We start from the raw sequence: 57,671 nt of genomic DNA, 5'->3' as shown, positions 1-57,671 counted from the left end.
CCAGATAGTTACCGGCCGAAAAATGTACGAGCTAATGTCGCCCTATTGGGATGAAGTGGCCCGCACACAATCAGGCACAAAGGGCACCAATGAATTTGCCAATACCATCACAGAAATCCCCAATATTGTTGTATCCCGCACTATGGAAGAGGTGGAGGGCGGTCCGCGCATTATTCGTGATAATTTGGAGGCAGAGATACGGCGACTGAAAGCATTGCCAGGGAAGAAGATATCAATAGGCGGTATGAGCCTGCGGTCGCAATTAACAGAAATGGGGTTAATTGATGAGTTTTATATAGTTGTGCAGCCGGTAATAGCGGGATCGGGTCCGCGGTTGTTCGATGATATCAACCTGAATGAAGTTATGCAGATGGAACTGGTGGATACAATAGTAATGAAAAGCGGAAATGTGGCGCTGCATTATCTGAAACGTTAATTTTTTAATGTATAGACGCATCACATGCGTCTCCCGCTTGCAAGTCAAACGCGATAATCACGGTTGCTTGGCCTGTGGGAGACGCATGTGATGCGTCTCTACAAAAAACAACCTTACTTCGCCTTCCCCAGCTTCAGTTTAATACCGCCATTCACTACAAAACCATCAAGCGGCGCGTAAATATCTTTAAATGTAGGATCGGTTAGGCTTCCCGTATAAACCGGGCCGAATTTGGTTTGGCGGGTATCGGTAAGGTTTTCAAAATTGATAAAGATGGAAAACCGCTCCCAGATTTTCTCGGCCATAAAACCGGCCGTCCAGTAAGCCCGTCCGCGTGTACCATCATTCAATTGTTGCGGGCCAAAATAATAAGCTTCGGCACCAAGCTTAAGCTTATCCTCAATCTCATAAACTAAAATATTATTTAAGCGATTGCGGGACACCAGCGGGTAATTACCAAACGTGTTATTAGTATGCTGGCTTACATCGGCCAGGGTATATCCTAAAAAAAGCTTAAAATCACTGTATGTTAGTTTAACGTTGGTTTCCATACCCTTGGTGTTTAAATCGCCGGGCGGTTGCGTGTATTGCCAGCTGCCGTTTGCCAGCGGACTAAGCAATATCGGGCTATTGATCCGGGTATAAAAAAACAACTGGTTAATACTCAAGCTTACCTGGTTATCAAAAAGACCTGTACGGTAAGTGATATCATAATTGGCCCCGTATGATCGTTCGGCTTTGGTATTGTTAACATCTATCGGCAATACATTCCTGAAAGATAAGCGCTCGGCATCTTCGGTAAAAACGCTTGGCGCTTTGTAGCCCAGGCCGCCGCCTAACCTGCTCGAAAAATGCGAATTGATCTTAAACAATCCCGAAATTCTCGGCAATACAAAAGTGCCATATCGGTTATGATGATCTAAACGCAGGCCCGATTCAAGGATAAATCTATCAGTCACGTTCCAGGTATTTTGAACAAAGCCGCCTACGGTATGGTAATCATAACTACGGAGCGGAAAACTGCTATTGGCATCCTCGTTAAAATGATCTGTCAGGTAATTCAACCCGGCTACCCAATCCGTTTTTTCGCCGTTGTAAGCGTAGTTGGCTTCGCTGTAGGTAGAGGTTTGCATACCCGAAAAGCGATAGCCCGGTAAGGTGATGGTGCGATCAAAATAACTCAGGCTGTTTTTTACGCTGATCTTTTCTTTGCCGGATAAGGTATGATCCGACTGAAGCTGCGAACTGTAACGGCCGGTTTTATTTTGTTCGAAGTAAGAATGCTGAGCATCTCCCCTGCCTTTTAAATATTCCATATCGCCGCCTATCCGGTTTTCGATAGTGCTGTTAATACCGGCTATAAGTGTAGTGGCATCATTGATATAGAAAAACAACCGGGGATTGAGGGTATAACGATTATACCGGGGGATAGCCGAAAGCCCTGTACCCGATGGATCATAAGCCGAACCATGATTGTAAGCGGCATAAACGGTAGTACCCACAGTTTTAAACTTTTGCGAATAAAAACCACTGGCATCTAACCCTAAAGCCGAAGTCCCGTTCAACAAAAAATCGAGCCGGGGTGCATCGGTTGGAGTTTTTGATACCAGGTTTACCAAACCGGCTATGGCCCCGCCGCCATACAAGGTTGACGATGAACCTTTGATCACCTCAACCTGTTTCAGATCTAAGGGGGCGATCTGTAGCAAGCCCAAACCACCCGAAAAACCGGAGTATAATGGGAAACCATCCCTGATGATCTGTGTGTATTTACCATCCAAACCCTGGATACGGATGCTCGAATTACCACTGGTAGCTGATGTTTGCTGGGTTTGAATGCCCGTACTTTCGGCCAGCAGCATGCGGATATCGCCCGGCTTCATGTTGCCTTTTTCGTCCAGTTCTTCGCCCGAGATTACTTCAACACGGGTAGGAATATTGGCAATGGTACGGCTGCTACGTACAGCGCCCACCACCACTTCGGTAAGTTCGGCGCCCTCGCCTTTTCCTTCGGGAGATAACAGTATTTCCATTGGCGCGGTTTGCGTAAGCGGAAATACCAATGTATCAAGTCTCGTTTCGAAACCGATGTAGCTGAACCTGATAACCTGTTTGCCATCGGGGATATTTTTCAGGGTCAACAACCCGGCAGTATCTGTTAAAGCTCCGATAGTGGTATTTAGAATGCCCGCGGTAGCACCAGGCAATGGCTGGTTAGTTTTGGCATCCTTAACAATAACCTTAAATGTATTTTGCGAATAAGCCGTAGCAGTATATAACAGTGCTATGATAAGCACATAGATTTTTTTCATTAAAAAGTGTTTTAGTTAATACAAGATGATAGCCCTAAGGCTATAAAAAAGGAGTATTAACCTATTTTGGGAGGTTGCCAAACAGATAGCGCTACCGAAGGAATAAGCGGTTGGTTATGGCGCGGATAAACAACAGCAGTGGTTTCGGCTACAACGCCAGTGTTAAAACTAAGCGGTGCTGATACAATAAACCCCACGCAAGAACCGCATGTAAAAAACGGCGAGCAGCCCGGGCATTCCTTTTGATTAGTCGCTTTACCGGCCTGTTCTTTTTTTGGCGAAAGCTCTGCACGGCAGTCATAATCTGAGCAGCAAGGCTTAGCTGTAAGCACAAGTACAAAAACAGATAATAAAAAGCATAGTAGTTTCACGGGGTAAAAATAGTTAATCTGAGATAACTACATAAAAAATATTTTTCGGCTAAGGGTAATCGTTATTTAAATTGTATTGTATATAAAACAGGGATTTGTAATAATTTTTGTTTGCGTTTTTAATCTCGATCGATGTAACATTTATCATCTAAAAAATGAACCGAATTTACCTATTTCGTTTGCCTGCCTGTATTTTATTTTTATTGGTTTCCTTAACCACTTTTGCACAAGATCCACTACCTATTAGAAACGATACGGCGGTTTACTCCTCATCGCCCATTATGGCCGAGCAACGTACACTTTGGATCCACTTACCGGCAGATTATTATACCACCAGCAATACCTATCCTGTACTTTATCTACTGGATGGCGATGCCCATTTCAGCTATACCTCGCAGATGGTAGATTTTCTGGCTGGGCATGACCGTAATCGGATACCGGAAATGATAGTTGTAGGCATTGTGAATGTTGACCGGCAGCGCGATTTTTCGCCGGTCTATGCTAAAAAGTCCAATGGAAGGCTCGACAGCTTGCAGATACTTCCGGATACGGGCCTCGGCCGCTTTGCCCGTTACATAAAAAATGAGGTGGTTCCTTATATCGATAGCCATTACCGGGTGCAGCCCTACCGGATTTTGGAGGCCCATTCACTCGCTGGGTTACCGGCTATGTACACTAAAGAAACCTATCCGCAATTATTTACCGCGATGGTTTTGACAAGTCCGGTTCTTTCCGGCCCCCTGGTGCGTCATCTGGATACGTTTTTAAAGGCTGCTCACCCGCATAACGGTAAATTGTTTATTGGTATCGGTAATGAAAATACCTCGGCAGTTGATGCTTTGATCAGGAGGATACATAATCAGGCCCCCAACTGGTTTGACTGGAGCAATGCGAATTATCCCGACGAAAATCATTTTACCGTACCCTACAAAACCCTGTTCGATGGCATCAAATTCATTTATCGCAGTTGGTTTCTGGATTATTATGGGAACGAAAGTATCACTATGCAGGATATAAACAGTCTATTCAAAAAATTATCGGTTGAGTTCGGTTACAGCATCACGCCTAATGAAGAATACTTGAACGATTGCGGATATTACCAGCTTCGGCTAAAGCATATCGATAACGCGATCGGTATTTTTGATGAGAATGCTAAGCGGCACCCCAATTCGTTTAACGCTTACGATAGCTTGGGCGAAGCTTATATGAATGCGGGAAAAAAAGCATTAGCTATTAAAAATTATGAAAAGTCGATCGAGTTGAACCCGCATAATGAAGGCGGTAAGGAAATGCTTCAAAAATTAAAGACCGGCAAGTAACTGATTCTGTCAACACCAGCATGCCACGTATATCGCACCGAAAAGGTTGCCTTTGATACTGCACATTTTTCTGAGCAATAATTGCGTAGCAATATGTAAAGCGTGAACCATTAATGAAATAATTGTATTTATTAGGTTTGTAACCATCTGATTGTTAAACAATCAACTAATCACAACCTAATACACTATGCACTCACTCATTTTAAGGAGTTTGGTGATGCCCTTAGCCGCTGCTATTGATTCATACGCAATGCCTTTTACCAAACGCATAAAATACAGGCACAATCAATTTTGGGAACCTGCAGATGCCGAAAATATTCGTAATATACCAATTAGCCGATATGACCACATTGATCAGATAACTCATATCCCTAATTGGCAGCGAATGCTAAGTAATAAAGCTAACTCATTATATTTTGCCGGGAAAATGGGCTGTAAAGTGCCTGAGGTTTACTGGAAAGGAAGAAATATTGACGACATTGATTTTAGCCTATTGCCAAAACAATTTGTGATCAAGCCCACCATCGGTCATTCGTGCAATAATGTTTATCTAATGGATGATGGTTATAACCACATGGATAAACAAATTTATAAGATAGAAGATCTCCGCGGTGTAATGACCAGTGTACTTCAGCAAAGCCATCAAAATGAATTTATAATTGAAGAATTTTTACGATCAGAAGACGGTATCTATCGGATCCCGCTCGATTATAAAGTACATACTTTTAACGGAGAAATTGCCTGTATCGAGGTAATTGATCGTAAAGCCCCTTCAGTAGGGCATGTTAATGTATTTGATGATAAATGGAATGCGGTGGAAAACATTGGCAAAAAGTTTATCCAGGGCGATAATTTAACCCCTCCACATTGCCTGGATGAAATAATCAGTCAATGCAGAGCATTGAGTAAAGTTTACAAAATATACGTTCGTATTGATTTTTTCGCAACCGATAAAGGGGCTGTATTTGGCGAGTTTACACCAACTCCCGGAATTGGAGTTGGTTTTACACGTAAAGCTAACTATATGCTAAACCGCTACTGGGATACTTATTGCAAAGGCATGATCTGAAAAACAGTCCGATTCGAAATTTATTTGTTTAGCAAAGCGAAAATCATCCGTATTTAAAATATTTTTCATTTCTCACTAAGGGTATCCCCCATCATGGCTGACTATATGTGCAAAAGGTTGAAAGATCAGCACAATGGAAAACAACACCTACAATGTAAAAGAGCTTGCACATAAGCTAAAACAAGGTACCATTACCCCGGCCGAAAAAATTTGGCTGGATGCCTGGTATGTTAATTTTAACGATGAGGAAGTTCTGTTATCAAGCTCAAAACACCAAAACCCCGAACAGCTGCGGGAAGGTATTTTGGCTAAGATAACCGCGCAAATGGAAACGCCTGCCCAGGCCACGCGCAAAGTGGTTACGTTATGGAGCAACATTGCCGCCGCTGCAGCCGCGGTAGTGTTAATTACATTTGCGTCGCTTTATAAAAATGAGGTATTGAACGTGGTTGCCCCTGCCAAACAGATTGAATTGACGGTAGCCCCCGGAAAGCATAAACAGATCAGCCTGCCCGATGGTACCCGCATCTGGCTTAGCCCCGGTACGCACATTAGCTACCCGGACAAATTTTACGCTAAAGAACGCTTGGTAAAACTGGAAGGCGAGGCATTTTTTGATGTGGTGCACGACGAGGACCATCCTTTCGTGATCCAATCGGGCCAGCTTAAAACGGTGGTTTTGGGTACCAGCTTTAACGTTAAGGCTTACCCGGACCAGATCATATCTGAAGTTACCGTGGTAACCGGCAAAGTAGGTGTACAGGAGCATGATTTACCTAAAAGCCAGCAGGTTATTATGGAGCGCAACCAGCGGGCTGTGTATAACAGAAATAATCGTTTACTGTTGAAGGAAGATTATCCCAACGCATCGAAATTCCTTTCGCAACGTACCGGTTTGTTTAATTATGATGGAGCTGCTTTGCAAACTGTTGCTGATGACTTATCCATGCAGTATGATATCCATATAACCCTTGCGCCGGGCATAGCCAAGGCTGGTTTCTACGGCCATATCAACACCAACGAAACTATTGAAAAAACGCTGGATAAGCTTTGCGCTGTGATGGACCTCAGGTGGAATAAAACGGGGAACAACTATAACCTGCTGCCCTTACCATCAGTCAATTAACCTTTTCAATTAAAGAATCCCAAAAAAACACAACAATTACAGCATTTATGAAAACTAATAAAGCGGCATGGCCTTCCATGCTGATAAGCAGGATAACGCGGCTTTCTGTCCGAACGGTACTCTGCATACTATTACTCAGCATAGCCCAGCCAATTTGGGCCGATGCGCAGGATCCTTTGGATAAAACTGTTACCATCAGCCTAAAAAATGAACCCGTAAAACAGGCTTTGGATAAAATAACTACTGCCTGCGGCGTACGCTTCACCTATAACGAAACAGTTGCCAAAAGCACTGCTATAATCAGCATTGAAGCTAATAACCAGCGCCTTGGTGATGTGTTGCGCGAAGCCTTTACATCGCAACCTTTCAGCTTTACGGTGCTTGACCAGGAGGTACTGATAAAATTTGATCCGGCTAAAGCAAAAAAGTCGGCAGCCGCGCCGGTCGACGGCAAATACACCATCAGCGGCACCATTAAATCAAAACAAACCGGCGAAACTATTATAGGCGCGAGCATCCGGGTTATCAACGCTAATTTAGGTACATCGAGCAACGAATACGGTTTTTACTCGCTTACGCTACCTGCAGGAGATTACCAGCTTTCAGTAGGTGCTATGGGGCAAAAATCGGTAGTGGTACCGGTGTCGCTCAATAGCAACCAACGCTTAAATATCGAACTGGAAGATAACGCCCAACAATTACAGGAGGTTACCGTTAAGGCCAAACCGGCTGGCGCACGTGATCTGGGCAGCCCACAAATGGGCGTTGAGCATCTCAGCATCCAGGAAACTAAAAATATCCCCGTGCTGCTTGGCGAACGCGATGTGATCAAAACTATCCAGTTGCTACCCGGCATTAAATCGGCAGGCGAAGGTAGCGGAGGCTTTTACGTTCGCGGCGGCGCTGCCGATCAAAATATGATCTTGCTCGATGAAGCACCTGTTTACAATGCCTCGCATTTGCTGGGCTTCTTCTCTACCTTTAACTCGGATGCCATCAAAAATATCAGCATTTATAAAGGCGATATGCCCGCGCAATATGGAGGCAGGTTGTCATCGGTATTGGATATCAAAATGAATGATGGCAACAACCAGAAATTCGGCGTTAGCGGTGGTATTGGATTGATCGCCGCAAGGATCAATGCCGAAGGGCCTATTCAAAAAGGAAAATCATCCTTCCTGATCTCGGCAAGGCGTACTTATGCCGATTCCTTTTTGGCCTTATCTAAAGATAGCGTTGCTAAAAACAGTAAGCTGTATTTTTATGATGTAAATGCCAAAGCTAATTATGTTTTGGGCGATAAGGACAGGTTGTTCCTTTCGGGATACTTTGGTAAAGATGTGCTGAGCGCCGCTGATATAGCGGGCATAAACTGGGGCAATACCACCGCAACCCTGCGCTGGAACCATATTTTTAACAGCCAGCTGTTTTCCAACACATCCCTTATTTACAGCAATTATGATTATAAGCTGAACATTAAACAGGATGTGAACGAGTACAACATCTACTCGCAGATCCGCGACCTGAATTTTAAGGAGGATATGCAATGGTATGCAGGGCAAAATAACACCGTAAGCTTTGGTGTGAACGCCATTTACCACACTATTAAACCGGGCGAGATCTCGGCCACAGGTAACTCGGGCGTAGTATCGCAGGATCTGGAGAACCGTTACGCACTCGAAAATTCGGCTTATGTAAGTAACACGTGGAGAGCCTCGGATAAGTTTACCTTAACCTATGCTGTACGCTTATCTGCTTTCACTATTTTGGGATCGGGCAATTATTACGCTATCGATGCTGACGGAAACATTACAGGTTCAACCCATTATAATTCGGGCCAGGCTGTTAAAACTTATGTTAACCCCGAACCGCGTGTGGCCGCTGCTTTTCAGTTAAATGATATCAGCTCGTTAAAAGCATCGTATGCCCGCAACGCGCAAAACCTGCACCTGATATCCAACTCAAACGCGGGATCGCCAACGGATAAATGGGTAGCCAGCACCAACCTCATCAAACCCGAACTGGCCGACCAGTTTTCGGTAGGTTACTACCGCGATCTCAACGATCGCAATTACGAGTTCACGGTTGAAACCTATTACAAAAAACTGCAAAACCAGATAGATTACCGCAACGGGGCTAACGTATTCACCAATCAGCCTATCGAAACGCAATTGCTTTACGGTAAAGGTCGTGCTTATGGTGCCGAGTTTTTGTTTAAAAAGAAAACCGGGCGTTTAACCGGCTGGGTAAGCTATACGCTTTCGAAATCGGAAAGGATGATTGATGGGATTAACAACAACCAATGGTACAATTCACGCCAGGACCGTACGCACGATATTGCCATTGTAGCCATGTACAAAGCCAGCGAAAAATGGACATTCTCGGCCAATTTCATATACTACACCGGCGACGCTGTTACCTACCCTACCGGCAAATACCAGGTTGATGGCGCTACCTATTATTACTATACTAACCGCAATGCGGATAGAGTTCCTGCTTATCACCGCCTGGATCTCGGTGCCACCAAGCAGCTTAAAAAAACGGCCAAAATGCAATCGGACCTAACATTTAGCCTATACAATGCTTATGGTAACCCTAACGCCTACCGCATATTTTTCCGCGATAATAAAACTGATCCGAGCCGTAACGAGGCCGTGCGTACCACACTGTTCACCTTTGTACCCTCAGTTACCTACAACTTTAAATTTTAAGCCGATGAAAAACACTATAAAATATATCATACCCATGCTAATTGCAGTCAGCTTAAGTGCCTGCGAAAAAGCCATCGACCTGAAACTAAAAGACAGCGAACCGCAATTTGTAGTTGAAGGTGTGCTTACCAACGAGGCTGGCGGCTGCAAGGTGCTGCTCAGCAAAACCAAAAATTTTACAGATAATAACGATTTTAACGGCATAAGCGGCGCGACCGTAACCATTGCCGATGAAAGTAACACCTATACCCTCGCCCCTACATCTACCGGCACCTACCAAAACAGCACCCTAACCGGCACGCCCGGCCATACTTACAAACTAAATGTAAGTGTTGATGGCAAAACATTCACATCAACCTGCACCATGCTCCCGGCGGTTAAGCTGGATAGCATTTACCTGGTAAAGGATGAACTGATCAACAATAAAGATGGCACCCCGCGCAAGTACGTAACCGTGCAATACCATGACCCTGCCGATGTTAAAAACTACTATCGCTTTGTGCAATACATAAATGGCCGCAAGGAAGAAACCGTAATGCTTGAAGACGACGAATTTACTAATGGGCAGGACGTTAACAACAACCTGCGTTACAGCAATGACAATGATAACCCTGCCCGCGATATCCGCCCCGGCAATGAAGTCACCATCGAGATGTTCAGCATTGACCAGGCCGTTTACAAATATTTTTACAGCCTGAGCAACAGCGCCAACGGCGACGGGAATAATGCCGCTCCGGCCAACCCGATGACAAATATTAAAGGCGGGGCGTTAGGCTATTTTAGTGCACATACGGTGGAGAGGAAGAAGCTCACAGCGCCGTAGCCCCCCGGCCCCCTAAAGGGAGAGGATAGACACATGGGCTCCGGGTACGCAGTCACTACCCCGAACTTAAAACCACGAAAGCATTTTGCTTCCGTGGTTTTCCTATTAGTAAAAACATAAATGGTCAAAGTATCCAACAATAAGTTTATTATCGATTAATACAAACCAACCCATAATAGCCAGCCCACCAAGTCCACAAAAATTTTTTAATTAAAAAATTTTCTGTAAATATGCCAGTCCAATCAATAAACCGTTTTACCGCTCGTTTATGTCCCATGATAAGGAATATCAGTTATGGCCCGATGCCCGGTTATTGGAGCATTTGAGGCTTGACGACCGTAAGGCGTTTGATATCCTGTACCATAAATATTCGTCGAAACTGTTTTACGCTGCCTATAATTTATTCAGGGATAAAGATGTGTGCGAAGATCTTGTGCAGGAGCTTTTTATTGATCTCTGGACTAAACGGAACCAGTTAAACATTACTTCGCTTGAAGGATATCTCAAAGTTGCCATCCGGCATAAAGTACTTTATTATATCCGTTCACAGAAAGCCTCGGTTGATATTTCGGTAATCGAAACCCTGGTTGAAAAATACTCAGCCGATAGCAAGGTGTTTCAAAATGATATCGCCCATCTGTTGGAAGATGGCGTGGCCCAACTCCCCGAAAAATGCAGGGAGATCTTTACCTTAAGCCGTAAGGAATATCTAACTAACAAAGAAATAGCCTCGCGCTTAAACATCTCCATCAAAACCGTCGAAAACCAGATCACCATCGCTTTACGGTATCTGCGCACCGGTTTAACCGATTACCTGCCTTCGGTTGTAGCAGTGCTTTTGCTGCACATTTTCAATAAATAAAAAATATTTTCAATTGCTTTGGGGGGTACCCCGGTTTATAGCATCCTGCAATTATAAACCAATGGCAAAATTCCCTTTCCGAAAAAAACAGTTGCCTGCAAACGATGTGGATTTGCAGCGGGAGCTTGTGAATAAATATTTCGACGAGCTTGATTTAAACAGCGTTGAAAACACCGCGGGCGACGGTGTGGAATTTGATGCCTACAAGGTTTATCATGGTATCCATACAACATTAGATAGTTTAGAAGCGAAATCAAAAGGTTCCGCAAAAAAATGGATGGTTGCCGCATCGCTCATTGCCGGATTGAGCATCTCGGTTACAGCCGCATATTATTATCGCTATGCGCTGCTTGACCGTGTTTCGCCTATTGTAAACAAACAACTTGTTGCCGCCAACGGGCAGATGGTGAACATCACCCTTACCGATGGTACTAAAGTTTGGCTTAACGGCGGTAGTAAACTAACCTATCCCGAATCATTCCGTGGGGAAAAACGCGAAGTTACGTTGGAGGGCGAGGCTTTTATAGATGTAGCCCATGATGCCACAAAGGCATTCATTGTACATACCGGCAACGTACACACCCAGGTATTGGGTACAAGTTTTAATGTTAAAGCTTACCCCGAAGATAGTTTCATTAAGGTAGATGTAAAAAGCGGCAAAGTTGGGGTGATCACCCCGGCGGGAACTGCAAAAAGCACCACCACATTTTTAACGCCTGCCGAAGAGGTTGTTTTTAACAAGAAAGGCAATTCGGTAATTAAGAAAACAGATGTTGATATCATCAGCCTGAGCAGCTGGAAAGATGGCGGCTTAACCTTTAAAAACACTCCTTTACTTGAAGTGCTGAATGCCGTTAACCACCGGTTTAATGTAAACATCAGTGCCGAAATAAACCTTACCCGCTGTTCTATCACTGCCAATTTCACCAATGTATCGCTGGATAATATTGTGAAGATCCTATCAAAAATAGTGAAGGGAAAAGCAGTGCAAAAGGGAAGCAATTACTTGTTGAAGGGCAAGGGCTGCTAATGTAAAAACCAATTAATGAATTATATACACCAATTACCATTAACCTAAATAAGTGCGGATGATGACATAATTACAATAAAAAACCCTGTACAAAAGGGATTTTGACAGGGTTAAAAACTAAAATGCCGGGTTATTAATAAGTGTAACGTTTAGAGGTCCAATTCAGAACGAAGCACTTGATTTCAAACACTTTAATTTCCTCAAATCTATGAATATATCTCTATTTTCAAATGGAGTAATTCGTCATGTAATATTATTAATGAAAATTACCTCGCTTGCCTGCTTTGTGGTTTGCCTGATGTGCTTTACGGCCGTGGCAAACAACACGTTCGGCCAGAAATTTCTGGAGGTATCGGTTACGCTTAAGCTAAAAAACGCCAAACTTGCCGACGCCCTTGATAAGATCTCGAACGATAAGCACATCAAATTTGCTTACTCTGATAACGTACTTAAGCCAGCTTATGTAGTTAGCCTCCGGGTTAAAGACAAAAGCATCCGCGAAGTACTGGACCAGGTGCTAACGCCTTTCAACCTCAGCTACAAAATTATTGATGACGTAATTGTTATTGATGAAAAGGCCGAGATTGAAGCCAGCACCGGCGGCATACAGCAAGGCCCCAGGCAACCCATCAAAATTAAAGGTAAAGTTACCGACGAGAACGGCCTTGTCATTCCGGGCGCCAGCGTACGGATCAAAGGGTCGCAAGCAGGTACAGTAACCGATATTAACGGTAACTACACTATCGATGCGCCCGATACCGAAGGCACACTGGTTTTTAGTTTTATAGGTTACACACCTAAAGAGCAACCTATTGGCGGCCAAACCACGCTAAACGTACAATTAGTGCCGGAGCGAACCTCGCTTAACGAGGTTGTGGTAGTTGGTTACGGTACGCAAAGGCGTGCTAATGTAATTGGTGCTGTCGATCAGATCTCGGCAAAGACTATCGAATCAAAACCATCTGTAAACCTTACACAGGCTTTACAGGGCACATCGCCAAACTTAATTATCCAGCAAACAAGTTCGGAGCCGGGTGCTTACGCTAATATCAACATTAGGGGTGTAAGTACGCTTAATGATAACAGCCCGCTTGTGGTAATTGACGGAATTACCGGTGGCGATATCAACCTGCTTAACCCGCAGGATATTGAAAGCGTTTCGGTATTGAAGGATGCCGGTTCGGCTGCTATTTATGGCTCGCGGTCGGCCAATGGTGTTATTTTGGTTACTACTAAAAAAGGTAAAAATAATTCGCGCACCACGGTTGCCTACAATGGCCAGGCGGGGATCCAAAAACCACATGTTGGTTATAAACCTGTGCATAGTTATGAAAATGCAATTTTACGTAATGAGGCTGTGGTTAATGCCGGTTTGCAGCCTATTTACAGTCCGCAGGATATCCGCAATTTTCAGCAACAGGGCGATCAGCAATGGTTTCTGGATGCCATTTTGCAAAACGCATGGCAGCAAAGTCACAACCTGAGTTTAACCGGCGGTGGTGCCAATACATCGTTCCTTGTATCCGCCGGAGTTACCGATCAGCGTAATAACCTGGTTGGGCCAGATTATGGTTTGCGCCGCTATAATTACCGCATGAACATTATCAGCAACTACGGTAAACTGAAGCTGACAAGTATCCTGGCTTATTCGCGTTCTGAAATTCGTGAACATTCATACAGCACAGGAACACTCATTGTTGATGCAGGCCGTACCCCTACTTATTATAAAATTAAAGACGATCAGGGCAGGTACCTTACCAATGATGTATTGACCGAGTTTAACCCTTTGGGTATATTAGAGCAGGGCGGTTACCGCACCCATGATGATGATAACCTGTTAGGTAATTTAAATGCCGAGTTATCGGTTACTAAAGACTTTAAACTGAAGGCGGTTTTTGGTGGCAGGTTATTATCCAATCATCAGTTTACCCGTGTAAAACAGGTTAGCTTTTATCCTTCAGGCACTTACGGTGCTGACAGGAATACCAATGATGATAACAACAAAGACCTTTTTACCAACACCCAGCTTTTGGCCGAGTATGCCAAAACTTTTAATAAAGTACACAATGTGGATGTGTTGGTAGGTGTAGCTAATGAATCAACTACATCTAAGGGCAATAGCATTCATCTTAAATATACCGACCCTGAGTTGGGAACGCCCACCACCGGTACTATTATTGACCCAAGCTCTACGGCTTCTAATAACGCTACTACAGAAACAAGTCTTAATTCGGTGTTTGGTCGAGCTAATTATTCATACCTGAATAAATATTATGCTGAGTTTGATTTCAGGATTGATGCTTCTTCAAAATTTGCTCCGGGTAACCGTGGCGCGTTCTTCCCGTCGGTATCTGCCGGTTATCGCTTAACCGACGAGAAGTTTATGGAAAGCTATCGCAATAAAATAGGCGATCTGAAACTGCGCGGCTCTTACGGTATTTTGGGTAACCAAAGTGTAAGCGATTACCAATACCTGCGCACCTACGGGCCATTCCAAAACGCTTATGGTTTCAACAACTCGGCTGTGGGCGGGACTTCTATCAATTTTGCTAACCCAAATCTGCGTTGGGAGCGCGCTGCTACGCTTAACGTTGGGGCCGATCTTAGTTTCCTGAATAACAGCTTAACCTTCGCGCTTGATTATTTTAATAAAACCACCCGCGATATCCTGTTGCCGCCTATTGTACCAGGCACATTTGGCGCAGGGCTGCCAAGTTACAATGCGGGTAAAGTGCAAAACCACGGCTGGGAGCTAACAGTAAATTACAACCTCAGTACACGCAATTTCAGGCACTCATTCAGCTTTAACGTTGCCGATAGCAAAAACAAGGTGTTATACCTTGAAGGCGGCGATCAGTTAAGAACATACGACGAAATGCAGGTGATCAATCGCGTTGGTTTACCCATCGGATCGTACGTTGGCTTAAAACGCGACGGTTATTTCCAAAACCTTCATGATATCCAAACCGGGCCTAAACCTACAGGCTTAACGGTATCACCGGGCGATAACCGCTATGTTGATGTAAATGGCGATGGTGTTATTGATGATAACGACAAGTTTGTTTTAGGTAACCCGTTCCCTCGTTTCACTTTCGGTTTTACTTACAACGTTACGTTTAAAGGATTTGATTTTAACCTGTTTTTACAAGGCGTAGGCAAACGCAGCATGTTTGTTCGTGGCGAGCAGGTTGAACCTTTTCATGTGAATTATTCGCAGGTTATTTATCAGCACCAGCTGGATTACTGGACACCTCAAAACCCTGATGCCCGCTACCCAAGGCTTGCAGCCAGCGGAAGCCAATCAAACGAAAACAACTTCAGGAGAGGATCGGATATGTATTTATTTGATGGTCAGTACCTGAGGGTAAAAAACGTACAGCTGGGCTATACCCTGCCTAACACATTGGCAAAAAAATTAGGGCTACAAAAGTTGAGGGCTTATGTATCAGGCCAAAATATACTCACTTTTTCGGGCATGAAGTTTATCGATCCGGAATCGACCGAATTTAATAGTAACCTCGGTGCCGGCGGGGCTAACAGCGCGCGTATGTACCCTACGCCAATTTATTACGGGTTTGGTTTAGATGTAACCTTATAATACTATCCATCATGAAAAGAAATTCACTATATAAATCAGCTTTTCTGGTATTGCTTGCAAGTGTTTCGGCCTGTAAAAAGCTCGATCTGGCACCTACCAACAAGTTTACCGATGGTAACTTCTGGACAACTACCGAAAAAGCCAATGCCGTACTCAACACCGCATACTCGCAGATGTTCAGTAACGATTACTTTTTTTACAACGAAGGCGCATCTGATAATGCCTACAACGGCCGTGGTGACAACCAGGGTGCGGCATCATTGGCAGCAGGTACTTACGACGCCTCTTTAGGCCGTATTAAACAAGAATGGGGTTATCATTACGGCGGCATAAAAACCAGCAATATATTCTTAGAGAATGTGGACAGGGTAACCGATATGGATGCCACCCTAAAAGCAAGGATGAAGGCCGAAGCGAGGTTTTTACGTGCCTTCCACTATTTTATGCTCGAAACCTGGTGGGGTGATGTTCCGTTGTTTGATAAAGATATCACCATCGAAGAATCAAAAACGCTTGCCCGTACACCTAAAGCACAGGTAGTTGATTTTGTTTTAAAAGAGCTTGACGCCGCCGCTGCCGATTTGCCGGTAAACACCGCTTATAAAGATGCCGACCGGGGTCGCATAACCAAAGGTGCAGCCATTGCATTAAAAGCACGTGTATTATTATACGAAGGCCGCTGGCAGGATGTAACCACAATCTGCGAAAAGCTAATAAACGATAACAGCAACGGCACATACGCCCTGTTTCCATCGTATGAAGGTTTGTTTTTACCACAAAACGAGTACAACAGCGAGGTTATCCTCGACCTGGAATTTGTACCCGATTTGAAAACTTACAGCAACTTTTTTGATATGGCCCCACTGGCCGTTGGTGCCCGCCTGAACGCCCTTGCCCCTACACAGGAACTGGTTGACAGCTACCTGATGGATAACGGTAAAAAAATAGGCGATGCAGGATCTGGTTATGACGAAAACAATCCATACGTTCACCGCGATCCGCGCTTAACCAACACAGTGGTTTATAATGGCTACCAATGGAAAAAACCGGACAACAGTACAACGGTTATCTACACCAAACCAGGTTCGGATCCGGGAGCTACAAAACCGGATGAATACGCTCCGGGCAAAGTAAGCTCGCCTACAGGCTATTATACCCGCAAATATTACGACCCTGCATCTGCCGTAAATTTCCAATCGGGTTTAAACCTCATATTGATCCGCTACGCCGATGTGCTATTGATGTACGCCGAAGCTAAAAATGAGCTTGGCCAACTGGATGCCGGTGTTTGGGATAAAACCATTAAAGCACTGCGCAGCCGTGCCGGATTTACCGATGCACCTGCATTGAATTTCCCTGCCGGAAGCCAGGCCGATCTACGCGAAATTGTTCGTAACGAACGCCGTGTTGAATTGGCTATGGAAGGCCTCCGCGTATTCGATATCCGCCGCTGGCGTACTGCCGAAACGGTGTTGAATGGTTGGGCGCATGGTGCCAAATTTGGCCCTGCTTCGGTTGATAATGGTTACATCCGGGCTAACCAGCGCACTTTTGATAAAAGTAAGGCTTACCTGTGGCCAATCCCGCGTGATGAGCGTGCCGTTGACCCTAATTTAACCCAAAACCCAGGCTGGTAAATCAATAATTATTTATAAAACAAGACATTATAATCAATTACGATCATGAAAAATATTACATACTGCCTTATGGCAGGCATCATAGCTATACTATCCATAACCGGTTGCAAAAAAGACAAAACCTTAAATCACACTAATGTTTCTGCTGTAACCAATCTCTTCGGCCCGGCAAACAACAAATTTATTCAGTTGGAGCCGGTAACGGGTTCGGCCACTTTCGAGTGGGCCGAAGCCCATGCCGAAGATAATGGTCTGGTATTGTACGAAGTTGCTTTTGATAAAGAGAACGGCGATTTTTCTAAACCTATCTACACCATCCCATCAGATGCGAATGGTTTATACAACAAACTAACCATGTCGTACAAAGACCTGAACAAGGTAGCCGACCTGGCAGGCATCCAGCCACAAGCCACCGGCAAACTGAAATGGACTGTAATGTCATCTAAAGGTATCAACGTGGTTAAAGCAACAGTATCTAACATTATAGAAGTTCAGCGTGCAGCCGGTTTTACCGATATTCCTGTTGATCTGTACCTTACCGGTTCAGCGACTGAAGGTGGTGAAGACCTGAGCAAAGCCGTGCACTTTAAACAAACGGCTGCGGGTGTTTTCGAGGCCTGGACATCATTAAAAGCGGGTACTTATCACTTTGCCGAGCGCAACACCGGTACGCCTGCAACTTATTCTGTTGATGGTGTTAAACTATTGAAAGACGGTAACACCACCGTAACCGGCGCTACCAAAGTTGAACGTATTGTGGTTGATTTCACTTCGGCATCAGCAGCAATTACCGAAGTAACTGAAGTAGGTTTATGGTTTGCTGCCGATAACAAAGTTTGGTTCCCGCTGCCATACAAAGCAGGTGGTAAATGGGAAATTGATAATGCCTCGATCGTTTTTCACCAGGAATCATGGGGACGTGACGAGCGTTATAAATTCCGCTTTACATTTAAAGATGCGGCAGGTGCTACTTCAACCCAGTATTACGGTAGCAAAAACTCAGATAACAGTCGCCCGGATGCGAATACGGCTAAGTCGTTTTATTACATGGTGCCGGTTAACAACGCACAATACGATTTCTGCTTTAAGTTCACCGGCGCTGCCGATAACCACAACGCCGATATCATAGTTGATTTTAGCGCTGATGCAGCCGCTTACACCCACTCTGTTACTGTTAAATAATATTAATGGTATGCCCATTGCCGGGTTTTAAGCCAGGCGATGGGTTTACAAAAAGCTTATTTTATGAAAAATAAAGTGATCAACAATATAGCTATGCTTGCTTTAACAGGCGGCATGGCAATGGGCTTTTCCTCGTGCCTCAAGGATAAACCTTTTCCATTATATGGCAACAGGGCATCGGTAAAAGTAGATTATAAATACGCCCAAACAGCCGATACCTTGCAGGATAAAACCTATACAACCTTTCTGTCTGCCAATGGCAACTATTTTGTAGCTAATAACGCGGGCAGTACGGTATTCAACTATTGGCCTAACGCCCATACGCTGGATATTTTTACTGATGGCTACCTGCGCACCAAAAATGATATCTACAAGCAGCGGATGAGTTCACTACTGGCCGGTATCAAAACCAGCAACGGCGGGCTATCCAATAATTTTTATGACGATATGGAATGGCTGTCGCTCTCTACCTTAAGGGCATACAGCGCTACCAACGATGCCACATACCTTACAGCAGCCCATACCCTGTGGACCGACATTCAAACCGGAGAGAACAGCAACCAGGGCGGCGGCATAGCCTGGCGTAAAAACCAGTTGGATTACAAAAACACCCCGGCTAACGCGCCTGCCATCATCTTTGCGGCAAGGCTTTACATGCTGGAGAAAAACGAAGCCGACCTTGCCACAGCCAAACGCCTGTACACCTGGCTAAAGAAAACCCTGCTCGATCCTTCGGGCATTATCTGGGACGGCATCAACGCTAATGGCGACGGGCAGATCAGCAAATGGAAATTCACCTATAACCAAGGCGTATTCATAGGTGCGGCCTTAGAGCTTTACCATGCCACTAAAGATGCCGCCTACCTTACCGATGCGGTAAATACAGCCAATGCCACTATGCTTGATACGGATATCTCGCCCGGCGGAATCCTAAAATCGGAAGGGCAGGGCGATGGCGGTTTGTTTAAAGGGATTTTAGTTAGATATATGACGCTACTGGCCCTTGATGCCGATGTTAATGAAGCGGATAGAACAAAGCTGATCACCTTCCTGAAGTTCAACGCCGAAACATTATATACCCAGGCTATTGAACGGCCATCATTCATGATCAGTCCGGATTGGAAGAAGGCGCCATCGGGTACAACTGATCTCACTACGCAGTTAAGCGGTGTAATGATGGTTGAAGCTGCCGCGAGTTTGAAGGCGGCCGGGAAGTTGTAAAAAAGGCATCCATCCTGAGCTTGTTGAAGCATGGCGGGCGAGGCCTCTGCGCACGACCCTTCGACAGGCTCAGGGTGACAGGCCCTCGCACAACGAAAATTGGGTGTCATGCTGAGCTTGTCGAAGTATGGTGGGCAGGGCCTCTGCGCGCGACCCTTCGACAGGCTCAGGGTGACAGGCCCTCGCACAACGAAAATTGGGTGTCATGCTGAGCTTGTCGAAGTATGGTGGGCAGGGCCTCTGCGCGCGACCCTTCGACAAGTTCAGAATGACAAACTATCACATAACGAAAACCGGGTGTCATACTGAGCTTGTCGAAGTATGGTGGGCTGGGCTTCTGCGCGCGATCCTTCGACAGGTTCAGAATGACAAACTATCACATAACGAAAATCGGGTGTCATGCTGAGCTTATCGAAGTATGGTGGGCTGGGCTTCTGCGCGCGATCCTTCGACAGGTTCAGAATGACAAACTATCACATAACGAAAACCGGGTGTCATACTGAGCTTGTCGAAGTATGGTGGGCAGGGCCTCTGCGCGCGACCCTTCGACAGGCTCAGGGTGGCGGGCCCTCACATAACGAAAACCGGGTGTCATGCTGAGCTTGTCGAAGCATGGCGGGCAGGGCCTCTGCGCACGACCCTTCGGCAAGCTCAGGGTGACAGGCCCTCGCACAACGAAAATCGGGTGTCATGCTGAGCTTGTCGAAGTATGGTGGGCAGGGCCTCTGCGCGCGACCCTTCGACAAGCTCAGGGTGACAGGCCCTCACGCTAAGGCTATTAAGGTTCTTTTAAGCCTTTAGCTTTAGCTAATTCTGGTAACAGATCCCATTCGCCTCTTATAATGGCCTCTTTTTTCGCTCTCCTCCAACCCTTAACTTGTTTTTCGAATGCTATTGCCTGATTAACATCATTGAAAATTTCATTGAATACTAACGTTAGTGGCCGACGTTTAAAGTGTAACAGTTAGGATTCTCACCAGATTGATGTTCAATGATTCTTCGTTCAATATTATTGGTAATGCCGGTATAATATGAACCGTCAGCATACTTTAATATATAAACATGATATTGGTTCAGCCCAATATTTATCATTACCCAAACAAATTATTAGTAAACTCCAGCTTTATCCTCGTTTGGAAATTATCAATCGTTTTAAAGATCTCCTTTAACGCCACCTTTTCAATTTTGGTAAGTTTATCAGGGTCAATGTAATTATCGGGTTCGGTGCGATCCTGGATAATTTGGGAAGCTTGATTACGTAACCTTAGGCTCATCAGGAAATAATATGATTGCGTAAGCTCATGCGCTTCCTGTTCGTTAAATACACCTTTTTCTTTCAGGGCTTTAAGGCGCTCGCCGGTATTTACTTCAAAAATACGGTGGCGAAGGGCATACACCCGCACCAGATCTACAATCGGAGTCATCGATTTTTTAATGTCGAAAACTTCCTGGCTGTCTTTGGTAAACGTTTTTATTTTTTTGAAAAAGGTTAGTGGCGGCTCGTATTGCAGGGCGTTTTTTGCCAGGTGGAAAAAGATCTTGCCTAAGGGCTTTTGTAATTCCTCATCCAAAAACCCCTTCAGCTCATCCATAATGCTGGCCTCACCGTATAGGTACCTGCAATCAAAAAAGGTGGAGAACTGGATCACCGTTTCAGGCACGGCTTCGGTCATCCAGCTTTCGTAGTTCCGCTTCCAGTGCGAAAGGGAATGTGTCCATTTAGGATTTTGAGCCATATAGCCTCCTGTGCAAAAGCTGAAGCCTATATGATCGAGCTTTTCAGATACCTGTTGGGCAAAAGCCAGAAAATATTCGCGCACCTGTTCGCGGTGTTCGTTAGCTTTATCTTCGTATATAATGGCGTTATCCTGGTCGGTTTTAAAGGTTTGCTCCTTGCGGCCTTCGCTGCCAAGCACCATGAAAACAAATTTGGCAGGTGGCTGGCCCATGGTTTCGATAACGCTTTCTATCACCTTAATAGCGATGGTATCGGCAATAGTAGTGATCACCTGGTTAACGATCTCGGCATTTACGCCCCTACCCAACAACTGCGTAACCATTTGCGGTACCGACTCCCATTTGCGCTTCAACTCCTGTACGGAAATAGCCTGCTTAACCGACTGGATAAATACCAGCGGCGATTGGGCCTGCTCGGCCAGTAATTTATTTCTGCTGATACTGCCTACAAACTCATCACCATTTTTAATAAGCAGGTAACGTGTTTTGGTGCGGAACATCATCAGGATAGCCTCATAAACATAGGCGCTGGTACTAATGCAAACAATGGGATTATCCATCACATTGGCAATAGCTTGTCCAGTATCTAATTGTTTAGCTGTCACATTATCGCGCAGAGTAATATCGGTTACATAACCAACAATTTTGCTTTGCTCATCCCTTATAAAAATGCAGCTTACTTTATGCCGGGCCATTAACCGGGCCGTTTCAAAAACAGGTGTGTCGCTACTGCAGGAAACAATATCCCGATATTCGATATTCTCAATTTTGCGGGAGTAAAGTTGCTCCGAAGCGATATAACTTTCCTCGAACGTGGCAGGCTTTTTATAAAAATGAGCAAACTCATCATTAAGCATCCGCTTACCAAAATCCGAAGTAAAATATTGAAAAAACTCCTCGTAAGCTTTACAAAGCGACCGAAAATCTTTGCGGTGAAAAAAGAAAACTGTTGTCCCCTTTTTAGCGATCACCGTGCGGATGGATTGCTTACGGTTAAGCAATACCGAGATCCCACCATAACAGTAGCCCGGGTAATGATTTTCAAGCAGACGTTTATTCTGCTTGCTATCGTAAAAAAAAGATTCGTATTCACCCTCAGCAATGATGTCCACGCCGCGCATTTTAGTTACTTCCTGCTGATAAATCAGCGTGTCTTTACTATAGCGGATCTCCTGTAACTGATCAGCAACTTCCTCTAATACCTCCTGCGGAAGCAAGTTAAAAGGGGCAACTTTACTTAAAAAATCAAGACGTTGAACCATGTACCCAAAAAGCTATGATGATGATCAATATTAAAATAACGGCAGCCGGTAAAAGATATTTTTTTTCCGACCGGATCTTTTGCAGGTAAACTTCCTGGTGCTCTACAGCATCTTCGGTAATATCACCGCGTTTTTGCATTTCAAAAAAACATTCGGCAGTGGCTTCGGCATCTTCCATGGCGTTGTGCTGCCTATCTAATGTTTTGTTAAATAATACCTCGTACAATTGGTTTAGCCGCAGGTATTTTACCTGTGGATTTTGCACCCATTTGGTAGTGGCCAGCATAGTACAATATGTTTTGAGGTTATCCAGCGGATTGGGTATGCCGGTGCGATAAAATTCCACCCCGGCAACGTTCAAATCAAGCTCAATAAAGTGCCCTATTACCAAAGGCTCAAAATGGATCAGATCATTGGCAAGCTTGGCCATTACATCTTTGCGCCATTCACCGTTCTCGGTCAAAAATTGAGGCGTGAGGCCATGTACCTTAAATGCTTTTTCGCTGATGGTAAAATCATTATCTTTTATATAATGATCTTCCCGCTTCACTTCATGGCCATCATTAGTGTACACTATCCACGATACCTGCAGCGCGTAGGGCCAGTTATCGTTATTACAATAAGGCTGGTCCCATTTAATGGGCAGGCCCGAGGTTTCGGTATCGATGAATAAAAGGTAATCTTGCACATGCTAAATTTATGAATTTATTTGAATGATGCAGAAAACCGGATATAGATACAAAGAAATAACGCGGTTATAAATGACACAGCCCGTGCCGAACATATTTCAACACAGGCTGTACACTATATTATCTTGCTATATATCTATCCCACCACATTAGGCACATTAAACCTATCGCGGTTAAGGCCGCTACGGTTTATGATAGCTGTTAGATCATGCACCGCCTGCTGCTTAAAAAACGGATATTGATCAAGCACGCCATTATGCTTCAACAGCATCATGAGCACATTCATTTTAAGGATCTTGTTACCAGAATCCTCTGCAATGGCGTTAACGCATTTCAGTTCGTCAATGATCAGATCTTCGCGCGGGGTGTTCATGAGCAGTTTTATTTTTAAATTATAAAAGCGTGCTTTGATAATGGGGCCAAGCTGTTTGCCACCTACTCCAAAAGTATCTGCTATGGGGCCAAACAGTTTTAAAGCCCTGTCGGTTTCTCCTATCCCAAACCAGGCCTCGGCTTGTAGCAGGTTAATAAAAAAGGCAAACTGCGTTTTGGCTTCTTCAATTTGGGCTGTTTGATAATGGTTCCTTACCATGTTTACAAAACGCACAACCTTATATGGGTCGCCGCAGATGAGCATGGTGTAGGCTGCCTGTATAAAAAGCATGTCGTTAACCTCGCAGGGGCGCACCTGTTCATCAGTAAAAACAGGCGAGAAGGATAGCTGATCAATGCCTTCAAAAATTTCGTGCGGGATAACACCTTTTTGCAAAAAGAGGTAAAACGCGCTAAGACATTTCAAGGGGCTTATCGGCAGTCTCTCAAACTCATAGTCGCTAAACTTTTCAAGTTCATCCAACCTTACTTTCAGTTCTTTTAAATCGAGTTGTATTACGGCTATAATACCCAGGGCCGCATGCATAATTATTTTTTGCTGGTCCGAAAGTTCAAACCGCAACATAGTTAACAGGGTGCGTTTGTGTGCCGGATCGATCAGATCGAGCGTAAAAAAATAATCGAACATTTTTTCGCTGAATACCTGTTTAAAGTACTGTAGCAACTGCTCGTTTTCTTTTATTGATGAACATTCTTTCTCCAGCAAACTTCCAATAAACAGCATCATCTCGGCACGCTCAGCGCCGCTTAAATTTATATCGGTAAGATAAGCTAAGCTATTTTGCTGCCCGGTTTTTATAGCAAAAACCAAACACCATTTAAGCACCGGAAGCTTGTATTTATCAACAACAAAATTATCGTTAAAATAATTTACAAAGCCTTCATTCAATTTATTATCAAACCTGCCGAGTATTGTTTTGGCAACGCTATGCTCCAGGAAATTATTGCTAAAAACGATGCGGGTTTGCAGATCATACTCACTGCCCGAGCTAACCTCTTTTAAAAAGCCAATGCCCAGCAAATCACGATAGGCCTCGTTGTATTGCTTAAGCAACGCCGAAACGTTGTTTGCCGGCACCCCGTAGTTCCCGCTCTTAAAATCCAATTGTTCAACAATGCTTTTTATCACAAACACCTTTTCGGTAGCGTTTTTACCCAGGTAAACATTGTTTAAAATAAAGGCGGCAGATAGTTCATAGATACAAACATTATCCAGGCTACCGGGCGTAAAATTGCCACGGTGCTGTTTGTAGTAATATTGAAAAAACAAAGGATGGCTTAGCTTCTCGGCCGCTTCGGGGCAAATATTGCTTTGAAAAGCCGGGTTAATGCGCAGCCATAGCTGGCTGATCTCTTTATAACTTAACAGCGGCACATTGCTGCGTTCGTTGTTCTCGGCGTTAAAACCGGTAAACCACTCGTTACCTTCGGCCTGCAACTGGTGCCGGTAGCTTACCCAGGTTGATGACCTTAAAGTAACGATCACCTTTAACCAGTTATTATTTTGATGTAAGGCCAATCCCTTCACCAAATAGTTTAATATCAGTTCAAATTGCTCAACTCCTAATACGTGCTCATCAAAAGCATCAATTACAAAATAAAACTTGTTCCCCTTGTTTTGCTTACGGCTTATCAGATCATCCAATTGTTGTTTGGTGCTGCAACCTACCAATGCCAAAGCCCATTCAACCAGGTCACGGCCACTTTGCCATGCGTTTATAAGCGCGCTGCCGTTAATAAACAAAACGGCATCATCACGTATGCCGGCCAGGTTCATTTCCATCCGTTCTTCAACCCATTGGCACAGGGCAATGGTTTTACCATGACCCGCAGGAGCACACAGTACCGCGTTTGTATGCGATGAATGTATAAACTCATTTAAATGCGCCCCAACCAACTCGCGCTTAACAGCAAAATGGTATGGGATACCCGCCCTGTTCCTGATAGCCTGCAGGGTAGAATTGGTTACGTTAGCTACCTTTTTTTGAAAAGTACTCCAATCCAGGTCGCTAACCACTGTTTCTACATTGTTGGAGATCCTTATTTCGCAAAATGCCTTCCAACTATTGTAGTTACAATATTGTGATAACACATCAAGCGTAAACGACGAAGGGTTAAACCGGCTTAGCGCGAAACCATAGATCCTTTTTAAGGTAGTTTCACTGATACAATATCTCGTTTTATCAGTCACCATAGCCGCAATTATCCGGCAATCGGCCGGACTAATACTTTTAAATCCCGACGCTTTTAGTAATTCCCTTTTTAATAACTCGTAATGAGGATGAGAAATAACTGTCATATTTACACACATTTAATAACGCAAATTCAAGTACTAAACGATAAGTTTTTTGCATTAGGGGGATACATCACTAAACGATAACTCAAATACGATTTTGTTTTTAACTATTATTCAACAACCCGTTCACAATTCTCATCTTGCAGGATTGATCATTGATAAGGCTCAGTACAATATTACGGAATCCTGCAAGATTAAGTTTGCTTCAAAAGCATCAAAAAATTCCCACAAGTTGTACAAGTACAAAATGAACAAAAATGAACAGGAGTGTAAAAATGAACATAGTGCCAAATAGCAATAACTATAAGTTAATCGTTATTTGCACTTCAGAAGATCGCAGAGATAAGGAAACAGTATTATTGAGCAGTATCTGTATAAATATTTGTTAAGTGAGATGTTAACGTACGATCAACTTTAACAAAGTTATCCTTCAACAGTTGTGTTAGTTTCTCATTTTTTAGTTTAATAGCAAGTAGCTTCAAAATGTGCACAGAAGTAATTTCCAGGCATTCAATAAAACCAAGATAAGAAATGATCATGATAGCACTCAAATCAGGATCAGCCATATTCCACTGAAAAGAAGTGAACGATCGTTCTAAAAATTCGATCAATCCGTCTACTTTCTCAAACGAATAACGGGCATTAAATAAACCATATATCTGATCCATTTTAGCTACCTGCAATTCGGCCAGCTCAATGGCACAGCTAATATCCGTTTTTATGCTTTTAAAACGGGCAGCATCAACAATATCAGGCAAACGCTCAACAATGTGAGCTTTGGCGCAATAAAGGCGGTTAAGGTGCTCCATAAAAAATGATTGCAACTTTTCTGCTCCGGGACTTAGGGGTGCAAATACTTTACCAGGTTCATTTTCCATTAACAGGGGTATTGGTTAGCATCGTGATAAAATCAACAAATAGTTAATAAATTTAATAAAGTACGAACTAAAGCAGTAACAGGTTTTCTTGATCTTTTTACTTAATGGCCAACCTTATCCAATACACGCAGCCGTAAAGCATCCAGGCAATTTTTAAAAATAATTAAATATTTGTAAATCTGTCACTTAATAAAAACAAAATCTTATAATAAATTTAAACTTCTAACTGTAAATTAATTTTCCTGATCACATCATCAAGCTCATCGGCGCTTAGTTTAAGCATGTTTATTGATTGCTTAAATTCATCTTTACAGCAATTGTGGTAATCAAGCGTATAAATGATACCCAATATATTGGCCAGCGGTTTACGAATAAGGTGCGAATTAATAAAAGCCAGATCCTCCAGCTTTTTATTGTGCGCGTTAATCATCTCGACCCCAAAGCGCTTATCAGTAATATCGTTCACTATCATCATGCGACACTGGTTGCTGCAAAAACAAACGCTATACAACGAAACATTAACGTAAACCAGCGCGCCATCTTTCTTTATATGTACAAGTTCGGTGGTAGTACTTTGATTATCTAAAGACCTGTTTAATAAGGCCCGGTAACTATCATCTTCTCCGGGTAAGCCCACAAGCGCTATTGTACTGTTCAAAAATTCCTCGCGCGAATATCCATATTGCTTAACGGCCGCGTTGTTAACGGCTATAAACTTAAGGGTGCCTGTTTCAATGATCCATGCGGGCAAAGGGTTTTGATAAAATAAAACCCCAAACGTGCTGTCATTTTCATTTATGGTAACAAGTGTTTCCATACTAAACTCTAATCAACAACTATTTACAATGTGCCTATAATCAAAAATATATTTATTAGCATTATAAATTGGGCGTTCCCGTTAGCCAACGGGCGGGCTTTTCGTTCAAAGTCCTCGCCTTCCCCGTTGCTTACTCCCTGCGCGCGCTGTGGGCTTTCCACTGCAATCCCTAACGCGGAGCCCCTCCCCCCAACAATCAAATCGCAAATAATTTCATTACATCATCCGGCTATTTCTGCCAAACCATTCTTAAAAATCATTCGCTATAGATAGTAAAAACGGGGCTTTTTTAATAAAAACACAACATTCAGGTTTCAATATTGAAATATATGCAATAACCATGAACGCTAACGCATAATTGGCCAGTTCATTTTATTCAATTACATGAGCACAAAAATAAACCACGAAAACCCGTTACCACCGGCCATTTCAAGCCGGTAATAACGGGTAAACAAATGATAATGAAACCGAAGCGCGGTTATTTACGCAACGTAAAAATGATCAGTGCCGAGTTTAATAAAATGAGCGCGGGCTGGATGAGGGTTGTAAAATTTTGGAGTTTTTCGTTCCGGAGAGATTTCCTATTCTGTTCGATATAAACAACATCCTGGTTTTGCAGCATAATGGCCGGGTTTGATAAGGCGTTAACATCGCTAAGATCGATCTCCAGAATCTGCGGATTGGTTACCCCTCCGCGTACAATTTTAACATGCTTTTCATTTCCCTTATCGGTTATGCCACCGGCTTCGCCAAGCATATCTATCAGGCTGGTATTATCCCTAACAAGAGGATAATTGCCGGGCTTGCGCACTTCACCCAAAAGCGTCACCTTGAGGTTAATGATCTTAACCTCGATAATGGGGTTTTTGATTAGATTTTTGCTGTAAAGGTCCTGAATTTTGTTAGCGGCCTCCAGGCGCGAAAGGCCCAGTACCGCTACCCTGCCTATTACCGGCAAAGCAACGCTGCCATCTTCGGCAACTTCATAGCTTTGGCCAAGACCTGCAGCCCCGCCGCCAGATGCCGACGGGGTGCCGGTTCCCGCGGAGGCGGGTACGTCGTCAACAATGTATTTAATGTTTTGCAGGTTACGCACCTGCAAAACATCCTGGGCTTTTATTTTGTAAACATCTGTGCTGCCGGTGTAACCGGTTATGGGCACGCTCGCATTTTTACGGTCTAAAAATGCCTGGCTTTGTTTGTACGAGCATGAGCTGAACATGGCAGTCATGATACATGCAACAAAAACCAACAATAATAACTGGGGGAAATTATTTCTGGTCATCTGGATTATGGTGTTTATGAAATTTGTGCGTTCTCTAAGTATAATGCAACCTGTGGTGCTGCGTTTGGTAATGCTGGAATTGTTTTTGCGTTTTTAATTTTAATGGCTTCAAAATGGGCCGCGTAGGCATCCACTATATTCTGGCAGGTGTACACCGTTTTTATTTTATGGGTGTTGTTGGCCAAAAAGTGCTGGTATGTTTCGGCTGTTTTATTGGCGGCGCGCAGATGTTCGGCTACGTCCATTGCGGTGCTGAAGTAAAAAGCATCGTCGTTTAGAACCGCGCGGTTAAATTTGTTATCGTGCGAGCAGATGAGGCTATTTGATGCCATTGCTTCCAACAGCGAGGGATTTGTGCCGCCAACGGTATGCCCATGAAAGTAAAGATTTGAATAATAGCGCAGGTTATTAAGCTTACCTATATTATAGATGCCATTAACAAACCTTATTTTAGGAGAATGGGCAAACTTTAATTTCAGGTATTCGCCGAAGTTATTGTTGGTATTGCCTACCACCAAAAATGGCCTGTTCCTATCGGCACGAACCACACCATCTAAAATAGTTTCCACACTGTTTTCGGGTTCCATGCGGGCAATCAGCATATCGTACTCGTATGCCTTCAAGCTATATTCATCAAGCACATCCTGTTCAGGATTATCAAACATCTCTGCACCATACGGTATAAAAGTGGCTTCTTTTTGATACTTATTACCCAAGTAACGCTGAATTTCTGGCGAATCGGCTATCAGGTGATCACTGTATTTTACGGCCAGCTTTTCGGCAAACTGCAAAAAGCGCTGCACCGGTTTTGAATACTTGGCCCGTTTCCATTCCAAACCATCCATATTGGTGGTGACTACAGTATTGCCCGGAAAAAGGAATGACCATACCGAGCTACTGGTATAACCCAATTGCAGTATAATATCAAAATTGCCCTTACGCGCATCTTTTATGCAGTTCAAATCATAAAAAAACTGCCCGATAGTACCCAATTTACATTCGGGATCGTAGCAATGCCGAATCTCGACCCCGTTCCATTCCTTTTGCTGATATGGGTGATTATGGGAATTGTAAACCACAACCTCATAACCTTTTTTCACTAAGCCGGCCGATAGGTATTCGGCACATTGTTCAAATCCACCGTAGTGGTTGGGGATACCTCTTGTTCCGATGATGGCGATGCGCATAAGTCAATTGTATTTGATATTATATAAATATTAATTCAGTTTTATTAACTTTAATACCCATCATTAAATGGATAATCAAAAACTAATTAATGACTAATATTACACATAAAAAGCCTTTTTTGATGCCTTATTGAGGCACATGAACGGAATGAACGGAGTGAATAGTTATGAACAAAACAAACAACGATATAGCAACAAGCACCCAATAATAGTATTATATCAATTATTATTCAAAAGCAATTTTGTGTAAATTAGCAGTCCCTGAAAGTGAATTTTCCTACTGTATTTTTTATTGAAAAGCTACACCGGGAGGCAACTGATATGCGGGGATATTTTTGTATATTTATAATAAACACAAACGCCATTTAACCCTGAACATAAATGAGCAAAACACTAAAACTACTTTCGCGCGTAAACCTTAAATCCATCATTTTTAATTTCAAATACTTCCCGTTTAAAACAGCTATCAAATTGCCGGTACTGATATCCAACAATATTTACCTGCACAAAATGGGCGGAAAGGTTACCATAAACGGACCGGTCAAAACTGCCCTCATTCAAATTGGCTACGGTAAAGTCGGTATCTCTGATTTTAAGCGCGCCCGCGGCGTATGGCAGGTTTTTGGCGAAGTGGTTTTTAATGGCCGCGCCTTTATAATGCACGGTTGTAAAATAAACGTGGGCGAAAAAGGCACACTAACTTTCGGCGAAAATTTTAACATGAGCACCGAAGTTGCCATAGTTGCCGAAAAACAAATAACCATTGGCAACAACAGCGGCATCAGTTGGGAAAGCCTGGTGATGGATACCGACTTCCATCATATTTTTGATGAGAACGGACAGGTTTTTAATCACCCAAAAGAGGTAATAATTGGCGATAATGTTTGGGTTGGTTGCCGGTGTACAATTTTGAAAGGTGCTAACCTGCCCGATGGAAGCATTATAGCGGCCGGATCATTAGTGACCAAAAAGTTGATTGGCAATAACAGTATTTTTGGAGGCAACCCGATGCGGGTTTTGAAAGAGAATATTACCTGGCAGTATTAGGAGTTATACTTTTTGAAGCGGTAAGACTTACGAAGTTTTAAAAACTTCGTAAGTCTGGATTCTATAATTCATTTCTTTGAGCCGTCATTGCGAGGAACGAAGCAATCCCCGATTGGCAAGGCCACCCTGCATAGTTCGCGATTGCTTCGTTCCTCGCAATGACGAATTGTGTTTAAAGCTTATATTATCGGCAAAATCGCGTCGCCTAAATCATAATTCAAATTTTCATTTCGCCGGGCAATGGCTTTGGCAGGCACGCCGCCCACCACGGTGTACGGCGCAACATCCCGCGTAACAACCGCACCGGCCGCAACTACCGCACCCTCGCCTACAGTTACCCCAGGCAAAATAATTGCCCGCGAGCAGATCCAGGCGTAATCACCAATAACTACCGGCGCACCCGATTGGGCAAAACCGCTATCATTATAATCGTGGTGCAAAGTCCAGATCATTACTTCGTTACTCAGGTTCACGCTATTACCAATGGTTAGTCCGCTCCGGGCGTCAAGCAAAGCACCGTGACCGATGATAGAACCACTACCGATCTTCAATTTCCACGGACTTCTTACTTCAAAACCACGATAAACACCGGTGCGTTTACCAATTTTGGCTTTCAACATCCGCAGAAAAAAGATCCTTAAGGTATGAAATGGGAAATAACCAATAGCGCCACAGGCCATATACAAGCATGCACCTTTTAGTTTATTGAATGCCGAGGTCATTGAGCCAGGCTGTTTAACTTCAACTTTCTGATCAATAATATGCTCATGTACTATGTTCATCATTGTTAATATTTTATGCAACCTTACCTACACTTACTACTTTGCGGCTTTTTAAAATTTTACCGGGTACACCAGCCACTACAGAGTCGCTTGCTACCGAGCGGGTTACTACACTACCGGCGGCTATTACACAACCACTGCCAATAGTTACCCCGGCCAGGATGATGGCTCCCGCCCCTATCCAGCAATCGTTTTCAATAACAACACCATCGCGGGATACTCCCTGATCTTTAATATTTACATTGATATCTGAAAAATTGTGATTTTCAGAAAATACCTGCACCCCGGGACCGATGATCACATTATCGCCAATTTCGATACCGCCTTGTCCGCCGAGATATGCCCCTGCATTGATACCAGTGTTATTACCAATACTGATACCTTTACCTTTTTGCGAAATAATACCTGTACCAACAAGCGTACAGTTACGGGCAATGGATACATTATCTTTTATCGAAATACCATCGTACGATAGCGCGTTGATAAACACATTATCCTCAATAATGAGGTTTTTACCTGCCGATACCAGGTAAGCATGTTTAATTTTTACATTGCTACCGATAAAAAGCAGACCTTCAACGTGTTTCAAAAACAGGCGCATCCAGCCACCGCGCAAGATCTGGCTTGTTCGGCTTAATAATATCACCCTCATATCCCTGAAGGTGTACTTGCTTTCCCACTTATAATCGGGGTTGCGTTTCAGCTTTCGGATAATTTTTTCTACCAGCATAAGCTTCAGTTATTAGGGTTAATATTTCGTTAGAGGCTTTTTTCCACGAGAACTTGCGGGCCTGGGCAATACCCTGTTTCGCTTTTTGGTGGTACAAAGCCTCGTCGGTTAATAACAATTCTATTTGGGCAGCCATTTTTTCGGCATTGTCCGGATCGGTATAAAGTACGGCCTGTCCGCAAACCTCGGGCATGGCGGTGCGGTTTGAAACCACAACGGGCACCCCGCACTGCATAGCTTCCAAGGGTGGCAAACCGAAACCTTCGGCATATGAAGGGAAGCAAAAAACAGTTGCGCGAGCGTACAGCAGGTACAGGTCATCTTCGGGCACATGGCCGGTAAAAATGATATCGTTTTGGAGTTGATTTTTAGCTATGCACTCCTCCAGTTCGGGATAGGCACCAGCGCGCTTGCCGGCTATTACCAGTTTAATATTATGCTGTTTTAGCAGTGCAAGCGAGCGCACCAGGTTGATCAGGTTTTTGCGGATGTTCACCCGGCCAACATACAACAGGTATCTCTCGGGCAAGTTATATTTATCTTCCAAGGCTTCAATGGCATCAGACTGATAGGCCGAAAGCGGTTTAAACTTTTCGTTGATGCCATGATAAACCACATCGATATTATTTGATGGCAACACGTTATGATCTTCCATGCGTTGCCTTTCGCTGTTGGATATGGTAATAATTTTATCAGCTTTGGCTGCAAAACGGATCATCTGCTTAAAGTAGGCTACCTCGCCGGGGGTATAATATTCCGGGTGATCAAGAAACAATACATCATGGATGTAGGCTATTTTCAGCGCGATCGCGGGCCATGCGCTGCCAAAGTTTTGAAACAGCAGCACATCAATCCCATAAAAAAAGGTCACTATCGGTATCAGGAACAGGTTTGATAGCAGGTTAGGGATACCCGGTAAAAAAATCAGCTTTACATCGATAGGAAAATGCAACGACGCCTGATCTTTGTATTTACTGGTAATGAACAGGTAAAGATCAAACCGGCCATCATTGTTCCTGATCATCTCATCAACCAAATTCTTGACAACAACATGCCCGCTCGGCGGACCGTCGAAGTACCATTTGGCATCAATACCTACCCTTATTTTTTGATGGCGCATGTTCATAAGGCAATTAAGTTTTCGTCCGGCATTAAATAGGCTGTACGTTTTTCGTGAGCCATAATAGCCTCGTCATAAGCCCGGTTAAGCATGGCCAACCTCTTGTCCCACTGAAAATTAGTGGCGCGGGCAATAGTTGTATAGGCCAGTGTTTTTAACTGGGCTGGTTCGGCAAATAATTTATCCAGCCTTTCGGCTATATCTTTTACCAGTATGGGGTATTCATTAACCGGCACCTTGATCCCATTTTCGTGATTGATCACATCGCCCATGCCATGATGATCAATAGTAAGCGAAGGAACACCGCAGCTCATGGCCTCGAAAACCACGGCAGGGTTATCCTCAGCTATGCTGGTAATGATGTGCAGGTGGGCCGACTCCATCATTTGTATGGCTTGGGTGCGATTAAGCTGACCGTGCCATATAATATTTTTACTTAGGCCGAGGTTATCGGCATATTGCTTTAACTTATCGGTAAGCGGCCCGCAACCTAAAATATCAAGTTGCCAGTTGCTGTGCTTAACCATTGCCAATGCATCGAGGCACAGCTGCAGGTTTTTACGTTCGATATGGGTACCACACCAAATAAGGCGCGCAACATCGCTGCTAAACTTGGTTTCATCCAGCCTGATCTTGCCAATAATGCCTTGCTCAGACAGGTAATAACTTTCGCGGCTAAACCTGCTCATAATGGTATACTGCCCGGCACGGGTGGCCGAGATCAACACATCGGCATATTCAAAAGCTTTCTTTATGCGCGATGAATAGCCCAACTGCAGCCTGTTAATTAAGTTTTTAAGGCCGAATTTAAACCGGGTCATCATCGGTTTATTGGCAGATAAGCGTTTATCAATAACCATCATCCCACCTATCGGCCCCCAAACCAGTGGTTTGCCAAGCTTGTATAAAAAACCGGGCTCACGGTAGCCTATAGGGCCAAGTTGGTGTAACACATCAATATCTTCAGTGAGCAATAGTTTGCGGGCAGCTTTACAGGCCTCTTGCTGCCACAGCGTATAAGCGAAATAAAAAAACCAACCTAAACCGGCTTTATTAAGCAGGTTGATAGCTTTAGCAATGGGTCCTGGCTGCACTTCAACAAAATGTACATTGGGCACCTGGTTATCTTCCAGATATTTGCGCATGCTTTGGGTATCGCCCATATGATCGTCAGACATGCCGTAGAGCACCCACAGCTCATGTTTCGACGATAGGTTGATAACCGTATTCCAGGCCGCACCATATTCCGAACCTTTATAGGGCGATATGGCGTATGCAGATATGAGTATCTTTTTTTCCATACGCTATGCCTGTAAAGTGATTGGTTTACGGAAAGGATCTTTATAAAAAAAGCGCCACCTAAGCCTGTTGAGGTAATTGAACAGGCACGATAACAGGTAGCTTACGCCGTGCAGGTGCCGTTTCATTACAGCTAACTCTTCCTTATGCATCTTTACGGTATCATTGCTTACCCCGTCGGTACGCATATAGGCAATTACATGATCAATATATTTGATGCTATAGCCAAAACTTTTAATGCGTAAAAACATATCAAAATCCATAGCTATGCGCAGGCTTATATCGTAGTTGCCTACCTCGCGGTAAACGCTGCGCCTTACAAAACAGCTTGGGTGCATAATATACATGCCGAAGTTGAGCCAGCTTACCTTGCTTTTTTTATCACGCTCGGTACCATTACCACCCATCAGGCGAATGTTACCGCAGCATACAAAATCTTCCTTATCTACATTGGTCATTATCGCCTCAACGGCATCAGGGGCGTACCAATCGTCGGCATTGATCATGCCTATCCATTTGCCGGTGGCCATCGCGATGCCTTTGTTAAAGCCATCGCCAATGCCTTTGTCGCGCTCGCTGATAAACTGATCAATATGGGCGCGATATTTTTCGATAATGGCCAGTGTACCATCGGTCGATCCACCGTCGACAATAATGTATTCGATGTTATTATACGTTTGGTTGATAACACTTTGCATAGTACCCTCAATGGTATTTACAGCGTTATAAACAACGGTGATAATGGTTACTTTTTCTGCCTTGTAAGTGTGTTCCATATCGTAATTTTAAATAGCGGCTAATCCGGCAAGTTCCAGTTTAACCTCTTGTTGTTTTATCTTGAGCTTGTGTACAAGCACGTGAACATTGATATAGCTGTAGCCCAGCGTTACCATCAGCACACTCATCTCCATATTAAAAAAAGCTGTTACAATGTAATTGGTAAGCAGCAGGCTTAACACACAACCGATTATAAAAGCCGAAAACATGCGAATAACCGGTTTGCCCGCAGTATTGGCATATAAGCGCCATTTGGTGATGATCAACCCGAAAAATATGGTGATATAGGTAATTACGCCTACAGCTCCGGTTTTTACCAGGATGTAGAGCCAGCCGTTGTGCAAAACAGGAATGTATTGAAAATCAACATCCTCGCCCAGGCGTACAAAAGTTTTAAGGTCGATGAGTTTACCGAGACCTCCAAACACCCAATCGCGCATGCCACCTTCCAGGTAGCCGCGCAGGGCCATGAACGATTCATATCCGCGGTAGCGCAGGTTAATATCCTGCTCGGTATTGTAGTTACCGATGCTCACCTCGTTAAAGGATCCCATTATTTTGTTGAGGAAAGTACTGTTGGAATCAACGCTGAAAGTAATAAAAGGCAGCACGATCACGAGCAGACCCAAAACGAAAATTATAGGGAAGATCCAGATCTTTTTGATCTTATCAACCACAAGCAACATCAAAAAGCACAGCGTAATGATAAAATAGGTACGCGAAGCAAACATGTAAATACCAAAAGCATTTACAGCCAGGAAAATATTAAACAATGCACGCCTGAACAGCGTGATGTTAAACTTGCGGGTAAACAGCAAACAGGCAAAAGCCAGCGGAGGTGCAGGGGCACCTACTATACCTATAGCGTAGTGGGCCGAATAAGGATCGGCAAGGGCACCAACACCCATATATGATATGGAAATACCGGTTACCACAAATGATACCAGCACACCGGCTATAACAATGGTTTTAAGAAACAATTCGACCTCAATACGTCTGGCCAGCACAATGCCCGAAAGCATGAACAGCACCGGGATAGAGAAATAGTAAAAATCTTTTAAAATAAGATAAGTGGCGTTTTGGTACCCGGCTATAAGCCCAAGTACAGCGGGGATAAAAAGCACCGCAAAAACCCCGGCCATTTTAATGGCGGCAAACTGGTGTTTTACGGGCGGCAAAATAATGAGCAATGCCAGCCCAAGGACCGGTGCCTGCATGTGGAAAAACGATGCCAGCACCATGATCAAAAATAAAAGGGCGTAAAATGCCTGGTTTACCTGCTGCATGTTTCTAACTCCATTTTATAAGTATCACGTACATAAACTGCCGGGTTGCCAGCCCAGATCTGCTCGTCGGGAACGCTCTGGAATACTACCGACCCTGCCCCTACTATCGAGTTTTTGCCTATGGTAACGCCTTTCAATATGGTGGTATGGCCACCTATAAAAGCGCCATCTTTAATGATCACCGGTTTGGTACGTAGGCCATCCAAACGCTCGGGGATATCATTGCGCGCTTCGGCGTATAGCGAGTGGAAATCGGTATCGTATATCACGGTATTGATACCGATCTTTACATGGTTGCCTATCTTTATTTTATCGTGGCAGATAAAAGCTACCGAAGTGCAGCCCACATAATCGCCAATACTCAATTCGGCACCTTTGGCAACTACAAAATAGCATTGCTGCTGCCTGCCGCCCATGGCATGATATTTACCACTGTTGAACCAAAATTTTTTGCCGATGGAGAATTTACCCTCCATGTTAACATCCAAAATAGGAATGCCATAGCCAACAAAATCTTTATTGAATTTAACCCCGTTAAGGTGAAATTTAAACGTGGTAACCACATGCGAATACCTGCGTGCCATGCCGAAATAAGCAACCCTAAGGCCCCTATAAAATTTCCGGAAAAGATATGCGATAGCCATATTGTTACCTGTTAAAAATACCTGTAGCGGTACGGTTAATGATACGGTTGGTTTGGGTTGAAAAAACGATCCCCATGATCACGAAGATTAGCGCGTTTGCCAGCGGGATGCCCGCCACTCCTATCCATTTACCCAACAGGATAGATAGTGGGATATTGATTATCGATGTGCCTATCCCCAGGTAAAGCTGTAGCTTAATTTTCCCTATCCCATTTAAAAACTGCACGTGGATGGCCTGGTATATCAGCGTGATAATATAAATACACATAGCGATAGATAGGCTAAAGGGCACCGAAACGCTTTTACCAACCCATACCTGGTACACCCATGGCGAGATGGCCGTAAGCAAAATGGTACACAAGCTAAGCCCCAGCCAAAGTTTATTGATCCGAGTAAGCGCGTTTTTGATCCACTCAAATTCGTTTTTAGTGAAAGCCTCGGTAAATGCGCTCCAGAACGGTGTGATCACCACCACGAAAAACATAAGTACTACCGAAAACAGCCTGTAGGCGATATTAAAAGTAGTAACCTCTTTAGGGCCGAACAACTGGGTGATGACCATATTGTCCGACTCGTACATAACCAGCGCGCAGATCTGTATAATGAAAAAAGTGCTGCCAACGCTTAGCATTTGCCTGGCACTTTTAAAATTTATCACGCTGATGGCGGGTGCCAGTGACCTGAAATCGCCTTTAAACGCTAGCATACTTCCCCCAAGCATTACCAGCAAAGGCACACCCGCCATCACCATCACCAGCCAGGTTAAAGAACCCGGCAGAAATTTTATTAGCAACAATATGGCTACAAGCGAACAAACCTGCCCAATTAAATTAAGCTGCGCCGTTTTAGCGGGCGCCTGGTTTGCCGCGTACACCGTATTGATGAGCTGTACTACAAACTGAAAGCAAAAAAACGCGAAGATGATCAACACCACCTGGTTAAGGTAGCCGCTGCCATCATCGGGCACGTTTAAAATGCTTGTCCATTTTATAAAGGGGTTTATAAAATAAAACACTATAAACATCAGCAGGCCTATTACAGCCATAATGGCGTAAGTTGAACTGATGTACACCCGGCCCTTTTCGGGTTCGTTAAGGGCTATAGCTTCGGCAAGCTTGTTTTTTAAGCCATTGCCCAGGCCCATATCAAACAAAGCCGCCCAGGTTATCAATGAACTTAGCGTAAGCCAAATACCATATTGCGTAGGGTTAACATACCTTATGGTAAGCGGTACCAACACCAGGGTAATAGCTACGCTGCCTACCTTCAGCAATACCGACCGAAAGATGTTTTTACGCGCCCTTACCGAGCGCTCGTGCCCTTTGTTAAAAAAGCGGCTGATATTAATTGTTAATGCCTGTAACATATAAGTAGTAATGGGGGGAAGAAGAATTGACTACCAAACGTTCATTTTTATTTTTTTAAGCCATTCGGCCACCTTGCTTTTATTGTCGTCATCATCATAAGGCGATCCGTAACCGTAGCTGCCGTAGCCATGCCCGTAACCCGTTATGCTGTTTGTTCGCATCTCAATATCATTTACAATGAGGTACATATGCTTAGCCTTACGGGTTTTATGCAGATCGTTCACTATGCCCAGTTGCGTTTTAAGGGTATAGTTTTGGCGTACCACATAAAACGTAACATCTACATGCTCTTCAATGATCAATGCGTCGGATACCAGACCTACCGGTGCGGTATCGATAATTACATAGTCGAACCGTTTCCTAAGGTCATCGATAAGGGTTTTAAGCCTGTCGTCCATCAACAATTCAGCAGGGTTTGGCGGTACCGGGCCCGATGAAATGTAGAAGAAGTTAGGGTTGCTTTCGGATGGGTTAAGCAGGTCATCAATATTACTATCCGGCGAGATCACATAGTTGGTAAAGCCGTACTCATCATTAACGCCACCTATGTTTTTAAGCAGCTTAGGCTTGCGCAGGTCCAGTTCAAGCAGCACCACTCTTTTGCCGGTAAGCGCAATGGAATTGGCCAGGTTTAGCGAAATGAATGATTTACCCTCGCCACTCATGCTGGAGGTGAACATGATCACGTTGGAGTTTTTGTTATCCGTTACATACTTGAGACTTGTACGTAAGGCCCTAATCTCCTCGGCAATGGTTGATCGTGCATCGTTGTAAACCAATGCTTTTACCCGTTTTTCGCTCCGGCTTATCTCGCCAAACAACGGTACGCTGGTATGCTTATCAATATCAGCTTTGGTGTGGATCCGGGTGTTCAGCATTTCTTTAACGCTGATACCCGCGGCCGGGATACAAAGCCCTGCGGCAACAGCTATCAGATAAAGCAGTGATTTTTTAGGTGCAAAAGGTTTTTCATCAGCATCGGCATCATCTAAAATGCGGCAACTTGATAGTGTAGCCGTTTGCGAAATAGCTGTTTCCTCACGTTTTTGCAGCAGGAACAGGTACAAATCCTGTTTCAGGCTTTGCTCGCGGGCATAGTCAAGATAAATACGTTCTTTAGTAGGGGCGCTGGTTATTTTATCTTCAATACCGGCATTCTGTTTTTTAACCGCGCTTTGCGATACCTGCAAGCTGTTACGATAGTTGCTGAGGCTGCTTAACAAAGCCTTGCGAGCCAGTTCAATTTGCTGATCGAGATTGGTGATCACCACGCTGTTATCGGTCAGTGTCATCCTTAACTGCTCTTTACGCAGCAGCATTTCATTGTAGCCGTTTATCGCGGTACCAAAGGCCATATCTTTAGTGATCAATGAACTTGGCACCACCTGCGGATTTGAAGCGTCGCTAACATATTTAAACAGATCGTTTGCTATGGCCAGCTGCACCTCGTTTTCGTTCAACTTGTTTTGATAGCTGTTTGCACCTTCAATTAAAGCTTTTGATTGAGCGTTAATATCCGAGATCTTGTTTCGAACTTTATACTGCTCCAGGTTTTTCTCCACCTTACCCAGTTCGGCGCCTACTACTACTAAGCGCCTGTCTATAAATTTCATGGTACTATCGGCAATACGCACCTTGTTGGCCAGGTTGTTTTGCAGGTACACGTCCATCAGTTTTTGTAATATCTGCTGGCCGCGACGTGGGTTGTTATAGCTAAGGTTTAGATCGATAACAGTGGCTTGCTTATCATCAAGGCCTACGCCCAGGTTTTCGTCCAAATCTTTTTCAACCTGTTTAGGGGTTTGAATTTTTAACTTATAATCGCCTGGCTTAAAATATTGTGTCTTATGGATAGTAAGATTGTATTGATCAAGGCTTACCGGTTTATCAAAACTACCGGCAACATCCTCGCCGCCTTTGGTGTTCACCAACCGGAAAGTATTGTTGTTAATTATCTCCAGCGAGTACTCGGCTAAAGTAAGTTTATCGGTTTTGTAGCCGATATTTACTTTAAATGGGGCATCCTCAAACATTTCGGTTTTGCGGAAGCCGTTATCATCATAAACGTGAATGTTAAGATCTAACAGGTAAACCACCTTTTTGATCAGGCTGCGCGATTTAAGCACTTTCACCTCGTTATCGGCATTGCTCTTGATATCAAACAGTGAAGCCAGATCGGAGTTTACGCCATTGGTAAGCGCTTTGGTTGGCGAGTTTTTATCATCCTCCACAATAATTTTACTGCTGATGCTCCATTTGCTCGGTTCGTACTGAATGTATACGAACATCCCCAGCAGGCAGGCTACAATGCCTATAACAAATACGTACCAGTAGTTGATGCAAATGGCTACGAGGCTCCGTACATCGCCGGGGGCTTCTTCCCGTTTGTACACAAAATCAAGCTTGTCGGCTAAAAGGTCCAATTTATCCATATTAACATTTTATTAAAATGCCAACAATCATGATAAAGCTATTTTTCCATAAGGTAGAAATAATAAGCAGCTACAATGATTGGGGCGACAGTTTTACTACGCTATTATTTGACCGAAAGTTAAGGCAGAAAAGCCGTTTTACCTTACGAGTGAACGGTTATGAACAAAGTGAACGACTGAATAAGAATGAACGGAATGAACGGAGGCGGGTAGAGATTGAGGTTGTAAAATGAGAATTTCGCTTAATATTATATAAACATTTCAGAAATATTATGTATTTTATAATACAATTAAAACTTTAGATGCTACTCCATTGCGAGTAAATTAGAAACGGAGGCATCTGAACGGGATATGACATATTCCCATTTGTCATGCTGAGTAAATAAAGGCCGGGGCCTCTGAAGGATTATATGACATCAGGCGGGTCGGCCTGTCACCCTGAGCTTGTCGAAGGGTCGCGCGCAGAGGCCCTCCCCACCATGCTTCGACAGGCTCAGCATGACACCCATTATTAATTGTTTCATATGCAAGGCCCAATTTATCTTTTTAACGCCCATTCACACTTATCCTATTGCCCCGCCACTTCCCTTTAACTAACTTTGTAGTATGCCGGGTACCCAAAACATAAAAGTTGCTGTTGATGCCGTAGTTTTCGGATATACCTCCAAAGAAGGTTTATCTGTCCTTCTCATTAAACGCAATATCCAGCCGTTTAAAAACAACTGGGCATTACCTGGTGGATTGGTGCACAACGATGAATCGTTAGAAGATGCTATTCAGCGCGAGCTTCGTGAAGAGACAAGCATCAACATAACCTACCTGGAGCAACTTTACAGCTTCGGTCAGCCAGGCCGCGACCCGCGTAATAGGGTGATCTCCATTACTTATTACGGTCTTGTACGCCCTGATGCTTTTGAGGTAAAAGCCGATACCGATGCCAGCGATGTAGCCTGGTTCAATATTAAAAAACTCCCGTCGCTGGCTTTTGACCATACTACCATCATTAGCGTAGCGCATGAGCGCCTTAAAAGCAAAATGCTGTACCAACCGGTAGGTTTTGAACTACTGGAACAAAAATTCCCCTTCTCCGAACTGGAGAAACTATACCTCGCCGTACTCGACCGCCCCTTTGATCGTCGTAATTTTAAAAAGAAGATCACCAAATACGGTTTCCTGGAAGAAACGACCGAAAAACAAGCCCTTGAAGGTGCCGGACGCCCGGGCAGCCTGTTCCGCTTTAACGAAGAAAAGTATTTTCAGTTGAAGAAGGAAGGGATCAGCTTTGAGATATAAGTTAATATAGCTCAAGCACCTCTCCACCATGTCATTGCGAGGAACGAAGCAATCGCATGCTATACAGGGCGGCTATGCTTCCGTGCGATTGCTTCGTTCCTCGCAATGACATGTTCTTTTAAGCCTGTGGTTGTTAGCACAATTTTTCTTGGCTATTGATAAATCCTCCCAAACAAAACCCGCCCCTCCCCGCTTTAGCTAAGCATCAATCGCAAAAAAATGAAAAAATAATTTGCGTATTTAAAACACATATTTATATTTGCGTATAATTAACACAAAATACAAATGAAAACCGCAGTAATTATAGCACGCTTTCAAACCCCTTTCCTTCACGAAGGCCATAAGGAGTTGATTGCTCAGGTTAAGCAAAACCACGCCAAGCTCATCATTTTGCTGGGTGTAAGCCCCATTAAAGGCAGCCGCAAAAACCCTTACGACTATTACACCCGCGAAAAAATGATCAAGAAGGATTACCCCGAGGTAATTGTTCTACCGATAAGTGATAACCCGAGCGACAAGATCTGGTCGGAGAATTTGGATAACCTGCTGAAAAGCGTTTTCAGCGCCGAGCAGTTTTGTTTATACGGCAGCCGCGATAGCTTTATTCCCTACTACAGCGGCAAGTTTGAAACCGTTGAACTGCCCGAACATGGAGACTACAATGCCACCGAGCTGCGTAAACAATATGCCGATAAGGTATTTGATTCGAACGATTTCCGCGCCGGTATCCTTTACGCTTACTACAACCAATACCCCAAAGTGTACCCAACGGTTGATGTGGCCCTGTTCAGGAATAACCGCAGCGAGATATTACTTGGCAAAAAGGCCATTAACAATAAATGGCGCTTTGTAGGTGGTTTTTCTGATCCGGAAGATGCCTGTTACGAAGACGCTGCCAAACGCGAGCTTACCGAAGAGTGCGGCGAGATGCAAACCACCGCCATGCAGTACGAAACATCGGCCAAAATAAACGATTGGCGCTACCGCAGCGAGGTAGATAAAATCATTACCCTGCTGTTTAGCTGCGATTTTATTGAAGGCGAACCACAGGCCCAGGATGATATTGCCGACCTGGCCTGGTTTAAACTTACCGACCTGCCATTAATGATAAAAGATGGCTCAGTAAGCGAAGAACATGTTGATTTGTTTAATTTCATCACCGGCAAATACCTAAAAAACTAAAGCCATGAAAAAGGAAAATCTGATCTTATTAGCCGACGCATATAAATACGCCCATCATAAATTTTACTACCCCGGCACCACCCAAATTTACAGTTACCTGGAAAGCCGTGGGGGTATGTTTAACGAAACTGTTTTTTTCGGTCTGCAATATTTTTTGAAAGAATACCTGCAAGGCCCCGCCTTTAACCAAATAGATATGGATGAGGCCGGCGAGTTTTTGAAACAGGTTTTTGGTCGTAATGATGTGTTTGATTGCAGCAAGTTTCAATACATATCGGATAAACACAACGGTCACCTGCCTGTGCGCATTAAAGCCGTAGCCGAAGGTACCAGCGTACCCACCGGCAATGTGCTCATGACCATCGAAAATACCGACCCGGAATGCTACTGGCTCACCAACTTTTTAGAAACTTTGCTGATGCAGGTTTGGTACCCTTGCACCGTAGCCAGCCTTAGCCACGAGGTTAAAAAAGTGGTTACCCGCTACTACGAAGAAACCGCCACACCCGAAGCCTTTGGCGGGATAGGTTTTGTGTTGAATGACTTCGGCTTCCGTGGCGTGAGCAGCGTGGAGAGCGCTAAAATTGGTGGTGCCGCGCACTTGCTCAGTTTTGCAGGCAGCGACAACCTGGCCGGCTCTGGCATGGCTATTAAATACTATCATGCCGATAAGGTGCATGGTCTCAGCATCCCTGCAACCGAGCACAGCATTTGCACCCTACTTGGCCAGGAAGGTGAGCTGGAGGTATTTAAACATGTATTGCGCAGCTTCCCTACCGGCGTTATTGCCTGCGTGAGCGATAGCTTTAATATTTTCCGTGCCTGTAGCGAGTACTGGGGCGAGGATTTGAAACAGGAGATCCTGAAACGCGACGGCACCCTGGTGATTCGCCCCGACAGCGGCGACCCGGTACGCACCCTTCTCGAGATTTTCAATATCTTGTTTGATAAGTTCGGCTTTACTACCAATGCCAAAGGCTATAAAGTATTGCCACCACAGGTTAGGGTGATCCAGGGCGATGGCGTTAACTATACCGAGATCGGTGTAATATACGAAGCACTTAAAGCCAACGGCATCAGCGCTGAAAACCTGGTGCTGGGCATGGGCGGTGCGCTGCTGCAAAAGGTTGACCGTGACACACAGAAATTTGCATTGAAATGCAGCGCCGCTGTGATAGATGGTAACGAAGTTAACGTAGAAAAAAGCCCTACCGAAATGGATGCCAACGGCAACATTACCCCGAGCTTTAAAAAGAGCAAAGGTGGCCGCCTAAAACTGGTTAAAACTCCCGAAGGCTATAAAACCATTCACCAAGGTGAACAACCCGAACTGGTCGACCAGCTGCAAACCGTTTTTGAGAACGGCCATATTGTGAAAGAATTTACCTTTGAGCAGGTAATCAACACTTTGCAGAATCAATAATTAATAGCAGAACAACAAGCCCAAGCAATGCTTTAGGCTTTACGCATTCTGCTTTCAGCTTAAAAAAATGAAAAAACTACTTTTTGCCATAACCGAATACGAATACCTTGCCGAAAAAGTACTGGCCCTTGGCCATTGCGAACGCGGCGAAATTGAAGTAAGTCACTTTACCGATGGCGAGCGCTACCAGCGCATTCTCTCCAACGTAGAAGGCAGAGAAGTGCTGCTGATAGGCGGTACCGTGAGCGATAGTGCTACCCTCGAACTGTATGACCTGGCCTCATCGCTGGTTAGTTATGGTGCCGACTCGCTTACGCTGGTGATCCCCTACTTTGGCTACAGCACTATGGAGCGCGCCGTTAAACCCGGCGAAATTGTGACCGCCAAAACCCGCGCCCGCCTGCTCTCGGCCATACCCAAATCAAACCGGGGCAACAAGGTAATGCTGTTCGATCTGCATAGCGAAGGCATCCAGTACTATTTTGAGCAGGATCTGTACCCCGTACACGTGTACTGCAAGGATATTGTAATTGAGGCAGCAACCCACTACGGCGGCGACAATTTTGTAATGGCCAGCACCGATGCCGGTCGCGCCAAATGGGTTGAATCGTTAGCCAACGATATGGGTGTAAATGCCGCCTTCATCCTCAAACGCCGCCTAAAAGGCGACCACACCGAAGTAAGTGCCATCAACGCCGACGTAGCCGGCAAAACGGTTATTATTTATGATGACATGATCCGCTCGGGCGGCAGCATTGTAAACGCCGCCTTAACCTACAAAAACGCGGGTGCCGGTGATATTTATGTGATCACTACGCATGGCTTGTTTGTGAATGATGGGATTGAAAAGTTAAAGAGTTGCGGGGTTATTAAGAAGCTGATCTGTACCGATACGCATGTAAATTGTAAGGATTTGGAGGGGGATGATTTTGTGGAGGTGAAGAGTGTGGCGGGGTTGATTTGTGGGTGAGAGGGAAAAGTAGAAATTAGTAAATGGATTGCTCTGTTTTTAAACTTCGCCATACAACACCCTACATAGCGAGTGATATATAAAGGCTAAATAGGCTTAATAAAAGCAAATAAACTCTATTGATATGGAACAAAAACTTGAATTAAATAAAGAAAATATAGAAAAAGCAATCTTAGAACTTGCCAAGGTAAATTTTAAAACAGTCACCATTAAAGATTTAGAAGAACTGCTTTTTCCATTTTTTGCAGGATACACTATTAATGCTCCATATTTTGATCCTAATGAAATAACTATATTAAGGGGCAGAATCTGTAGCAAACCGAAATATATTGAAGAAATTACCTACCCAAAGCCACAGTATGTGAACTCGTACGGAAGGGTTAACGATATAGGGCAATCAATGTTCTATGGTAGTATTGGCAAATCTGCTCCATTTAAAGAATTGAATGTCAAAGTAGGAGATACCTTGATAATGGGTTTATGGAATATTAAAGACTCAATGTTACTAAACCACGTGGGCTTTACTACTAAGACCCGCGACGCACTAAAAAGTAAAAGAAATTTACAAGATTTATATGAATTTGTAAAATCCACAAATGGATACAACGAATTAAACACACTTGTATATAATTACTTAGCGGATATTTTCACGTGGAAAATCCCCGTTGAAGAAACTTATCGATATAAGTTAAGTATAGCTATTGCTAATAAATTACTAATGGGTGATACTTTTTCCGGAGTTATGTATCCTTCGATAGCTTTATATGGAAATACCGACAACATAGTATTAAAGCCCGAGTTCGTTGATAAAAGTTTAGAATTAATTGCAGTAGAATATTTAAAAATCACATCTATTGATAACGATATATTTCAATATGATACACTTGATACAGCAACGGAAGTAAATGAAAGCAACGAAATAATGTGGACTGGAAGATTACTCACTTGGAGTTCAAATGATAGTTTTAGTGCTATTAATAATGGTGAATCGTGGGTACCTCATGATAAGTCGGGCAAGCGAATGAATCCGAAATCTAATGGAGATTTAATCCAAAAAATGACCTTACTTGAAAAAAGATTTAAAAAACAGGAAGACTTTTGTATAAAAGTAGGTGATAATTTCAATGTTAAAATCGGACAAGATCCAGACAATTTAGATCTTATAAACGTTTGGGTTAATTTAAATTTCAATATTAATAATAAAGAAAAATCATTGAGCTTCTATATGCCAGATACAAAATATTGTGTGGTTATTTTCAATAGTTTGATTCAAAACTATAAGAATTACCTTGACTTAGACAAGGGAAATCTTATAGAAATGAGAGACGAAAAAACTAATCAAATATCGTACTCAACTTCAAATGCACAATTCAATAATAAGATTACATTGTTTTCTGAAAGACGATTTGACACCAAAGAACTGTTAGACTTAAAGCCATCCAATCTCCAATTAGAATTTATATTCGAAGAAAAGGCTTAGTTTAATTGATGATCTGTCCCCACCTTGCTGACGCACGCGTGCCGCGTGTTTAGATTTACACCATGCGCCTCGGCGCGGGTATGCAGCGCTGATAAAAGATTTAAATTCGCCTTGCCAACAAACTATAATTATTAATCCTTGTCCCCAACTCATATTATTAAAAAACATGGATTTCCAAAAGCAACTCTTCTTCCTAAAAACCCAACAAATCAAAATTGAAATAAACCTGGGCTGGAAAGATAACACACTAATACTTGAAGGCTACGATATCGGCACAACGGTTGAAAATTTCCATGGAGATTCTGACTATGAATATAACATAACCGTAAAAGATGCCGAACTTGAAAAGCTATATCATTTAAACAATGTTGAGGTTGGCCAAAAGCTTTTGTTAGTTGAAACTATAGCCCAGAAAATAAACGGAAACAAATCTTACTCCGAATTTCAGAAGTATTTAAAAGAAAATGGCATAGGTTATGAAGCATTTACCTGGTAAATAATAGATCGCCTATTTATATAACAATCCCATTTCCTGTCGAAGCTGCTTTATTGCTAAATTCCGACCAACGATATTAAGCACTCGCCTTATAAAAATGCTGAATGCTTGCACGATCAACCTTTTGCTCAGCATACCACAACTCGTAATTATTTTGAAGGTTAATCCAAAACTGCGGTGTATTGCCAAATGCAACAGATAGCTTAATAGCAAGCTCCGGGCTGATGCCTGTATGACCATTAACAATAGCCGAGAGATTAGCACGGGCCATACCCAGGCCTTTCGCTACTTCGGTAATTGTTAATTCCCGTTCGTCAATAAACATTTCTTTTAAAATGAGACCGGGATGATTAGGTGGTAATTTGCGTTTCAACATAATACTTTCCTTTTTTAATGATAGTCGATATAATCAACATCATGAATATTTCCATCCTCAAACCGGAAGATGATACGGTAATTCGCAGTAACTTTGATCGACCAAAAATCCTTCAGGTTTCCACTTAGCTTATGAATCCCAGATCCTAATTGCTTGATATCATCTTCAGACGATATAGCATCCAAAGCATCAAGAATACGTGATATTTTGGCCAACTGATTGGCTGGCAATTTTGCTCCGTTTCCTTCGGTGTAATACAATAACAACCCCTTGTAGCGGATGCTTTCGATCATATACAAATATAATGCGTTATATGACACATGACAATTTTATTTCCCCTTCAACCTCCCCACCAACGCTTTCGTGTGCTCATTAGGCACCAAAAAATAAGCCCGCTCCGCCCATTTGGTAGCATCCTTTTGCGCGGTATCATCCCCCGGCAATAACTCCCTGAAGGCATCCGCAACCTCATACAAAAGCGTAGCCACATTGCCCGAATACTGCCTGGCGGCCAAACGCTTCTCCTCGGCAAAGCCCGGTATTTTGGTGCTATCCTGTTGCCCGCTTAAAAATGGCCCCATCACTTTATCAAACAGTTCTTTGTCCTTTTGGCGAGCTTGTGTGGTATCAACAGCCATTTGTTTATTGGCCAAACGGTAGCCTGCTTTTTTCAGGCCATCGGTAAGCTGCAGCTTGCGCGAATGGTATAAGGCAGCGTGGTCGGCGGTTAGTTGGGCGGCTTCAGTTAATAGCGGGTACAACTTTTCTTCAATAGCCATTGCCTGTAGGGCTGTTTGCCGGTCGCCGGCTTTGGCGGCATCGCCCCAGGCAAAGTACAGGGTATTTTCAAACAAATTGTTGGCTACCTGTTTTTGTTCGGCGCTATCAAATACGCCCAGGTTTTCGGCAATCAACGGCACTGCTGCCGACCATGTGCGACCGCAGTTTTTGAGCAGGAAACTAAGCTCGGCGGTGTTCAGATCCTGCTTTTTCAGGGTGGCTACATAGGCATCCAATATTTTGGCATTATCCAATTGTACGGCAGTCCTCGCCTCAAGGTAAGTATGAAAGAATGATCTGCTCTGTTCGCCGGCTGCAAACCGTGCGTCTAATGCCGATAACCGTAGCGATGTGCTATCGTTGCCCAACGCGGCTTTTGCCGCGGCGATAAATTCGGCAGCCGGCATATAATCGGTGCGTTTACTGCGCAGCACACCTTTAGGATCAAGATAAAGCCAGGTTGGGTAAGCACTTACACCGAAGGCTTTGGCAATGCCCGGTCCCTCTCCCTTTTCGGCATTGAGGCGGTAGCTGATAAAATTATTGTTAAAAAACTTGCCTACTTCAGGAAGTGGAAAAATTTCCTTTTCCATGCGCTTGCAGGGGCCGCACCAATCGGTATATACATCTACAAAAATGGGCAGATGCTTTGCCTGGGCGGTGGTTAGCAATTGCTTCCAGCTTCCGCTAAAAAAGTGGATGCCATTACCTTGCTGCGCGTGTGCAGGGCGCAGCAGATTTAGTAATAAGCAGAAACAAAGTGTGTGAGGTTTCATACAATAAAGCTACCATTTTTTGCAGTTTAGCCTAACCACAACCCCAGGCTTTTAATATAAATAAATCGCTCCAGCGATATCTCACCACTTTTTAAACGGCAAAAATTTACCCTCCATTACCACTTTAACCCTATCACCTGCCGGGTTCTCAACTTTGCTGATATCCATGGTAAAATCAATAGCGCTCATAATGCCATCGCCAAATTGCTCGTTAATAATGGCTTTTAGCGTTGTGCCGTAAACTTGCAACAGTTCGTAAAAGCGATAGTGGGTTGGATCGGTAGGCGGCATTTGCGGCAATGATCCCCTATCCGGTATTTCTTGTAACGAAGTCACTAATTTGGCGTCCAGTTCAAGCAATTCGCCTGCCTTTTCGGCTTCGTGTTTTTCCATTACGGCCTGGCCATGTAGGGCCAGCGTTGTCCATACCAGGCTACGGCCAATAGCATCGGCCAGTTGCTGATATTTAACCTGTTTATTTTTGATTTGCCTGATGATAATTTCGGTAGCGGTTGTCCTGTTCATTTTGATACTTTTTTTTAATATCAAAACTAATTGGTTGCTACTTTACCAACGTGGTGCTTTTCGGGCTGTTAATGGTATTAATCAATGATTATATCAATATTGCCTTAATGCAATAAGTAAACAAACGCTCGTGAATGTTAATCTAATATCTCGGCTATCTTTTTCGCTATAACAACATCGTCGTTCCCGGTAATGATCACCTTACCCTCTTTATCCAACAACACATAAAGCGGTATGTAGCGCGAAGGAAACAACTCTAACACATTAGCGCTGGGTTTTTTATCCGAAAAATCGTCAACCACCTGTGTCCATGGCATTTTTTCTTTATCAAGTGCCGTGTACCAATTTTTAAGGTTATCATCTTCGGCAACACTCACCATATCAAAACCTTTGCTTTTATATTTTGCGTATAGCGACTTCCAACCAGGGATGGCTTTTCAGCAAGGCACGCACCAGCTGGCCCAAAAATCAATCAAAACAATTTTGCCTCGTTTTGACGATAGCTTAAACTTAGCGTTGTTCCGTTGTGGTAAAGTAAAATCGGGCACAACGGTATTGGCATCCCTGTTTTTTAAATTCCCGGCTTCGTCTGAAAGTGATTTATAGTCCTTATAGGCAGTGGCTTTACCCCTAAACTTGCCAACCATCGATAGTAAATATCCCTTGGGTGGATTGGCCGACAACATGGTGTGATAAAATTCATTAAATATAAAAACACCGGCTACAGAGGTTGGATCTTTTTGGATATAATTTTCTATCCACGTTTTCTGCTTTTCAGTCATTGATCCGCGTAACGAATCCATTTTGCTCATTATCGAAGCCCTATCTGCCGCATTAGCGAATTTAAGTTGCTTCATGAGCGAGATAGCGGCGGACTGGCCGGTTTCATTAAAATAACGGGTGTAGGTGTCTCCAAAATCAGATCCGGTTTGGTCAACATGCCATATCATTGGGTAATCAACTCCGCCTCCGCGTTGGTGTAGCGCATCTGCAGTATCAATTGTAGCCGTGATGGTGGTATCTTCCATCAAAAGCGAAAAACTCCAGTTACCGGGAGTAATGATAAACCCCTTCCTATCCGGTTCATCCATATTTCCGGTGATGATAAATTTCCCATCAACAATAAGCGCGCTATCGCCCGGAGTGTTGTTATGTGTTATGGTATGAATAACGCCTTTATCCACACCTTTTATAGTACCATATACCCGAAAACCTTTTGTAGGAATGGCCTGCGGTTTTACAATTACAGCGCTATCATTATTCGAATTGATTTTAGAAACAACAGACTTATGCCCGTCCTTTATTTTATTACCTGTTGATACTTTTTTTGAAGAGACATTTTGTGCTTGTGCGGAAATAGAAAAAACAATCAGCCCTAAGGCCAGCAGGGTTTGTGATAAAGTTTTCATTAGGTGGTTTATATATGCTGTTAACGCAAGCCAAAATAAAATATTTTAACGAACAGAAAAAATAAAAGCCCCATAGCACTCGCTGCATGGGGCTTTAAACCTAAACCTTATCACAAATCAATGAGCGTTTTGGGAACGCCCACTAATCATTGTGTAAAAGTAACACATATTTAGTTAACATGCTAAATTAAATGCTAAACCATTTGTGTTTATTACATCTAAATTACAGTTTATCAGCGCTAAACATTATTTAGGTCATATATTTTTTACAATCAAACAACCGGTTTCATGGTAAACATTGCCTTGTAGTACCTCCAATAGCCCACTCCCAAAAGCACATTTGGTAACATTAACGTAACACCCATTAGCCATCCCGAAGGCACTAAAATGGTATGAAAAAGCAACACATTTAAGCTGATGGGAAAAAGCACCACGGCCGAAAAGGCCGGATAACGGTTAAACATAAGCGACAATCCGCCCAATATCTGGATAGATTTTATCATGGGATAAAAATATCCTACACCTTTTAATCCGGCTACAAAAGCGCCTGTTACGCCCGGATGTAACGGCTGATAAGGGATAAACTTAAAAAAATAATCCAACCCGAATATGAGGTAGATAATACCCAATAAAACGCGGGAAATAAGTACTGTTATTTTCACACCAATTAGTTTTTATAATTTGATTTAAGCCAAAGCTGATTAATTAAATGCAGATTATCAAATAGCAAAATAAGGTTATGCCGCACCACAGTTTTGAACAATTGGTTTTGAGTTAGGGCTTTTTATTTTTTTTATCTATCTTCCCACATAAAACCCTCACTATGAATTTTTTAAAACCTACTTTCACTACAGCTTTATTGCTGGCAGGCATTAGCGGTTTTGCCCAGCAGCAGGAAGTTGTTGATACTGCCATCTTCGGCCGTATCCGCCGGGCGGAGTTGAACAGCTCGCAAATCCCGCAGATTGCACATTATATTACAGATGTTTCGGGGCCGAGGCTTAGCAACTCGCCGGGGTATGATAGGGCCGCCAAATGGGCCGTAGAAACCATGAAAAAATGGGGAATGGCAAACGCTGCTACCGAAAGCTGGGGCACTTTTGGCAAACGCTGGGAAATACAGGATTTCAGTATTATGATGCGTGCGCCTTACGCCGCGCAGATCAGGGCTTACCCTAACCCATGGAGCACCAACACCAATGGTACTGTAACCGGCGAGGTTGTGGTACTTAACCCCACCCAAACCATGGATACCACCTACCTGGCCAGCCACGCTGCCGATTTTAAGGGTAAATTTGTGATGGTGGTAGGCAACCCTCCCGGCACCAAAGCTAATTTCGAACCATCGGCCGAGCGCCTGGCCGATACTGCATTGGCTAACCTGAAGGATACTTATATGGTTCCTGCCGGGATGATCAGCATGTATCAGAACTACATGAAAATTTTCAAAACTTCCGACCTGATATTCAGAAAAGCCGGGGCATTGGCATTTATCAATACAGGCCGTGGTAACGTGAACGGAACTGTATTTGTACAAGGCAACTACGGCTACCACCTAAACGATCCGGAAACTGTACCACAAGTAAGTATGGCGATGGAAGATGCTCAGAAAATCAAGCGTTTGATTTCGTCAGGTCAAAAAGTGCAGATCTCGTTAAATGTTAACGGTAAATTCTCAACTGATGATACCAATGGTTATAACGTTGTTGGCGAAATTCCGGGTACCGATCCTAAATTGAAATCGCAGCTGGTAATGCTGGGCGGTCACCTTGATTCGTGGCAGGCAGCTACCGGCGCTACTGATAATGGTGCGGGGTGTATAGTAATGCTGGAGGCTGTGCGTTTGTTAGATTCGTTGGGCCTTAAACCTAAACGTACCATCCGGATAGCGCTTTGGGGCGGCGAAGAGCAGGGTTTGTTAGGCTCGTTCGGCTATATTAAAAAACACTATCGCGAGGGCGAAAAAATAAAACCGGAGCAAGCTAAAGTATCGGCCTATTTTAACCTGGATAATGGTACCGGGAAAATAAGGGGTATTTACGCACAAAGCAACCAGGCTACCAAACCTATATTTGAGCAATGGTTTACGCCTTTTCATGACCTTGGCGCACAAACGGTAACTATGGCCAACACCGGATCAACTGATCACCTGTCGTTTGATTGGGCGGGCATCCCCGGCTTCCAGTTTGTGCAGGACCCGATTGATTACGAAACCCGCACCCACCACAGCAATATGGACGATTACGACCACCTGCAAATTGACGATCTGAAACAGGCCGCCATCATTGTAGCATCCTTTGTGTACCAGGCCAGCATCCGCCCCGAAATGCTGCCACGCAAACCGGTAGAAAAAGGCGGTTTTGTGTTTGATGGGTTTTAACAGTTAAAGCAAATAAAATAAAAAAGCGGCCGGAGGTATAACACTGCTGGCCGCTTTTTTATTTGCCCTTAACGTAATACATACTATATACGGATCTGTAGTGCTCACCATCTGGACGAATAAATTCCGACTCCTGGTACAAGTGTAATTTGCTGGATGTTATAGATTTCACTTCATTAGTAGCATGCCCGCCTTCAACAATAAAATTTCCGTGCGTTTGTCCCGGCACGTTATAGGCTATAGTTTTATCAGTTATAGTGTATCTGAAATTATAGAAATTATCTTTATACATTTCAAAAACCTGTAAACCAGTACCATCCCCGTTAAAAACAATATAACTATTAGCTAATACCCCAGTAGAAATTATGGGTGCGTCATTATTGTGATACGTGTAGCTGGTATCTTTTTGCGCTATCCATTTACCAACAATAGCAGAACTAAGTGGAGCGGCAGGGCCGTCGTTTTTGCCCGAGCAACCGTAAAATAATCCGGTGACAAACAACAGTAGTAAGTTTTTTTTCATCCTGATAAGTGAGGTTTAAAGTAAAACAGATGTTTTTAGCTGTTACGCACAAATATTATCATACGCTACACCATATCACTGTAATTATCTAAGATAAACGATACCAATATTTAAGAATGAGAATTATTTAATGGAAAAAATCCGGTCGGCTTTATTTTTCGTAATTAGATATAATTTATAGTATTAGTAAATACACAAATAATGGTGCTAACACATACCGTAATAAGGGAGCGGCTCGATAAGATAACACGAAATATCAGGAAGATACGGGAAGAGAAAAACTTTTCGCAGGAATATATGGCTACCCGGCTTCATATTTCTCAAAACACCTATAGCAAACTCGAGTTGGGCTATACCGCGCTCACTGTTGAACGCCTTATACAGATAGCAGCCATTTTAGAGATCAGCATTATTGATTTGCTGATGCCCGATAAATGACTACTAATTTGGAATGCCCGGATCCGGCACGCCCACATACCAGATCCGGAACTTTGCGTTTTAAGCAAATTGAATGCTACTAATCACGAACCGGCTTAAGTACCCTGCGTTCGTTGGCTCTTTTACTTAAATAGCATTTTAAAAAAGCGTTGATCATAATGCCTGCTACACAACAGGCTACCAATACGTAAATAATTAGGATGTGCTTTGGCATTGAGTTTATAGTTTCCCCTAATGTAACACCGATGATACATTACATGCAAGCATTTTCAAAAATAAAGTTTCGACTGTTTTAGTATAAAAGTCAAAATTTTACTTTAGGTTGATAAAAGCTGCCGGTGCGGCGTCTGTTAGCCATACTTTATTTTCGGACAGATAGAACGGATAACCTTGCTTATACATCTCGCCCGCCGCAACAATCAGCACTACCGGCTTGCCATGCCTGCTACCAACATTAATGGCTGTATTGATATCACTGCTGAGGTGTACATGCTGCCGGGTCCGTTTTTCCAATCCGCTCTGCATAATACTCTCTACCGATTTTTCGCCTGTCCCATGGTACAACACATCGGGCGGCGTTTGAGGTTCGTAACCTAACTCCACCTCTACCGAGTGGCCCTGGCTGGCACGGATCTTCAGCTTATCATCATTAAAAGCAAAACGTTTTTTGGCGTTGGTATCTACAATGTGCTGCAATACATCGAAGGTAACGGGACGGCCGCTTTTGTTCAGTTTATCAAGCAGTTCATCAACAGGCACCCAGCCCTGCTCATCAAGCGTGATACCTATCTCTTCGGGTTTGTGGCGTAATACAAGGCTTAAAAATTTGCTAAGGTTTGTGGTTTCTTTTTCAGTTAACATAATGGCTTAAAGATATCAAACTTGCGCCAGCTACGCAGCGTGTTTATTCATTAAGCAAATTACTCAGGTTTTTACCTTGCGGGATAACGCTATCGGCAGCATAATGCCCCAGCGTTTTTTGCAACTGCTGTTTGATCTGTTTCACCAAAATACGCGGACTGATCACTTTCAACTTTGCACCAAAACCTAACAGCTCCCGCTCCAACTCAAAATTCATGATCACCTTGATGCTGAACAGCTTTCCATCAGCCTCTTCCCGCAGCAATTTTTGGGTATGGTGCAAGGGCTTGGTAATTACATAGGGCGCGTTAGCATTATCTATCCAAAATATAATGGTAGTATCCCGCTGCCCCGGCGATTTGGTTACCCCCAGCACATCATTATAATAAGTAGCCAGATCGATACTCCTGTTTTCGATATAATCATCATCGTGCAGTTCAACCGTCTGGATCCTATCCAGCGCCAGCGTAAGCAAAGGTTTATTGCGTTGGTGCGATAAGCCCAACACAAACCAGCGGTTGCGGTATTCTTTAAGCAAATACCCGCTGAAACAAAAAGTGCTGGCATCCCGGGCCTTGAACGATTGATAAGTCACACACATGGTACGCTTAGCTACAATAGCCTTGCGGATCACCTCTATCCATTCCAGGCCTTTCAGGTTGTCGTTCTTTTCAAAATCTACTACGGGTACGCTACGGGTTTTCTGGCTATAGATCTTATCCTCAAGCCGGGTAACCATTTCGCTGATATCGGCAAAATGACTAAAACCTTTAAATTGCTGCAGCAGGCCTGCCACCTCGCCAAGTACCTGCATATCCTGGTTGTTGATGGGGATATTGGTGATGCTGTAACCCTTATCGGCATAGGTGTAGTACTTTTTATCAATTACTACAATAGGCGCTTCGTAGCCCAGTTTATTGCTGCGCATCATTTCAATATCGGCCTGTACGGTTCGTCGGCTTACGCCGCTGTCGATACCCTGGTACTCGTATAGGGCTTCGGAGCAGGCTTGAATGAGGTCGTCCAAAGTCCAT

At 43.7% G+C, this 57,671-nt stretch carries 51 protein-coding genes (2 of these 51 cut by a window edge); 22 read left to right on the top strand and 29 right to left on the bottom strand.

Annotation, left to right across the window (positions count from 1 at the left end):
• Positions 1–436, top strand: the 3' portion of a protein-coding gene (locus AAFN85_RS21235; protein WP_347529626.1) for a dihydrofolate reductase family protein. 116 nt of this gene lie to the left of the window's left edge; the window shows 436 of its 552 coding nt (coding positions 117–552); its start codon lies off the left edge, out of view; the stop codon is at positions 434–436.
• 113 nt (positions 437–549) lie between these two features.
• On the opposite strand, the gene AAFN85_RS21230 is transcribed toward AAFN85_RS21235, so the two are convergent.
• The gene (locus AAFN85_RS21230) at positions 550–2,748 is read right to left on the bottom strand and encodes a TonB-dependent receptor (RefSeq protein WP_347529625.1); all 2,199 of its coding nucleotides are present in this window, start codon (positions 2,746–2,748) and stop codon (positions 550–552) included.
• Positions 2,749–2,804: 56 nt separating this feature from the next.
• Entirely contained in the window at positions 2,805–3,119 is a 315-nt protein-coding gene (locus AAFN85_RS21225; protein WP_347529624.1) for a hypothetical protein, read from the bottom strand.
• Positions 3,120–3,274: 155 nt separating this feature from the next.
• Between AAFN85_RS21225 and AAFN85_RS21220 the strand changes: the two genes are divergently transcribed.
• The 11 genes from AAFN85_RS21220 (at position 3,275) to AAFN85_RS21170 (ending at position 19,697) form a co-directional block, all read left to right on the top strand.
• Positions 3,275–4,438, top strand: coding sequence for an alpha/beta hydrolase-fold protein (locus AAFN85_RS21220; protein WP_347529623.1), 1,164 nt, complete (start codon positions 3,275–3,277; stop codon positions 4,436–4,438).
• 187 nt (positions 4,439–4,625) lie between these two features.
• A complete protein-coding gene (locus tag AAFN85_RS21215; protein WP_347529622.1) occupies positions 4,626–5,507 on the top strand; it encodes an ATP-grasp fold amidoligase family protein in 882 nt (293 codons plus the stop codon).
• A gap of 133 nt (positions 5,508–5,640) precedes the next feature.
• On the top strand, positions 5,641–6,633 hold the full coding sequence (locus tag AAFN85_RS21210) for a FecR family protein (RefSeq protein ID WP_347529621.1): 993 nt from the start codon (positions 5,641–5,643) through the stop codon (positions 6,631–6,633).
• A 47-nt stretch (positions 6,634–6,680) separates the two neighbouring features.
• Positions 6,681–9,344 (top strand): TonB-dependent receptor, encoded by a 2,664-nt coding sequence (locus AAFN85_RS21205; protein WP_347529619.1) that lies wholly within the window; start codon positions 6,681–6,683, stop codon positions 9,342–9,344.
• A 4-nt stretch (positions 9,345–9,348) separates the two neighbouring features.
• The gene (locus AAFN85_RS21200; RefSeq protein WP_347529617.1) at positions 9,349–10,167 is read left to right on the top strand and encodes a DUF4249 domain-containing protein; all 819 of its coding nucleotides are present in this window, start codon (positions 9,349–9,351) and stop codon (positions 10,165–10,167) included.
• Between the two features lie 268 nt (positions 10,168–10,435).
• On the top strand, positions 10,436–11,029 hold the full coding sequence (locus AAFN85_RS21195; RefSeq protein ID WP_347529616.1) for an RNA polymerase sigma-70 factor: 594 nt from the start codon (positions 10,436–10,438) through the stop codon (positions 11,027–11,029).
• A 61-nt stretch (positions 11,030–11,090) separates the two neighbouring features.
• The gene (locus AAFN85_RS21190; protein WP_347529615.1) at positions 11,091–12,059 is read left to right on the top strand and encodes a FecR domain-containing protein; all 969 of its coding nucleotides are present in this window, start codon (positions 11,091–11,093) and stop codon (positions 12,057–12,059) included.
• A gap of 259 nt (positions 12,060–12,318) precedes the next feature.
• Positions 12,319–15,657, top strand: coding sequence for a TonB-dependent receptor (locus AAFN85_RS21185; RefSeq protein WP_347529614.1), 3,339 nt, complete (start codon positions 12,319–12,321; stop codon positions 15,655–15,657).
• An 11-nt stretch (positions 15,658–15,668) separates the two neighbouring features.
• Positions 15,669–17,294: a RagB/SusD family nutrient uptake outer membrane protein gene (locus tag AAFN85_RS21180; RefSeq protein ID WP_347529613.1), complete on the top strand. Its 1,626-nt coding sequence runs from the start codon at positions 15,669–15,671 to the stop codon at positions 17,292–17,294.
• 45 nt (positions 17,295–17,339) lie between these two features.
• Positions 17,340–18,476, top strand: a complete 1,137-nt coding sequence (locus AAFN85_RS21175; protein WP_347529612.1) for a SusE domain-containing protein — start codon at positions 17,340–17,342, stop codon at positions 18,474–18,476.
• Between the two features lie 63 nt (positions 18,477–18,539).
• Positions 18,540–19,697, top strand: a complete 1,158-nt coding sequence (locus tag AAFN85_RS21170; protein WP_347529611.1) for a glycoside hydrolase family 76 protein — start codon at positions 18,540–18,542, stop codon at positions 19,695–19,697.
• Positions 19,698–20,633: 936 nt separating this feature from the next.
• Here the strand turns inward: AAFN85_RS21170 and AAFN85_RS21165 are convergent.
• The 8 genes from AAFN85_RS21165 to AAFN85_RS21130 all read right to left on the bottom strand — a co-directional run bounded on the left by AAFN85_RS21165 (position 20,634) and on the right by AAFN85_RS21130 (position 30,241).
• A complete protein-coding gene (locus AAFN85_RS21165) occupies positions 20,634–20,789 on the bottom strand; it encodes a GIY-YIG nuclease family protein (RefSeq protein WP_347529610.1) in 156 nt (51 codons plus the stop codon).
• On the bottom strand, positions 20,789–22,696 hold the full coding sequence (locus tag AAFN85_RS21160) for a DUF294 nucleotidyltransferase-like domain-containing protein (RefSeq protein ID WP_347529609.1): 1,908 nt from the start codon (positions 22,694–22,696) through the stop codon (positions 20,789–20,791). Before AAFN85_RS21160 ends, AAFN85_RS21165 begins: the two co-directional genes overlap by 1 nt.
• Positions 22,680–23,384, bottom strand: a complete 705-nt coding sequence (locus tag AAFN85_RS21155) for a 3'-5' exonuclease (RefSeq protein ID WP_347529608.1) — start codon at positions 23,382–23,384, stop codon at positions 22,680–22,682. Before AAFN85_RS21155 ends, AAFN85_RS21160 begins: the two co-directional genes overlap by 17 nt.
• Before the next feature lie 137 nt (positions 23,385–23,521).
• Positions 23,522–26,077, bottom strand: a complete 2,556-nt coding sequence (locus AAFN85_RS21150) for a hypothetical protein (protein WP_347529607.1) — start codon at positions 26,075–26,077, stop codon at positions 23,522–23,524.
• Between the two features lie 353 nt (positions 26,078–26,430).
• A complete protein-coding gene (locus AAFN85_RS21145; protein ID WP_347529606.1) occupies positions 26,431–26,952 on the bottom strand; it encodes a DUF892 family protein in 522 nt (173 codons plus the stop codon).
• Positions 26,953–27,166: 214 nt separating this feature from the next.
• Positions 27,167–27,769, bottom strand: a complete 603-nt coding sequence (locus tag AAFN85_RS21140) for a PAS domain S-box protein (protein WP_347529605.1) — start codon at positions 27,767–27,769, stop codon at positions 27,167–27,169.
• A gap of 478 nt (positions 27,770–28,247) precedes the next feature.
• A complete protein-coding gene (locus tag AAFN85_RS21135) occupies positions 28,248–29,054 on the bottom strand; it encodes a polysaccharide biosynthesis/export family protein (RefSeq protein ID WP_347529604.1) in 807 nt (268 codons plus the stop codon).
• A gap of 14 nt (positions 29,055–29,068) precedes the next feature.
• Positions 29,069–30,241, bottom strand: a complete 1,173-nt coding sequence (locus tag AAFN85_RS21130) for a DUF1972 domain-containing protein (RefSeq protein ID WP_347529602.1) — start codon at positions 30,239–30,241, stop codon at positions 29,069–29,071.
• Between the two features lie 381 nt (positions 30,242–30,622).
• On the opposite strand from AAFN85_RS21130, the gene AAFN85_RS21125 reads away from it, so the two are divergent.
• Complete coding sequence (locus AAFN85_RS21125; RefSeq protein WP_347529601.1) at positions 30,623–31,288, top strand: acyltransferase; 666 nt, start codon at positions 30,623–30,625, stop codon at positions 31,286–31,288.
• 179 nt (positions 31,289–31,467) lie between these two features.
• Here the strand turns inward: AAFN85_RS21125 and AAFN85_RS21120 are convergent, their stop codons facing one another.
• Genes AAFN85_RS21120 through AAFN85_RS21080 form a run of 9 tightly spaced genes read right to left on the bottom strand, consistent with a single transcriptional unit; the run spans position 31,468 to position 41,725 of the window.
• Positions 31,468–32,073, bottom strand: coding sequence for a DapH/DapD/GlmU-related protein (locus tag AAFN85_RS21120; protein ID WP_347529600.1), 606 nt, complete (start codon positions 32,071–32,073; stop codon positions 31,468–31,470).
• A gap of 10 nt (positions 32,074–32,083) precedes the next feature.
• Positions 32,084–32,800 (bottom strand): acyltransferase, encoded by a 717-nt coding sequence (locus AAFN85_RS21115; protein ID WP_347529599.1) that lies wholly within the window; start codon positions 32,798–32,800, stop codon positions 32,084–32,086.
• Positions 32,751–33,920, bottom strand: coding sequence for a glycosyltransferase family 1 protein (locus tag AAFN85_RS21110; RefSeq protein ID WP_347529598.1), 1,170 nt, complete (start codon positions 33,918–33,920; stop codon positions 32,751–32,753). Before AAFN85_RS21110 ends, AAFN85_RS21115 begins: the two co-directional genes overlap by 50 nt.
• Before the next feature lie 2 nt (positions 33,921–33,922).
• Complete coding sequence (locus AAFN85_RS21105) at positions 33,923–35,221, bottom strand: glycosyltransferase (RefSeq protein ID WP_347529597.1); 1,299 nt, start codon at positions 35,219–35,221, stop codon at positions 33,923–33,925.
• Positions 35,222–35,224: 3 nt separating this feature from the next.
• Entirely contained in the window at positions 35,225–35,995 is a 771-nt protein-coding gene (locus AAFN85_RS21100) for a glycosyltransferase family 2 protein (RefSeq protein WP_347529596.1), read from the bottom strand.
• 9 nt (positions 35,996–36,004) lie between these two features.
• A complete protein-coding gene (locus tag AAFN85_RS21095; RefSeq protein ID WP_347529595.1) occupies positions 36,005–37,282 on the bottom strand; it encodes a hypothetical protein in 1,278 nt (425 codons plus the stop codon).
• Entirely contained in the window at positions 37,270–37,926 is a 657-nt protein-coding gene (locus AAFN85_RS21090; protein WP_347529594.1) for an acyltransferase, read from the bottom strand. Before AAFN85_RS21090 ends, AAFN85_RS21095 begins: the two co-directional genes overlap by 13 nt.
• Before the next feature lie 4 nt (positions 37,927–37,930).
• Positions 37,931–39,292, bottom strand: coding sequence for an oligosaccharide flippase family protein (locus tag AAFN85_RS21085; RefSeq protein ID WP_347529593.1), 1,362 nt, complete (start codon positions 39,290–39,292; stop codon positions 37,931–37,933).
• Positions 39,293–39,322: 30 nt separating this feature from the next.
• A complete protein-coding gene (locus tag AAFN85_RS21080; protein WP_347529592.1) occupies positions 39,323–41,725 on the bottom strand; it encodes a polysaccharide biosynthesis tyrosine autokinase in 2,403 nt (800 codons plus the stop codon).
• Positions 41,726–41,754: 29 nt separating this feature from the next.
• On the opposite strand from AAFN85_RS21080, the gene AAFN85_RS21075 reads away from it, so the two are divergent.
• From AAFN85_RS21075 to AAFN85_RS21045, 7 genes are all read left to right on the top strand, one after another.
• Complete coding sequence (locus AAFN85_RS21075) at positions 41,755–41,958, top strand: hypothetical protein (protein ID WP_347529591.1); 204 nt, start codon at positions 41,755–41,757, stop codon at positions 41,956–41,958.
• 373 nt (positions 41,959–42,331) lie between these two features.
• Positions 42,332–43,018, top strand: coding sequence for an NUDIX domain-containing protein (locus tag AAFN85_RS21070; protein ID WP_347529590.1), 687 nt, complete (start codon positions 42,332–42,334; stop codon positions 43,016–43,018).
• Positions 43,019–43,303: 285 nt separating this feature from the next.
• Positions 43,304–44,200: an NUDIX domain-containing protein gene (locus AAFN85_RS21065; protein ID WP_347529588.1), complete on the top strand. Its 897-nt coding sequence runs from the start codon at positions 43,304–43,306 to the stop codon at positions 44,198–44,200.
• Positions 44,201–44,204: 4 nt separating this feature from the next.
• Positions 44,205–45,623, top strand: a complete 1,419-nt coding sequence (locus AAFN85_RS21060; RefSeq protein ID WP_347529587.1) for a nicotinate phosphoribosyltransferase — start codon at positions 44,205–44,207, stop codon at positions 45,621–45,623.
• A gap of 67 nt (positions 45,624–45,690) precedes the next feature.
• Positions 45,691–46,593, top strand: coding sequence for a ribose-phosphate diphosphokinase (gene prs / locus AAFN85_RS21055; RefSeq protein WP_347529586.1), 903 nt, complete (start codon positions 45,691–45,693; stop codon positions 46,591–46,593).
• Positions 46,594–46,717: 124 nt separating this feature from the next.
• Complete coding sequence (locus AAFN85_RS21050; protein WP_347529585.1) at positions 46,718–48,073, top strand: hypothetical protein; 1,356 nt, start codon at positions 46,718–46,720, stop codon at positions 48,071–48,073.
• Between the two features lie 166 nt (positions 48,074–48,239).
• Positions 48,240–48,569 carry a hypothetical protein gene (locus AAFN85_RS21045; protein WP_347529584.1) on the top strand — a complete coding sequence of 110 codons (330 nt, stop codon included), beginning with the start codon at positions 48,240–48,242 and terminating at the stop codon, positions 48,567–48,569.
• Between the two features lie 76 nt (positions 48,570–48,645).
• Here the strand turns inward: AAFN85_RS21045 and AAFN85_RS21040 are convergent, their stop codons facing one another.
• From AAFN85_RS21040 to AAFN85_RS21010, 7 genes are all read right to left on the bottom strand, one after another.
• Complete coding sequence (locus AAFN85_RS21040) at positions 48,646–48,945, bottom strand: HigA family addiction module antitoxin (protein ID WP_347529583.1); 300 nt, start codon at positions 48,943–48,945, stop codon at positions 48,646–48,648.
• Positions 48,946–48,959: 14 nt separating this feature from the next.
• Entirely contained in the window at positions 48,960–49,238 is a 279-nt protein-coding gene (locus AAFN85_RS21035; protein ID WP_347529582.1) for a type II toxin-antitoxin system RelE/ParE family toxin, read from the bottom strand.
• A 36-nt stretch (positions 49,239–49,274) separates the two neighbouring features.
• Positions 49,275–50,501, bottom strand: coding sequence for a thioredoxin fold domain-containing protein (locus AAFN85_RS21030; RefSeq protein ID WP_347529581.1), 1,227 nt, complete (start codon positions 50,499–50,501; stop codon positions 49,275–49,277).
• 81 nt (positions 50,502–50,582) lie between these two features.
• The gene (gene cynS / locus AAFN85_RS21025; RefSeq protein WP_347529580.1) at positions 50,583–51,026 is read right to left on the bottom strand and encodes a cyanase; all 444 of its coding nucleotides are present in this window, start codon (positions 51,024–51,026) and stop codon (positions 50,583–50,585) included.
• 137 nt (positions 51,027–51,163) lie between these two features.
• Complete coding sequence (locus tag AAFN85_RS21020) at positions 51,164–51,457, bottom strand: thioredoxin-like domain-containing protein (protein ID WP_347529783.1); 294 nt, start codon at positions 51,455–51,457, stop codon at positions 51,164–51,166.
• A 6-nt stretch (positions 51,458–51,463) separates the two neighbouring features.
• Positions 51,464–52,435: a TlpA disulfide reductase family protein gene (locus tag AAFN85_RS21015; RefSeq protein ID WP_347529579.1), complete on the bottom strand. Its 972-nt coding sequence runs from the start codon at positions 52,433–52,435 to the stop codon at positions 51,464–51,466.
• Positions 52,436–52,707: 272 nt separating this feature from the next.
• Positions 52,708–53,097 (bottom strand): hypothetical protein, encoded by a 390-nt coding sequence (locus tag AAFN85_RS21010; RefSeq protein WP_347529578.1) that lies wholly within the window; start codon positions 53,095–53,097, stop codon positions 52,708–52,710.
• Between the two features lie 161 nt (positions 53,098–53,258).
• On the opposite strand from AAFN85_RS21010, the gene AAFN85_RS21005 reads away from it, so the two are divergent.
• Entirely contained in the window at positions 53,259–54,815 is a 1,557-nt protein-coding gene (locus tag AAFN85_RS21005) for a M20/M25/M40 family metallo-hydrolase (protein WP_347529577.1), read from the top strand.
• 58 nt (positions 54,816–54,873) lie between these two features.
• Here the strand turns inward: AAFN85_RS21005 and AAFN85_RS21000 are convergent, their stop codons facing one another.
• Positions 54,874–55,338 carry a hypothetical protein gene (locus tag AAFN85_RS21000; protein ID WP_347529576.1) on the bottom strand — a complete coding sequence of 155 codons (465 nt, stop codon included), beginning with the start codon at positions 55,336–55,338 and terminating at the stop codon, positions 54,874–54,876.
• Positions 55,339–55,539: 201 nt separating this feature from the next.
• Here AAFN85_RS21000 and AAFN85_RS20995 point away from each other — a divergent pair, with 201 nt between their 5' ends.
• Positions 55,540–55,776, top strand: a complete 237-nt coding sequence (locus AAFN85_RS20995) for a helix-turn-helix transcriptional regulator (protein WP_347529575.1) — start codon at positions 55,540–55,542, stop codon at positions 55,774–55,776.
• A gap of 312 nt (positions 55,777–56,088) precedes the next feature.
• Here AAFN85_RS20995 and AAFN85_RS20990 read toward each other — a convergent pair whose 3' ends face one another.
• Both AAFN85_RS20990 and AAFN85_RS20985 read right to left on the bottom strand, forming a co-directional pair.
• Positions 56,089–56,637 carry an RNA 2'-phosphotransferase gene (locus AAFN85_RS20990; RefSeq protein WP_347529574.1) on the bottom strand — a complete coding sequence of 183 codons (549 nt, stop codon included), beginning with the start codon at positions 56,635–56,637 and terminating at the stop codon, positions 56,089–56,091.
• 43 nt (positions 56,638–56,680) lie between these two features.
• Positions 56,681–57,671, bottom strand: partial view of a WYL domain-containing protein gene (locus AAFN85_RS20985; RefSeq protein WP_347529573.1) — the 3' portion only. It continues 71 nt past the right edge of the window; 991 of the gene's 1,062 nt are visible here — the last part of the coding sequence; its start codon lies beyond the right edge, outside the window; the stop codon is at positions 56,681–56,683.

The organism is Mucilaginibacter sp. CAU 1740 (genome assembly GCF_039839285.1).
GTDB lineage: Bacteria > Bacteroidota > Bacteroidia > Sphingobacteriales > Sphingobacteriaceae > Mucilaginibacter.
This window is presented reverse-complemented; position numbering and strand designations above follow the sequence as displayed.

Excerpts from the sequence above, each read along its gene's own strand:
- AAFN85_RS21230 (WP_347529625.1), bottom strand. The coding sequence starts at position 2,748 with ATGAAAAAAATCTATGTGCTTATCATAGCACTGTTATATACTGCTACG.
- AAFN85_RS21220 (WP_347529623.1), top strand. The coding sequence starts at position 3,275 with ATGAACCGAATTTACCTATTTCGTTTGCCTGCCTGTATTTTATTTTTA.
- AAFN85_RS21215 (WP_347529622.1), top strand. The coding sequence starts at position 4,626 with ATGCACTCACTCATTTTAAGGAGTTTGGTGATGCCCTTAGCCGCTGCT.
- AAFN85_RS21210 (WP_347529621.1), top strand. The coding sequence starts at position 5,641 with ATGGAAAACAACACCTACAATGTAAAAGAGCTTGCACATAAGCTAAAA.
- AAFN85_RS21205 (WP_347529619.1), top strand. The coding sequence starts at position 6,681 with ATGAAAACTAATAAAGCGGCATGGCCTTCCATGCTGATAAGCAGGATA.
- AAFN85_RS21200 (WP_347529617.1), top strand. The coding sequence starts at position 9,349 with ATGAAAAACACTATAAAATATATCATACCCATGCTAATTGCAGTCAGC.
- AAFN85_RS21195 (WP_347529616.1), top strand. The coding sequence starts at position 10,436 with ATGTCCCATGATAAGGAATATCAGTTATGGCCCGATGCCCGGTTATTG.
- AAFN85_RS21190 (WP_347529615.1), top strand. The coding sequence starts at position 11,091 with ATGGCAAAATTCCCTTTCCGAAAAAAACAGTTGCCTGCAAACGATGTG.
- AAFN85_RS21185 (WP_347529614.1), top strand. The coding sequence starts at position 12,319 with ATGAAAATTACCTCGCTTGCCTGCTTTGTGGTTTGCCTGATGTGCTTT.
- AAFN85_RS21180 (WP_347529613.1), top strand. The coding sequence starts at position 15,669 with ATGAAAAGAAATTCACTATATAAATCAGCTTTTCTGGTATTGCTTGCA.
- AAFN85_RS21175 (WP_347529612.1), top strand. The coding sequence starts at position 17,340 with ATGAAAAATATTACATACTGCCTTATGGCAGGCATCATAGCTATACTA.
- AAFN85_RS21170 (WP_347529611.1), top strand. The coding sequence starts at position 18,540 with ATGAAAAATAAAGTGATCAACAATATAGCTATGCTTGCTTTAACAGGC.
- AAFN85_RS21165 (WP_347529610.1), bottom strand. The coding sequence starts at position 20,789 with ATGATAAATATTGGGCTGAACCAATATCATGTTTATATATTAAAGTAT.
- AAFN85_RS21160 (WP_347529609.1), bottom strand. The coding sequence starts at position 22,696 with ATGGTTCAACGTCTTGATTTTTTAAGTAAAGTTGCCCCTTTTAACTTG.
- AAFN85_RS21150 (WP_347529607.1), bottom strand. The coding sequence starts at position 26,077 with ATGACAGTTATTTCTCATCCTCATTACGAGTTATTAAAAAGGGAATTA.
- AAFN85_RS21145 (WP_347529606.1), bottom strand. The coding sequence starts at position 26,952 with ATGGAAAATGAACCTGGTAAAGTATTTGCACCCCTAAGTCCCGGAGCA.
- AAFN85_RS21140 (WP_347529605.1), bottom strand. The coding sequence starts at position 27,769 with ATGGAAACACTTGTTACCATAAATGAAAATGACAGCACGTTTGGGGTT.
- AAFN85_RS21135 (WP_347529604.1), bottom strand. The coding sequence starts at position 29,054 with ATGACCAGAAATAATTTCCCCCAGTTATTATTGTTGGTTTTTGTTGCA.
- AAFN85_RS21130 (WP_347529602.1), bottom strand. The coding sequence starts at position 30,241 with ATGCGCATCGCCATCATCGGAACAAGAGGTATCCCCAACCACTACGGT.
- AAFN85_RS21125 (WP_347529601.1), top strand. The coding sequence starts at position 30,623 with ATGAGCAAAACACTAAAACTACTTTCGCGCGTAAACCTTAAATCCATC.
- AAFN85_RS21120 (WP_347529600.1), bottom strand. The coding sequence starts at position 32,073 with ATGATGAACATAGTACATGAGCATATTATTGATCAGAAAGTTGAAGTT.
- AAFN85_RS21115 (WP_347529599.1), bottom strand. The coding sequence starts at position 32,800 with ATGCTGGTAGAAAAAATTATCCGAAAGCTGAAACGCAACCCCGATTAT.
- AAFN85_RS21110 (WP_347529598.1), bottom strand. The coding sequence starts at position 33,920 with ATGCGCCATCAAAAAATAAGGGTAGGTATTGATGCCAAATGGTACTTC.
- AAFN85_RS21105 (WP_347529597.1), bottom strand. The coding sequence starts at position 35,221 with ATGGAAAAAAAGATACTCATATCTGCATACGCCATATCGCCCTATAAA.
- AAFN85_RS21100 (WP_347529596.1), bottom strand. The coding sequence starts at position 35,995 with ATGGAACACACTTACAAGGCAGAAAAAGTAACCATTATCACCGTTGTT.
- AAFN85_RS21095 (WP_347529595.1), bottom strand. The coding sequence starts at position 37,282 with ATGCAGCAGGTAAACCAGGCATTTTACGCCCTTTTATTTTTGATCATG.
- AAFN85_RS21090 (WP_347529594.1), bottom strand. The coding sequence starts at position 37,926 with ATGGCTATCGCATATCTTTTCCGGAAATTTTATAGGGGCCTTAGGGTT.
- AAFN85_RS21085 (WP_347529593.1), bottom strand. The coding sequence starts at position 39,292 with ATGTTACAGGCATTAACAATTAATATCAGCCGCTTTTTTAACAAAGGG.
- AAFN85_RS21080 (WP_347529592.1), bottom strand. The coding sequence starts at position 41,725 with ATGGATAAATTGGACCTTTTAGCCGACAAGCTTGATTTTGTGTACAAA.
- AAFN85_RS21075 (WP_347529591.1), top strand. The coding sequence starts at position 41,755 with ATGATAAAGCTATTTTTCCATAAGGTAGAAATAATAAGCAGCTACAAT.
- AAFN85_RS21070 (WP_347529590.1), top strand. The coding sequence starts at position 42,332 with ATGCCGGGTACCCAAAACATAAAAGTTGCTGTTGATGCCGTAGTTTTC.
- AAFN85_RS21065 (WP_347529588.1), top strand. The coding sequence starts at position 43,304 with ATGAAAACCGCAGTAATTATAGCACGCTTTCAAACCCCTTTCCTTCAC.
- AAFN85_RS21060 (WP_347529587.1), top strand. The coding sequence starts at position 44,205 with ATGAAAAAGGAAAATCTGATCTTATTAGCCGACGCATATAAATACGCC.
- prs (WP_347529586.1), top strand. The coding sequence starts at position 45,691 with ATGAAAAAACTACTTTTTGCCATAACCGAATACGAATACCTTGCCGAA.
- AAFN85_RS21050 (WP_347529585.1), top strand. The coding sequence starts at position 46,718 with ATGGAACAAAAACTTGAATTAAATAAAGAAAATATAGAAAAAGCAATC.
- AAFN85_RS21045 (WP_347529584.1), top strand. The coding sequence starts at position 48,240 with ATGGATTTCCAAAAGCAACTCTTCTTCCTAAAAACCCAACAAATCAAA.
- AAFN85_RS21040 (WP_347529583.1), bottom strand. The coding sequence starts at position 48,945 with ATGTTGAAACGCAAATTACCACCTAATCATCCCGGTCTCATTTTAAAA.
- AAFN85_RS21035 (WP_347529582.1), bottom strand. The coding sequence starts at position 49,238 with ATGATCGAAAGCATCCGCTACAAGGGGTTGTTATTGTATTACACCGAA.
- AAFN85_RS21030 (WP_347529581.1), bottom strand. The coding sequence starts at position 50,501 with ATGAAACCTCACACACTTTGTTTCTGCTTATTACTAAATCTGCTGCGC.
- cynS (WP_347529580.1), bottom strand. The coding sequence starts at position 51,026 with ATGAACAGGACAACCGCTACCGAAATTATCATCAGGCAAATCAAAAAT.
- AAFN85_RS21015 (WP_347529579.1), bottom strand. The coding sequence starts at position 52,435 with ATGAAAACTTTATCACAAACCCTGCTGGCCTTAGGGCTGATTGTTTTT.
- AAFN85_RS21005 (WP_347529577.1), top strand. The coding sequence starts at position 53,259 with ATGAATTTTTTAAAACCTACTTTCACTACAGCTTTATTGCTGGCAGGC.
- AAFN85_RS21000 (WP_347529576.1), bottom strand. The coding sequence starts at position 55,338 with ATGAAAAAAAACTTACTACTGTTGTTTGTCACCGGATTATTTTACGGT.
- AAFN85_RS20995 (WP_347529575.1), top strand. The coding sequence starts at position 55,540 with ATGGTGCTAACACATACCGTAATAAGGGAGCGGCTCGATAAGATAACA.
- AAFN85_RS20990 (WP_347529574.1), bottom strand. The coding sequence starts at position 56,637 with ATGTTAACTGAAAAAGAAACCACAAACCTTAGCAAATTTTTAAGCCTT.